The organism is Rhizobium sp. CAU 1783 (assembly GCF_054551725.1).
In genome coordinates this window covers 1-56,889 of sequence record NZ_JBTOLM010000007.1, presented here as the reverse complement: position 1 = coordinate 56,889, position 56,889 = coordinate 1, and the positions used below count along the sequence as shown (strand labels likewise).

Sequence of the window (56,889 nt, the reverse complement as noted above, 5' to 3'; positions counted from 1 at the left end):
CGAAGGCGGCAAAGGCGATTCTGGCTCAGGATCCGCATGCAGTCCGCGAACCGCGGGCCAACAATCTGGAGATGGCGATCGGACACGAGGTCCGGACCTATCGCAAGAAACTCGGGTTGACAGTCGCCGATCTCGCCGCCGCCACCGGGATGTCGGTCGGAATGCTGTCGAAGATCGAGAACGGTAACATCTCGTCCTCGCTCAGCACGCTCCAGGCGCTTTCCAAGGCGTTGAGCGTGCCGATCACGGCCTTTTTCCGCGGCTACGAGGAGCCGCGCAGCGCAAGTTTCGTCAAGGCGGGCGAAGGGGTCAACATCGAGCGGCGCGGGACGCGGGCCGGTCACCACTACAGCCTGCTCGGGCATATCGAGAACAACACCTCCGGTGTCGCGGTCGAGCCTTATCTCATCACGCTCAATGCGGAATCCGACATCTTTCCGACCTTCCAGCACGAGGGGATGGAGTTCCTCTACATGCTCGAAGGCGAGGTGGTCTATCGCCACGGCGAGAGCCTTTACCGGATGCAGCCGGGAGACAGCCTGTTCTTCGATGCCGATGCACCGCACGGGCCTGAGGAGCTGGTGAAACTGCCGGCGCGCTACCTGTCGATCATCTCCTATTCGCAACAATGAAATTGCCTGGTAGGAAAAATTTATTCTTACAGATTGATTTTCGCTAAGGCTGCTGGTACCCCTGTCTTCATCGAGAAATGGAGATGGCAGCCATGTGCGGCATTGTTGGATTGTTCCTGAAGGACAAGAGTCTGGAGCCTCAGCTCGGAGCGCTGCTCTCGGACATGTTGATTACCATGACCGACCGCGGTCCGGATTCCGCGGGCATCGCCATCTACGGCGGTGCGGCCGCCGGCAAGGCGAAGGTGACGGTTCAGTCCGCGGACCCCGAAGGGGATTTCGCCGGCCTCGAAACCGCGCTGAAGCAGGCCGGCATTTCGGCCTCGGTCCAGGTCAAGAGCACGCATGCGGTGATCGAGATCGACGCCGCGAAGCTCGCCGGGATCCGCGACGTGCTCGCAGAGATCCGCCCGAACATCCGCGTCATGGGTTCGGGCGAAAGCGTCGAAATCTTCAAGGAGATCGGTCTGCCGAAGGACGTGGTCGCCCGTTTCGACGTGCGCGCCATGGGCGGAAGCCACGGCATCGGTCACACCCGCATGGCAACCGAAAGCGCGGTCACGACGCTCGGTGCTCATCCGTTTTCCACTGGCGCCGACCAGTGCCTCGTGCATAACGGTTCGCTGTCGAACCACAACAACCTGCGCCGCGAGCTGATTCGCGAAGGCATGACCTTCGAGACGCAGAACGACTCTGAAGTCGCTGCCGCCTACCTCACGGCCGAAATGGCCAAGGGCAAGGATCTCGGGCAGGCGCTCACCGGTGCGCTCGACGACCTCGACGGTTTCTTCACCTTCGTCGTCGGCACCAAGTCCGGGTTTGGCGTGGTGCGCGATCCGATCGCCTGCAAACCGGCGGTCATGGCCGAGACTGATCGGTATGTCGCTTTCGGCTCCGAATATCGCGCGCTGGTCAACCTGCCGGGCATCGAGAATGCCCGCGTATGGGAGCCAGAGCCCGCCACCGTCTACTTCTGGGATCACGAGAAGGCCGCCTGAGGCGTCCGTCCTTCACGAAGAAAGTCTGATTTCCATGCCTGTATTTGATCTTTCCCAAACTCCGCTGCGCGAACTCAACAGCGCCCTTCACAATCTCGGCAGCGGTGCCAACGACACCGCCTTCGAAATCGTCAATCCGCGCGGCAGCCATGCCGTCGCCGTCGGTGTCGATAGCCCGGTGACCGTCGAGGTTTGCGGCTCGGTCGGCTACTACTGCGCCGGCATGAACGACGGCGGCACGATCACTGTTCATGGCTCGGCCGGCCCGGGGGTCGCCGAAAACATGATGTCGGGCACCGTGGTCATCGAAGGCGACGCCAGCCAGTATGCGGGCGCCACCGGACAGGGCGGTCTCCTCGTCATCAAGGGCAATGCCGCCTCGCGCTGCGGCATCTCGATGAAGGGGATCGACATCGTGGTGCACGGTTCGATCGGCCACATGTCCGCCTTCATGGGGCAGTCCGGCCATCTCGTCGTGCTCGGCGATGCGGGCGAAGCGCTCGGCGACAGCCTCTACGAGGCGAAGCTTTTCGTACGCGGTTCGGTCAAGAGCCTGGGCGCAGACTGCATCCAGAAGGACATGCGGCCGGAACATCTCGAGAAGCTCGCCGAGCTTCTGGAAAAAGCCGGCGTCAAGGACGTCAAGCCCGAGGAGTTCAAGCGCTACGGCTCTGCCCGCAAGCTCTACAACTTCAACATCGATAACGCCGAAGCCTACTGAGCGGGGATCCCGAGATGAGCTATCACAACCCGAACACCCCGCCGCGCAAGTCCGCCACCTTCGACGACTATACGCTCGCCGAGATCCGCCGCGCGGCCGCCACCGGTATCTATGACATCCGCGGCGGTGGCACGAAGCGCAAGGTTCCGCATTTCGACGATCTCCTGTTCCTCGGCGCATCGATCTCGCGCTATCCGCTCGAAGGCTATCGCGAGAAGTGCGACACCTCCGTCGTGCTCGGCACGCGCTTTGCGAAGATGCCGATCGAGCTGAAGATCCCGATCACGATTGCCGGCATGAGCTTCGGCGCGCTTTCCGGCAATGCCAAGGAAGCGCTCGGCCGCGGCGCCACGCTTGCCGGCACGTCGACGACCACCGGCGACGGCGGCATGACCAACGAAGAGCGCGGCCATTCGGAAAAGCTGGTCTACCAGTACCTGCCGTCGCGCTACGGCATGAACCCGAAGGATCTTCGGCGCGCCGATGCGATCGAGGTCGTGGTCGGCCAGGGCGCCAAGCCCGGCGGCGGCGGCATGCTGCTCGGCCAGAAGATCTCGGACCGCGTCGCGCAGATGCGCAACCTCCCGAAGGGCATCGACCAGCGCTCGGCCTGCCGTCATCCGGACTGGACCGGTCCAGACGACCTCGAGATCAAGATCCTCGAACTGCGCGAGATCACCGACTGGGAAAAGCCGATCTATGTGAAGGTCGGCGGCGCGCGTCCCTATTATGACACGGCTCTCGCGGTGAAGGCCGGCGCAGACGTCGTCGTGCTCGACGGCATGCAGGGGGGCACGGCCGCGACCCAGGACGTGTTCATCGAGAATGTCGGCATGCCGACGCTTGCCTGCATCCGGCCGGCCGTCCAGGCGCTCCAGGATCTCGGCATGCACCGCAAGGTCCAGCTCATCGTCTCCGGCGGCATCCGGTCCGGTGCCGACGTCGCCAAGGCACTGGCGCTGGGTGCGGACGTGGTGTCGATCGGCACCGCCGCGCTGGTCGCCATCGGCGACAATGATCCGCACTGGGAAGACGAGTACCGGAAGCTCGGCTCGACCGCCGGTGCCTATGACGACTGGCACGAGGGCAAGGACCCGGCCGGCATCACGACCCAGGATCCGGAGCTTGCAAAGCGTCTCGATCCCGAGCTCGCCGGCCGCCGCCTCGCCAACTACCTCAAGGTGATGACGCTCGAGGCGCAGACGATCGCGCGCGCCTGCGGCAAGAACAAGCTTCACAATCTGGAGCCGGAGGATCTCTGCGCGCTCACCATGGAAGCCGCGGCCATGGCCCAGGTGCCGCTCGCCGGCACCAGCTGGTACCCCGGCAAGGGAAGTTTCTAACACCGATGGCCGCCCCTCCCTCCCAGGGGGCGGCCATTTTTCTTCAACATGTGTCTCAATCCAAAAAATACAGGGGAACGACGTGACACAGGATCTTTCGCAATTCGCCGCCGAGCGCGGCATCAAATATTTCATGATCAGCTACACCGACCTCTTCGGCGCCCAGCGCGCCAAGCTCGTGCCGGCTGAAGCGATCGCCGACATGCAGAAGGACGGGGCCGGTTTTGCCGGTTTCGCCACCTGGCTCGACCTGACACCCGCCCATCCCGACCTCTTTGCCGTTCCGGACCCGTCCTCCGTTATCCAGCTCCCGTGGAAGAAGGATGTCGCGTGGGTCGCTGCCGATTGCGTCATGGATGACAAGCCGGTCGAGCAGGCCCCGCGCGTCGTGCTGAAGAAGCTGGTCGCGGAAGCCGCGGAAATGGGCCTTCGCGTCAAGACCGGCGTCGAGCCGGAATTCTTTCTGATTTCCGCCGACGGCGAGAAGATCTCCGACGAATTCGATAGCGCCGAAAAGCCCTGCTACGACCAGCAAGCGCTGATGCGCCGCTATGACGTGATCGCCGAGATCTGCGACTACATGCTGGAGCTCGGCTGGAAGCCGTACCAGAACGACCACGAGGATGCGAACGGCCAGTTCGAGATGAACTGGGAGTATGACGACGCGCTGAAGACCGCCGACAAGCACTCCTTCTTCAAGTTCATGGTGAAGTCCGTCGCCGAGAAGCATGGCCTGCGGGCTACCTTCATGCCGAAGCCGTTCAAGGGCCTGACCGGCAACGGTTGCCATGCCCACATCTCGGTCTGGGACATCGACGGCAAGACCAATGCCTTTGCCGACAAGGCGATGCCGTTCGGACTCTCGGCCAAGGGCAAGGCCTTCCTTGGCGGCATTATGAAGCATGCCTCGGCTCTGGCCGCGGTCACCAACCCGACCGTCAATTCCTACAAGCGCATCAACGCTCCGCGGACGATCTCCGGTGCGACCTGGGCACCGAACACGGTGACCTGGACCGGCAACAACCGCACCCACATGGTGCGTGTTCCCGGCCCCGGCCGTTTCGAACTGCGTCTGCCCGACGGTGCGGTGAACCCCTATCTCCTGCAGGCGATCATCATCGCCGCCGGCCTCAGCGGCCTGAAGACCAATGCCGATCCAGGCGTGCACTACGACATCGACATGTATCGCGACGGTCATCTGGTCAAGGACGCGCCGAAGCTGCCGCTCAACCTGCTCGACGCGCTGCGCGCCTATGAGGAGGACGAGGGGCTGCAGGGTGCCCTCGGCACCGAGTTCTCGGCCGCCTATCTCAAGCTCAAGCACGGCGAATGGAACACCTACTGCTCGCAGTTCACGGCCTGGGAACACCAGACCACGCTTGACATCTGACCGTTTCCCCAGCCTCTCTCGAGGGCACTTTGGGTCCCGGAGCAATCCGGGACCTTCTTTCTCTTCTTAGACCCGAAGGAACATGTCCATGAAGTTCGTCTTGACCGTCGCCTGTCCGACCACGCGGGGCATCGTTGCCGCGATCTCAGGCTATCTCGCCGACGCGGGTTGCTACATGATCGACAGTTCCCAGTTCGACGATCTCGAAAGCGACAAGTTCTTCATGCGCGTCTCCTTCCTCTCCGAGGAGGGCAAGAATCTGGCGATGCTCACGGAGGGGTTCCGGCCGGTTGCCGAGCGCTTCGATATGGATTTCGACATCCATGACGCCGATGCCCGCATGAAGGTGGTACTGATGGTGTCTCGCTTTGGGCACTGCCTGAACGATATTCTCTACCGCTGGCGGATCGGTGCGCTGCCGATCGACATCGTCGCGGTGGTGTCGAACCATCTCGACTACCAAAAGGTCGTGGTGAACCACGACATTCCCTTCTTCCACGTTCCCGTCACCAAGCAGAACAAGCCCGAGGCGGAAGCCCGGCTCTTACAGATCGTCCGGGAGTCGGGCGCCGAACTCGTCGTGCTGGCGCGCTACATGCAGGTTCTGTCGGACGAGCTTTGCCGCGAGATGTCGGGCCGGATCATCAACATCCACCACTCGTTCCTGCCGTCCTTCAAGGGGGCGAACCCCTACAAGCAGGCGTATGAGCGGGGGGTGAAGCTGATCGGTGCCACTGCGCACTATGTGACCGCCGATCTCGACGAGGGTCCGATCATCGAGCAGGACGTCGCCCGCATCACGCATGCCCAGTCGGCGGACGACTATGTCTCGATCGGCCGCGACGTCGAGGCGCAAGTGCTCGCCCGGGCGATCCACGCGCATATCCACCGCCGGACCTTCATCAACGGCAACCGGACCGTCGTCTTCCCGGCAAGCCCCGGTTCCTACGCTTCCGAGCGCATGGGCTGAGGAAGCACATCGTCCGCGTCAACCGACGGGGTGGCAGCGTTTCGTTGCCGGCCTGTCAGACGACGGTCTCGCCGCCGTCGACCACAAGGATCTGGCCGGTCATGTAGGAGGAGCGCGGCGATACGAGGAACAGGATGGATTCGGCGATCTCCTCGACGCTGGCCCAGCGGCCCATCGGCACCTTCTCGCGCACATAGGCCTCGATCTCGCTCCTGCCGCCCATCTGTTCGATGAAGGGGGCGTTGAAGGGTGTGTCCACCCAGCCGGGGCAGAGCGCGTTGACCCGGATGCCGAACCGGGCATAGTCGCCCGCCATCTGGCGGGTCATGGCGATCACCGCGTGTTTTGTCGTCGTATAGGCGATCATCTCGCGGTCGTAGAGCACGCCGGAGGAGGATGCGGTGTTGAGGATCACGCCGTCGCCCTGCTTCTTCATGATCGGCATCACGAGGCGGGCCGCCATGAAATGGGCGCGCACGTTGAGGCTCCAGGACCTGTCGAAGCCCTCGACCTCGACCTGTTCGAGGTTGCCGGCAACCTGGGCTCCGGCGTGGTTGTGCAGGATGTCGATTCGCCCGTGGCGGGACATCACGGCATTGATGCCGTTGGTGAGGGCCGTATCGTCGGTCACGTCCAGCGCGAGCGCGTCGGCCTTGCCGCCGTTCGCCCGGATTTCGGATGCCGCCGTCTCGGCAGCTTCGCCATTGCGGTCGACGACGACGACATGGGCGCCTTCGCGGGCGATGATGGCGGCGCCCGCCTGGCCGATGCCCGAGCCGGCGCCGGTGACGATGGCAATCCGGTCTTTCAGGATCATGGTTTACTCCCCGGCATGCGATTTTGTTTTCTTTTCCCGCATCAGCGTGCGGGCGATCAGGATCAGGAACAGCGAGGCGACCAGCACCAGCGTGGCGATCGCGTTGATTTCGGGCGTCACGCCGCGACGGATCGAGGCGAACACGTAGATCGGAAGGGTCGTCTTGGAACCGGCGACGAAAAAGGCGACGATGAAATCGTCGAAGGAGAAGGTGAAAGCGAGCAGGAAACCGGCCAGGATCGATGGCATGATCTGCGGCAGGACGATCTCGCGAAAGGTGGTGAGCGGGGTGGCGTAGAGGTCGCTGGACGCCTCGACGATATCGCGGCCGAGGCTTGCGATCCGCGCCTTGACGATCATCGTCACCAGCGCCAACGAAAACAGGCCGTGCGCCGCGATGATCGAGCCATAGCCGAGACCGAGTTGCGGGGGTTTTTCGCCGGGCCAGATCGCGGCAAGGGCCGGGTTCATGAAGGAGAACACCTCGACAAGTGCGACGAGGGTCGCAATCCCGATGACCACGCCCGGTACCACGATCGCTGCCGCAAACAGCGCATCGAAGATGGCCCGCCCGCGCGGCGAGAGCCGCTCCATGCCAAGCGCTGCCATGGTGCCGAAAACGGCGGCGAGGGCGGCGCTGGTGAAGGCGATCAGCAGGCTGTTTTCGAGCGCGGTGATCAGGAAGGTGTTGGATAGCGCTTTGCCATACCACTGGGTCGAGAAGCCGGTGAACTCCGAAGCATTGCGTCCGGCGTTGAAGGAGAACAGCACGACCAGTGCGATCGGCGCATAGAGGAAGAGGTAGACGAAGGTGACAAGCGCGCGCATCAGACGAGATCCACCTGTTTGGAGCCGGAGATCTTCCATGCGATGCGCATGGCGACCGTCAGGACGATCACGACGACCACCACCAGCGTGACGGCGATGGCCGAGCCAAAGGGCCAGTTGCGCGACTGAAGGAAGAGATCGACCAGCGCGTTGCCGATGAAGAACACCTTGCCGCCGCCGAGCAGCTGCGGGATCAGATACTCGCCCAGCAGCAGGATCGTGACGAGGGCGACGCCGGTCATGACACCCGGAAGCGAGAGCGGCAGGGTGATGCCGAAAAAGGTGGAGACCGGCTTCGCGCCGAGGTCGGCGGAGGCCTCGAGCAGTCTGCGGTCGAGCTTTTCGAGGCTCACATAGATGGGCATGATCATCAGCGGCAGGTAGCCGTAGACGATGCCGAGCAGGACGGCGCCGGGGGTGTTGAGCAGCCGGACGTCCTCGATGCCGATCATCGACAAGAGGTTCGGCAGCCCGCGCGATCCGAGGATGTACATCCAGGCATAGGTGCGCACCAGGAGGCTGGTCCAGAAGGGTACTACGACCAGCGAAACCAGCACCAGCCGATACTGGGGACTGGCCTTGATGGCGAGGTAATAGGCGACCGGATAGGCGACGAGCAGGCAGAGGAACGCGCCGAGCGGCGCGATCAGCATGGTGTTGCGGAAGGCTGCGGCGCGCGAGGCGAGATTGGCGAACTGGGCGAAGGTGAAGGCCGCCTGATAGCCCCCCTCGGGCGCCCGCTCGCCGACCGAGAAAACCACGATCGCCATGAAGGGCAGGACGAGGAAGACAAGGAGCCACATCGCCGCAGGCGCAACGAGCGCGGCGGTGACCAGTCTCTTTCGTGTGTCCGTAGCAAAGGCCATGCGGTGGTCCTGGTTGCGTGAAATCGTTGGGCGTGGAGGAAGGATTGCCCCTCACCCTGGCCCTCTCCCCGCATGCGGGGAGAGGGGATGGAGACGTGGCGACAGACTTCCTTCTCTCCGCTGGAGGGAAGAAGGTGGCCGGCAGGCCGGATGAGGGGCATGAGCCGCCTGATCCGGCTGGACCGTCAAGCCGCCTTGAAGCGGGCCATCAGTTCCGCACGGGCCGGATCGGTCAGCGTCACGGCGGCGCCGAATTCCAGCGGGGTGAGCGAGGCTTCGTCCGGATAGACAATCTTGTTCGACGTTACGTCGGCCGGCAGCAGGGCCAGCACGCGGCTGTCGGTCGTCGGGGCGCCGTTGGCGAGGTGTTCCTTCACCGCGTTCTCCGGCGTCATCAGGTAGTTGAGCAGGGCATAGCCGGCCGGCTTGTTGGCGGCGCTCTTCGGGATCGCGTAGAAGTCCGTCCAGATCTCGCCGCCATCGGAACCGAGGATGTAGGCGATCTCGGGCATGTCGCGGTTGAGCTGCGCGCCGTCATTGGTCCAGCACATGGTCATCCAGGCGTCGGTGCCGCGCATGCCCGGCTGGTAGTCGCTGTTGATGCCGTAGAGATGCGGCTTGACCTTGATCAGCAGTTCTTCGGCCTTGGCGAGTTCCTCGGGCTTGATCGAGTTGAACGAGTAGCCGAGCGAGACAAGCGCGCTGCCGATGGTGGTGAGCTGGTAGTCGTGCACCATGGCGCGGCCGTCGGCTTCCGTCATCGCCACTTCGAAGAAGTCCTTCCATGAGGTGATCTTCGACTTGATCTTCGAGGTGTTGACCGCCATGCCAGTCGTGCCCCAGTTCTTCGGCAGGGCGTAGGTTACCCCGTCGATGGCGCCTTCCGAGGTAAAGCGGGAGGACTGGCTGGCTTGAGAGAAGGCCGGCAGCTTCGACATGTCGAGAGGGTCGATCAGGCCGAGCTTCACATAGGTCGAGATGGTGTAGTTGGTCGGGACGAACAGGTCCCAGCCGGTGCCGCCGGCCTGCAGCTTGGCGAGCATCTCTTCGTTGGAGCCGAAGACATTGACCTCGACGGCGACGCCGGTCGCGGCAGTGAAGGCTTCGAAGGTTGCCGGGTCGTGATAGTTCGGCCAGGTGGCGAGTGACATGGTCGTGCCCAGGTCACCGGCATAGGCGTTGGCGTTGAACGCGCCGGGCTGGCGGCCGAGCACCGCCGCGGCAAGCCCGAGGCCGGTGACGCCGAGGAAGTGGCGACGGGAAACGGAACCGCGCTTCAGGCGCATCCACTCGTCGCTGAGCTGTTCGGCAGTGATCGGGGCATTTTCTCTGTACCACTTTGTCATGACGCTGTTCCCTTTTGTTGTCTTGACGGGGTCGGCCGTTCCTCAGGCCGGAAAAACATGCATTTTGCCGGGATCGAATTTGAGAACGACCCGTTCGCCCGGCTCGACGAGATCGCTTTCCTGCATGCTGCGATGATCGGCCGTGACGAGGAAATCACCGAGGCCATCGACCTTGATCTGGTATTCGGCGGTCGAGCCGAGGAAGATGCGGTGGGTTACCGTGCCGGCGATCTGGCCGTTGCCGCCGGATGGCTGGCGCACGAGTTCGATGGCTTCCGGGCGTAGCGCAACGGTGACTGACCCTGGCCGTTCGGCAGGACTTCCGGTGCGGGCGAGTGCCGTACCGTCGGCGAGCCTCAGCGTCGTGCCGTCGGCTTCCAGCGTTGCCGATAGACGATTGGTCTTGCCGACGAAGTCAGCGACGAAAAGGTCTGCCGGATGGTCGTAGATCTCCTGGGGGCGCGCCATCTGGACGATGCGCCCGGCATTCATCACGCAGACCAGGTCGCTCATCGAAAGCGCCTCTTCCTGGTCGTGCGTGACGAGAACGAACGTGATACCGAGTTCGCGCTGGAGGGTCTGCAGCTCGAATTGCATAGCGGTGCGCAGCTTCTTGTCGAGGGCTGCGAGCGGTTCATCGAGCAGAAGGACGGAGGGCTTGTTGACGATGGCGCGGGCGAGCGCGACGCGCTGCTGCTGGCCACCCGACATCTCGTGCACACGACGCTTTTCGAAGCCGCCGAGGCGCACCATCTCGAGCGCTTCTTTCGCCCGACGCGCAATCTCCGAGGCTTCGAGCTTCGGGCGCATCTGCCTGAGGCCGTAGGCGACGTTCTGCTCGACGTTGAAGTGCGGGAACAGCGCGTAATGCTGGAACACCATGTTGACGGGACGGCGATAGGGGGGCACGCCGTTCATCTCGCGGCCGTTGATCAGCACCGTGCCCTCGCTCGGCTGTTCGAAGCCGCCGATCATGCGCAGGCACGTGGTCTTGCCACCCCCTGACGGCCCGAGCAGGGCCACGAAGGCGCCCTTGGGCACTGCCAGATTGATGTCCGATACGGCCGTCACGCTGCCATAGCGTTTGGCGACCGAACGGAATTCGATGTCGTTCGTCGAAGGCGCTGTCACGTCATATTCCCCGCGGTCGTTATTCTGAATGCCGGGCCGTCTCGCGATTACCCGGCTCCACACCGTCTGGTTCAAACCTATTCAAGCCGGTCGTTTGCGGTATATACCCCGAGAGAGGTATTCCAAGCCGTTCCGCGATGTGGAGGGTGTATACCCCGGGAGCGGATCGCGCTCTCTTCCGCACGTGGATGGGTGTCTGCATGGAACTCGAAGCCTTGTTCAACGTCATGGGGCAACTCGTGGGGCAGGATGCTCCCGGCGAGGACGAAGCCGGGCCCGCCTTCCATGCCCTGATGAAGAGCCTGCTCCGCTTCGACTATATCGTCGTCTTCGCCTATCGTGGCCAGGAACGCCCGCTCGATCTCTACAGCACCTTCACTGCTGAGGAACACGTGGTGTTCGTCAGCATGTACCAGGCCGGCCCCTATCTGCTCGACCCTTTCTACAGTGCCGCGCAGGAGCCGAAGCCCGGGGTGTGGAGAATGCGGGAACTGGCGCCGGACCGCTTCTTCTCCAGCGAATATTTCCGAAGCTACTATACCCAGACCGGGCTGGCCGAGGAGATCGGTTTCTTCGTGGCGCTGGAGAACGGCATCACGGTGGTGCTCTCGCTGATGCGTCGGGAGCAGTCGGGGGTATTTTCGGCGGCCGAATTCGCCCTGCTCAGGAAAGCGGAGCCTGTCGTCGTGGCACTTGTCCGTCATGCCTGGAGCGACCTCGGCCGACGGTTCGACAATGCGATCACCCGGCGCGGCAAGGGCGGACGCAAGGCCGCCCATCCGGAGACCGAGCGGGTCTGGCGCGATCTCAACCTGACCGATCGCGAGGCGGCAATCGTGGAACTGGTGCTTCAGGGGCACTCGTCGGAGTCAATCGGGCTGAGGTTGGGGATCTCGACCGGGACGGTGAAGGTCCATCGCCGCAATGTCTACCGCAAGCTCGGCATTTCGTCCCAGACGCAACTTCTGTCGATTTATCTGAAGAGCCTCGGCTGAGTTTCAGTCGGCGAGGTGCCGGCGCAACTGTGCGATCACGTCGCCGGCCTCGAGCGTCAGCATCTGGAAATCGGCGATCGCCGCAATTGCAGCGGATATTTCCTCCGGCATCCACCCGGCCGCTTCCGCGGTCAGCATGAGTTCGCGCACCGCAGGTTCGAGTGCGCGCTGGCATTCCTCGAAACGATCCGCATGGAAACGGGAGACCTGTGGCGACAAAATGAGAGCCATCGGGGTAGCCTCTGACGGTTGGGCAAGACGGAATAAAACGGAGCTACGCCAACAGAATTTACGCAACGCTCAATGCAGCATCGGCGGTGGTCGGTCACCTGCCGCAAACCGGGCAGGATAGAAGGCAGGATCCGGGGCCGGTTCGAGGGCGTAGGCGACCCGCGCCAGCGCATCGCGCGCCTTCCCGGCGTAGAGTGCGTCGGTTGCGTCGTCGCCCGGAACGTGGTTGCGACAGGCTTCGGCCAAAACACGGGCTGCCTCACGAACCTGCCTGTCGGCGAGCAGCGCCACGCCCCACTTGTAGCGGGCCTCGGTCTTGAGCGGCGCTCGGCGGCAGATATCGGAAAGCAGGTCGGCCGCTTCCCTGAAGTGATGCCGTGCAAGGTGTACGTCGGCGAGACGCAGCATCACCGCCACAGGGTCGCGGAGCCGCAGCAGGAGGGCACGATAGCTCGCTTCCGCTTCGACCAGCCGGCCCTTTTCAAAGAGAATGTTGGCCAGCCAGAATTCCGCGCCACGATGATCCGGCATGACGTCGAGGATCTGCCGGAAGGCCGCTTCCGCGTCTGCCTTCTTGCCGGCATGGTAGAGGTCGATCGCCTTCTCGTAGACGAAGCGGACGCTGCGGGGATTGAGCTTGTTGCCGAGGTTGAGCCCGCTTCTGGTACGGAAAAGCGTGCAGCTGATCTGACGATCCTCGACGCCGAACATGTACTTGTAGGGCTCATTGCCACGGAGGAAGTCGTAGGTCCGCAAGCCTTCCGCGATGGCCCTGCGGATGCTGTAGCCGTGCAGCACCAGTCCCGGCGACGGCGTTTTCCAGGTCTCGTCACGGCCGGTGATGTAGAACAGCACGGCCTTCTTCTGCCGGTCGATGATGTTGGCCAGCGCTCCGAGCGGTCGTTCTTCGTGCCAGAGAACCGGCACGTCGAGATTGCCATCGGCAAAGCAGTCCTCCAGCATTTCGCGCGACGACCGGATCAGCTTTTCGGTCTTTTCCTCCCCCTTGACGGGTGTCCAGCGTGTTCGCCAGAAATCGAAGAGAATATCGAGGTGAAGCGTGATCGTGTCCTTCGTCGCCATCGTGATGCGATACTCGTCGCCGCCTTCGACCGTGCGCAGGAAGCGCCGCAACTTCTGCCGCGTCTGGCCGCTCATGTGCTGTTCGAGATAGGTGTCCCAGTCATCGGGGAGAGCGATCCTCGGGCAGATCGTGTTGTCGATGTTCTGCTCGTTGCGCGGCACGGTGTTGCGAAACATCACCTCCGGACCTTGCAGGCCGCGGATCAGGGCCTCGCGCCGTTCGGGCGGGCCGTTGATGTAATCGAACTTGATCTGCATCCAGTTCTGGCGCTTCAGATAGGTGGTGAAGCCGGCGATCGCATGGTTTTCATGTTCCGGCCGGGCGATGAAGCCGGTGTAATCGGCAGTGAAATTTCCGGCCATGATGATCTCGTCGACGAATACGCCGTCGGCGTTCTGCCGGGTCTGGAGACGCAAGGGGAAGAAGGCGAGATAGCGTCCGTCGGGTCCACCGTCCCGCAGGGCGAGGATGAACCACCGCCGGCGATGGCCGAGATAGCGGTTCAGCCAGATCCAGGACAGGAAGTGCTGGGCATGCGGATCGGCCATGAAGACATCGTCCCAATGCGGGCGAACGGCCGCAAAGGCGTCGTGCGTCTCTATGACCTCTATCCGCATTGTCTGCCCCCATTTTCCCGGCGTCTCGGCGCGGGTTCGAAAGATCCATGTTAGGTCGAAACCTCCGATGCGAAACATGCTCCGTTCGGGCGAAAGCGTCCCGCCAATTCGGGCTAGGCTACCGTTGGTCTCGCTTTCTAGATCTCGCTTTCCAGATGCGTGCTCGCATGGATGAAGCGCCACAGCGACTTGCTGATGTCGGTGATCTCCGCGATGGCGCGCTCCAGCTGCTGCATTTCCTTCTCATCCATCTGTTCGACCTTGCCGTAGCGGATCTCCTTGTCTGTCTCGACAAGCCGCATCAGTTGCGTGCTCGAGATGTCGCCGCGTTCATCGAACGAGTAGATGCTGTGATTGTACTTGTTGCGGACTTTCGCTTCCTTCTTCAGCCGCGCCATGTCGGCGAGGATCGCTGCCCGTTCGGTTGGATTGGTGGAGCGGCGTTTGGCCAGCCGCTCGACGAGATCGATGCGCGCCCGTGTCGTGTTGAGGGTCAGGAAGACGATGATCGCCGTCTCCTTGTCGACGGCCAGAAGGTGGGCAATGACGTAGATCAGCAGGCTTTCGGTGTTGGTCCAGACATAGTTCAACCTGCCAACCCTGAGCAGGACGTCCGACATGTTTCCCATTTGCTGCACCTCCTAGCGGTATCCGACCATCGTGTCATTGCTCCTTGAAGGCTCGTGACATGCTGTCACTGATCGGCTTGGACAGGTAGTCGAAGAAGGTCCTCTCCGACGTCTGGATCAGCACGTCGGCCGGCATGCCCGGCACCGGATGGAAGCCGTGCAAGCGCGTGATTTCCTGATCCGAGAGTTCGACGCGGACGATGTAGACGTCCTTCGGAGCACTCATCGTGCCTTCATCGATCGAGTCCGCCGACACGTAAAAGACCTTGCCGCTCAGTACCGGCGTGGTCCGGCGGTTGAGTGAGGAGAGCCGGATGGAGGCGGTCTGGCCTTCGTGCAACTGGTCGATGGACGTGCGCAACACCTGAGCCTCGATGATCAGCGGCACGCCGGCGGGGAGGATCTCCATGATCGGCTTGCCGGTGGTGATGACGCCGCCCGAGGTATGGTAATAGGAGCGGACCACCGTTCCGGTGACCGGCGAACGGATCACAGTGCGTTCGAGGACGCCGGAGGCCTCGTTCATCTGTTCGCGGACGCTGTCGAGATCCGATTCCGCGGTTTCCAGAGCATCGAGGGCTGCCTGCTTGCTGGAGTTGATCGCGATGACGGCTTCCTGGCGGTACTTGGCGATCTGTGCATCGCTTTCATTCATCTCGCCCTCAAGGCGCGCGATATCGCCCATCGCATCGGCGATCGCGCGTTCGATGGCCATGAGATCCGTCTTGCTGAGATAGCCGACCTTGACGAGCCTTGCCTTGGAATCGCGCTCCTCCGTCAACAGGGCCATCTGCCGTTCGAAGGATTTCTTCTGGCCGCCGTAACCATTGAAACGGTATTCGAGCGATCGGATGTTCTTTTCGATAAGATTCAGCTGTTCGGACAGTTTGATCTGCTTGCTGCGAAAGATGACGTTCTGGCTTTGGATAATCGCATTGACGTCCGGGTCGCTGGCCTGCTTCATGACGATCTCCGGGATCGTCAGATCCTTGTCGCCCTGAGCTTCCGCGCGCAGGCGGGCGATCACCGCCTCGAGGCGAAGCCGCTTGAGGTTCATTGCTCGCTCATTGGCCAATGCGGCCGTCGGATCGAGCTTCAGCAATACGTCGCCTTCCTTCACCATCTCACCTTCATTGACCAGCATTTCCTTGATGATCCCGCCTTCCAGGTGCTGGATGATCTTGTTGTTGCCGGTTGCGACGAAGCTGCCCTGGGCGATGATCGCCGAGGCGAGCGGTGCGGTGGCCGCCCAGAAACCGAAGCCGCCGAACGTACTGATCAGCACGGCGAGTCCGACCATCGTATGGGTGCGGATCGACCGCGGAACGTCGGCGTACCATTCCGGCGGCCCTGGCTCGATTTTCGTCTGGATTGCACGTGCCATGGCTTCACCTGTTGTCGATCTGTCGCGGTTCGTCGTCGCGGCCGGGATTCTTGGCCAGCGCCTTGAGGACCTCTGCGCGTTCGCCGAACATCGCCACCGACCCGTCCTTCAGCACGAGGATCTTGTCGACAGCCTGGAGCAGGGCCGGTCGCTGGGTGATCGTCACCGTTGTGATGCCCTGCTTCTTGGCGTGCAGGAGCGCGCGTGCCAGCGCCGCTTCGCCCTGCGTGTCGAGATTGGAATTCGGCTCGTCGAGCACGACGAACTTGGGATTGCCGAAGAAGGCGCGTGCCAGGGCGATGCGCTGTTTCTGGCCGCCCGAAAGCGGCGCCCCGTCGGCGGCCACGACCGTCTCGTAGCCCTGCGGGAAGGAGGCGATCAGTTCGTGCACATCGGCGAGCACGGCGGCCTCGAAGATCTGCCGGTCCTCGACGTCGTCGCGCATTCGGCTGATGTTCGCCTTGATCGTGCCGGGAAAGAGCTGCACGTCCTGCGGCAGGTAACCGATGCTCTCGCCGAACTGGCGCTGGTCCCAGTTCCTCAAGTCCATCAGGTCGAGCCTGACATTGCCCGAGGTCGGCAGGATCGAACCGACCAGCATCTTGCCGAGCGTCGTCTTGCCCGAACCCGAATTGCCGATGATCGCCAGAGATTCACCCTTCTTCAGCGAGAAGGAGATGCCGTTCAGGATGACCTTCTTCTGCGGCGGGGGCACGAAAAGGATGCGCTCGACATCGAGGCGTCCTTCCGGGTTGGGAAGGCGCAGGCGGGGGAAGTTGAGCGGCGAGCTGACCAGCAGCTGCTTGATGCGGCCATAGGAGGCGGCGGACTTGTTGAACTGGTGCCATCCCTCGATAGCTCCCTCGATGGGGGCAAGCGCACGACCCGAGATAATCGAGGCAGCGATCACCATTCCACCCGTAAGGTGGCCTGAGAGCGACAGGTGCGCACCCCAGCCGAGCAGGGCGATCTGGGTCATCATGCGGCAGGCCTTGGAGAGTCCGGCAAACATGATGTTGCGATCCTGCGCCGCCACATTGGCCTTGAGAGAGCCTGCTGTCTCGTGACCCCACATGCGCACGGCTTCCGGGATCATCGCCATCGCGTTGATGATCTGCGAATTGCGCGACATAGAATCGAGGTGGAAATTGGCCCGGCTCAGGTAACCGTTTGCCTCGGCAAAATGACGCGCGGTGAAGCGCTGGTTGAGGAACGCGATGACGAACAGCACCGCGCAGCAGGCCATGATGATCAGCCCGAGATGCGGATGCACCAGATAGACAACCAGTACGAAGAGCGGCATCAGCGGCGCGTCGAGGAAGGCGATCAGTGTGCCGGAGGTCAGGAAGGAGCGGAGCTGCTGCAGATCCTGCAGGGTTTGATAGTCCTTGCCGCTGCCGTGAAGCGATGCGCGGGCGGCGGCACTGAGGATCGGAGCACCCAGTTGCACCTCCAGTTCGACGGCCGTGCGCATCAGGATGAAGCGCCGGATGGAATCCAGGAAGGCCTGCAGGCCAACCGCACCGACCACGGCTATGGTCAGCATGATCAGGGTATCCATCGAGCGGCTGGTCAGCACGCGGTCGGATATCTGAAACAGGTAGAGAGGGATCGCCAGCAGCAGGATGTTGATGGCAATGGTGAATACCATGACGATCGCCATGTTGCGGCGGACCGCAGCTATCCCCTTTGCGAGGCTGGCCGCAAAATTGACTGGCCCGCTTCGCTTGTGGAACCCGCTGTGTCCGCCGCCACCACCACCGCCACCCCCATTGGAATCCTTCTCGTTTCCGTTCCCGCCTCCGCCACTCGTCGGGCGGCGGTCGTTCTGCTTGATTGGCCCGCTATCGTTGTCGATGGTGCGGGCAAAGGGTTTGTCCGGTGCGGGGACGGGTGGTTGGCGTTGCGGTGCCGGGCCTGGTGCGGGTCCCGGTCCCGGTCCCGGTGAATGTGCCGGACCTTCTGTTCTCCGATTTGGCTGGGTGACCGGACGTTCGGTTCTTGCTTCGACGTGCTGTGCGGGCCGGACCGTTTCACGCGGCGGCTCCGGTTGCTTCGCCTCGATCGGCTGCCTCGCCTCGGCCCGTTGCTGCGGTGGTGACGTTGCCGGGGGCTGAACAGGTACGCGAATGCTCAAAGGGCTGGCCGTCGCTACCTGCTCTGGGGCCGGGCGTGCCGGTCTCGGGACGATTGGCTTCGGTGCCGGCGGCGTCATCCTTGCGTCCGGCAGCGGACTGGTCACGCGCGCCTTGCTGAGCGGCTCCACTTCAGGCCGGCTGCGCGACGCGCTTGCAGCATCGCGGATCGCTCTTGCCCAAGCCTCCAAGGCATCCATCCTTGGTTCTCTCGGTTCCTCGACGATCGGCTGTCGTGTCGTCTGGGGCTGGCCGAGCGTCGAGAGTGGCCCGGGACCGGCGGCCCGTTTGATGTTTTCCACGGCCGTGTCGATCGCCGCCATGCAGGCTTCGGTGAGTGCAGCGTCGTCCTTCCTCTCGGCGTCAGGGGCACGCGTGTCCAGTTTCAGCCGGAGTGCCGCGCTTCCGATCAATCCGCTTTTTGCCACCTGGTTCATGGGCTGGTTCCTCCATCCACTCAGGCGATTACGGATTGCATGACGTCTGACGGGCAGGCGTTCGACCAGGACAAGTCGTTGCCCGCATTGATGACCGCGTCATCCGTGTCATTGGTCGACGGATCATCGTCGAGAAATGCGATAACCTCGTTGGCCAGTTGGTTATTCACGGGCTGCGGCTGGGTCGCATCGTCCTCGATGATGCCGCCCTGGATCAGGATCGCGTCGGAATAGACATGCCCCGCGATATAGGTCGTGTCGCCAAAACTGTCATAGTCGATGATCTCAGCGATGTTCACGACCGCATTGCTGCCGGTGTCGATCGTCACCTGCGCATCCTCGTTATTGGCGAGGAGTTCGGTAGCGACCTGGGTGACGTGGTCCGCATCGCCGAGTACGCTCACCTGCTTGATGTAGGTGACATCGTAGAGGTTGCCCGTGATGTAGAGAACATTCAGCCACTCGTAGCCGCTGAAGTTGACGTCGGTGGCGAGATCCTGCGGCATGTCCGGATTGCCGTCCTGGATGCCCTGCACCGTTTGGTTCATGTAGTCCGGCATGGTTTCGAAACGGTCGTCGTCGCCGACATTCTGGATCGAAGCCTGGTTCCACAGAAGGTTGTTGCCCGTCTGGGTCACGATGCCGTCGGGGCAGCCATCAGCGCCGATGATCCAGTCATTGTCGTAGAGCACCGCGAGTTGGCTGATGATGTTCATGTCGAGCATGTCGCCGCCGACGATGACGAGGTCATACTGCATGCTGATGCCGAGATAGGCCGTAATGTTCAGTGCCACGTTGCCACCGAGCAGGACCGAGGTTTCGCTGCCGGTGGTCGTGACGATCATCTGGTCGTTGTCGCTGATGAAATTGTACTGCTCGATCCATTGGACGAAGCAGACATCGCCCTCGATAACACTGACGCGCCAGTCCGACGGGAAGGTCGGCTCACCTTCTGCAGGCGTCTCTGGCTCCGAACCGGGGTCGCCATAGGTGTGGCGCTCGAAAAGAGCGATGTTCATCGCGACGGTCGAGGATTGCTGTGCGCCGTCGCAGTCGCCCCATGGCGCCGCGGGCGCGAGGCCATTGGTGTCGTTGTCGCTGTAGATGTAGGCTTGGGTGATCATGTCGACCTGGTGATAGTCGCCCATCACGCTCATTGTCGGAGCGATCACCCCTGTATTCGTCACGGCCGCTATGTTGGCGACGACATTGGCGCCGGCGCCGACTTCGAGGATGTTTTGGGGCCCGGCGGTCTGCTCGATCGAGGTCTCCGTGCTTTCTTCGTCAATATCTTCCGGAGGCTTGGCTATGCCGCGGTCGGGCAGTCGGTCCTCGAGAACAGGCGCCTCGTCGATCAGTTCGCCGTCGACATAGGTGCCGTCGATCCGGTTTCCTGCGAGAACGAAGTGGACGTCCGCATCCGTGCCGAGCGCGGTTGTTTCATCGCTGACCAGACCTTCCTTGAACGCGTGAATATCATCCGCGATCTTGACGAGGTCTCCATAGACGTCGGTGCGATCGAGTGCGGCGAAGGGGGTGAAAACCGCAGCCTTGGTCGCATATTCGGCGAGCCGCTCCACGACGAAGCTGGTATCCAGCTTCGCATGCTCCTCGCCTGTCATGTTGAGATAGTCGTCGTCCTGCAACAGGTTGAACTGGGACATGTGCGAGATGGTCGAGCCCGGTCCGGTGTAAACCTCGAGTTCTTCTTCGACCGGTACGGATGCGCCCCAGCCGAAATGGGGGAACCGCGTCCCGGCGGACGCGATGTCGGACGGATCATCAAGGATCTCTTGAAACGACGGTCCTGTGGGCGGCTCCGTCCCGATCTGGCCCTCAAGCTCGAACGGACCGCCCCTGTAGGCAACGCCGGGGCCGAAATCCCTGAGCAGCAGCTGAGAGGCAAAATCCGGATCCAGTGCCTGCAGATCCGGCAACGGTTCTGCGGCCTCGGTTGCCACTTCGCCCTGGGTGTAGCCGATGCGCATTCGCACTTCGTCGATGATCGCGTCAAAGTGGCCGATGAAGTGTGCGATGATTTCCGACGTCTTCTCGGTGTGCATGTCCGCCTCCCTGTCCGAGCGGACCGCGATGTCGCCCTGTTGAAACCAACCGGTGCATCGTCTTTTCCGCTCCTACAGCCTCAAACCATTGAACTGCACCGACCCTCTCGGCCGGTGCAGTTCTTCTTGCCTTGGGGGAAGGCCTGGTCAGGTGCCCGTGGAATCCTCGCCGACGTCGGTAACATGCGAATTGCCGCCGATGACGCTGCTGTCGATCGTGTTGCTCAACAGGTTCGCGCCCTGGACGAATTCGAAGTGGAAGCCAGAATTGGCCAGGATCGCCGAGGCATCGGCCGTGCTTGCGCCAGCGACGTCGTCGCCGGACCGGAGGTCCCAGCCCTTGCCATCGAGGTCCATGCCCTCATCGCTGTTGGCACTCCCGCCGGTGGCATTCAGATGGTTCTGCGCGCCACCGTTCTCCATGCGGACTTCCCAGGCTGTGTCCTGGTCGGCCAGATGGTTCGCCTGAACCGCGCTGAACCCGGCGCTGTTTCCGGCTCCGTTGAGGGAGTTGTTGAGGATGTTGTCGACATCCAGGCTGAAGGAGAAGTCGTCCCCGATGTCGAAGGTGAGATCGCCGCCGGCAACGCCGAGATTGGCGAAGTCGTGGACATCGTTGATCGTGCCGAAGTCGTCGTCGGAAGAATTGAAGCTGTCGGTCGTCGTCACCGTCTTGATGTCGGTTTCCGTCTCGGTGATCGTCTTGATGTCGGTTTCGGTTTCGGTATTGGAGTAGGACTTGCTGTCATAGCTCCAGTCGTTGTCCTGACTGTTGTCCTGACTCCAGTCGTTGTCGTTGTAGTTGAAGCTGTCGGACGTCGACACCGACTTCGTGTCGGTGTCCGTCACTGTCTTGATGTCGGTCTCGGTTTCCGTGTTCGAATAGGACTTGCTGTCGTAGCTCCAGTCATACTCGTTGTCGCGGTTGTTGCCGTTGTTGGCGTCAACGTCGACCTTCACGTCGGTGTCGATGTCCACATCCGTGCTTTGGTCCGTGTTGTCGCGATTGTCGCCATTGGCGAGGCCGCCGACATAGCCGGTTGAATCGTCCTCGATTTCCGTCGAGTTGATCGCGCTATTGGCAAAGCCGTCAGCGAGTGCGCCGACCGTGGTGATCTCGGTATCACCGTTCGGATCGTAGAATTGAGGCATTTCCATTCCTCCAAAAAAAAGCGGAGCAGCTTTCGAAATCCCTCTCATCTCAAATGGGATCTAACTCGCGCTTGCTCCGTACTGTTGAACATAGCAGATGCACTCCACACCCGTTCATCTGCTGCAACTGATGTAATTCGGGACGATCCTCCCTTAAGGATGCGTTTTCCCGTTCCGTCGGCGAGAGATCGCCCCGGTTTAGTTTCTTTTCTTCTTGTCTTGTTGATCGCGATTGTATTCTTTTTCTTACTCCGAAGGAGCCCGCGTCTTTCAGAGCGCATTTTCCCAATCGTGATGACGCCACTCAATACCAAAAAAAACGAGGTTTCCAGCCACGAATTGGGATTAGCACCAATGGCGGCGGGGTTTGCCGGCATCGGCGAGGGGCGATAGGGACGACGGCAAAGCCAAAGGAAAGGCTGATTAATACTTGTGGACCGAGACTGTCTGGCCGGCACCGACGCGGAGCTCGGTCGAGCGTCCGAAAACGGCACGGGTTAGTGTGTTTGGCCTAGAAAAACGGCGTTTTCCGCGCCGAGATAACCCAAAATGGTCATTTCCATCTCACTTATTTCGAACTACGATCATTAACTAATGCTTAAAGAATAATGGCAGTGGGGGCCTGAGTTGGTTCTCCCGAGGGGTGATACTGTATCGAGTAGTCGAGAACCAAGGGGAGGCGTGAATGTTGATGGCGGAATCTCACATTAGCGAGCCTGCACGGCATTCGCAGGCCGGGATCCATGGAAATACGATACTTATGATCGCGGATCAGGATCTGTTGTCAGAGTGTCTCGCTGTAATTCTGTCCAACAAATTTCCTGCGCACGAAGTCGTCGTCCGTCCCAGTCTGGCCGAGGTAACGGAGGAAGAATTGAACGATATCAAGCTCGTTCTTCTTTACCGTCTGCCCGTCGAGGAAATACAGGCTGTCGTCCAGCGTTTTCATCGCGGGAAGAACCGTGCGGCGATGGCGATGGTCGTCGAGGGGACCGAAAAGCTTGAAGGCTATTTCCGAAGACTTGCGGAGACCCGCATAATTGACGGGATTTTGCCGCTCAATCTGCGCCTTGACGTCTTTCTGGCGGCGACCGACTTGCTGGCCAAGGGGGGGGAACATTTCCCGTCGGCGCTTCTGCAGCGGTTGAGCAACGACCCGGCCGCCGACGAGTCGGACAGTCTGGGCAGCGAACTGGTTTCGGTGGCGCGGACAAGCAACCTGGCACTACCCTCCGGCGACATGGCGGCGCTCACGACGCGCGAGGTGCAGATCCTCGACCTTCTTTGCGAAGGGACCCAGAACAAGATCATCGCCGACAAGCTGCACCTTTCCGAAAATACGGTGAAGGTTCACATCCGGAATATCTACAAGAAGATGCATGTGCGGAACCGCACGGAGGCAGCTTCGCGCTTCTTCAACAATGACAGGGCGATGCAGGCCGGCAAGCGCCGTAACTGACCGTCGGATCCCAGCGGCGTCTCCGCTTCTTACAGGTCCGATTTTCGGCTCCTGACGTGGCGCGTGCCAAGTCGAGATGGCCGGCTGAAGTGATGCTAATTGCAATGGGTTAGGCGTCTAATCAATATTGTAGGTTTCGCTTATATATGGTCGGCGGTATGATTGGTCTTCGCCGTTCGTCCCCACTATCTACCGAATGGCGTGACGGGGCCGACCGCACGATCCCCTGCAGCCAAAGGTGGTCGGCCCCACATCCCCAGACTTCGAAGTGACCTCCAGGCCGCGCGGTTCGCACCGCGCGGCGCTTCCTGTAAATCGTGGTGTCAGCGGCTACCGACCAGCATTCGGTAGCGGAACTGGTCGATGACGACGGCCAGGATGAGAAGCGTACCCAGGAGCACCATCTGCATGTAGGAGCCGATCTGCATGAGGTTCATGCCGTTCTGCACCAGCACGATGAAGAATGCGCCGAGAACCACGCTTTCCACCCGTCCGATGCCGCCGCGGAGCGAGACGCCGGCGATCACGCAGGCGGCAATCGACTCCAGTGCGATCGTGCCGCCGAGATTGGTCTCGCCACTTTCGACACGGGCGGTGAGCAGCACACCGGCGACCGAGGCGAGAAGGGCGCAGATGATGTAGGCGAGGAAGAGCGTGCGCTTGGTGTTGATGCCGGAGAGGTTGGCCGCCTTGATGTTGCCGCCGATCGCATAGATGCGCGCGCCGGAGCGGGTGCGGTTCATCAGGATCCACATTCCGACGATGGCGACGACGGCGATCAGCACCGGCACGGGCACGCCGAGGATGCGGCCGAAGCCGAAGAAGTCACCGAATTCGTAAGGAAGATTGCCGATCGGCACGCCGCCGGTCAGGTAGAGCGCGATGCCGGCGCCGACCGATTGGGCGCCGAGCGTCATGATGAAGGGAGAGACACCGAACTGGGCAATGCCGAGGCCGTTCAGCGAGCCAATGGCCAGCGCGGCGAGGAAGCCGGCGAGGATGCCGAGCAGGATTACGAGCCAGACCATGTCGGGGAACTGGGCGGCGACATAGACCATGACCGAGGCGGAGACCACAGAGGTCAGCGCAATCGAGGTGCCGACGGCCAGATCGAAGCCGCCGGTAACGAGCACCAGCATCTGGCCGAGCGAGACGAGCACCAGATAGACCGACTGGCGCGCGACATTGGTGAGGTTGTCGAGGGTCAGGAATTGTTTCGAGGCGAGCGTGAAGAGCACCAGCGCGGCGACGAGAAAGAAGGGCAGGACGCCGAGCTTGACGAAGACGGCCTTGAGAGCCGCGAGGGCGGAGAAGGAGGGCTTGGCGTCGGCGACCGACGCGGATTCGAGCTTGGTGTTCATGCCGATTGTCTTTCCTGATCGAAGAAGGCGCCGAGAACCGCCTGTTCCTGAATGGCTTCGCCCTCCAACTCCGCCGAGATCCGGCCGTTGCGAAAGACGATCAGGCGATGGGCGAGATGCATGGCCTCGGGGAGGTCGGAGGAGATCACCACGACGGCCTTGCCGGCCTCGGCGATCGCCTTGATGATGCGATAGAGGGCGGCACGGGTACCGACGTCGACGCCGACGGTCGGTTCGTCGAAGATGTAGATGTCGTAGTCCTCGCCAAAGCTCTTGCCGAAGAGGATCTTCTGCTGATTGCCGCCCGAGAGCTTGGAGGCGGTGCGTTCGAGGAAGGCTTCACTCAGATCGACTTTCCTGCCGATCTCGCTGGTCAGCGCCTTCACGCCGCCCGGCGAAAGCAGGCCGAGGCCGGCATTGGTTTCGCGGCGGTTGAGGACCGAAAGCGCGATGTTGGCGCGGGCCGTCGCGCCGAGCAGCAGGCCCTCCTCCTTGCGGTCGGAGGGCAGGAAGAAGACGCCATCGCGCAAGAGGTCGCGGGTGGGCGAACCGGTCCGGTCATGGCCGTGAACGGTGACTGTTCCGGCCTCGACCGGCAGCAGCCCCATGACAGCGCGGAAGGTGCGGGACTTGCCGGAGCCGACAAGCCCGGCGACGCCCAGCACTTCGCCACGCCGCACGTCGATGTCGACGCCGCCGACGCCCCAGGCCTTCAGGCCGCGGATGGTCAGCACCGGTTCGGCGACGGGATTGCGTTCGATATGCGGATAGATCTCGTCCATCTTGCGGCCGGTCATCATCTCGACCAGCACGGTTTCCGACAGGTTCTCCGCGCCGATCGTGCCGATCAGGCGGCCGTCGCGCAGCACCGTGATGCGGTTGGCGATCGCCTTGAATTCCTGGATACGGTGGGAGATGTAGACGATGCCGACGCCCCTGGCCTTGGCCTGGCCGATGAATTCAAACAGTTTTTCCGTCTCGCGTTCGGTGAGCGACGCCGTCGGTTCGTCGAGGATGAGGATGCGCGCTTCCTGGTGCAGCGCCTTGGCGATCTCGACCATCTGTTGTTCGGCTCGCGACAGCGAGATCACCGAACGGCGAACGTCGATGGCGAAGCCAAGGCCGGCAAAGAGCGCTCGAGCCTCCTCGACCATGCCGCGGCGGTCGACCAGGCCCATCTTGCGAGGTTCCTGGCCGAGGAAGATGTTTTCCGCCACGGTCATGGTCGGGACCAGGGAAAATTCCTGGAACACGGCGCCGATGCCGGCTGCCCGTGCGTCTTTCACTGAAGAGAAGTGCTTTTCTTCGCCGTCGATACGGATGCTCCCCTCGGTCGGCGCGGTGACGCCGGCGAGAATGGAGATCAGTGTCGATTTTCCGGCGCCGTTCTCACCGAACAGAACGTGGACTTCCCCACGTTCGAGCGAGAAGTCGACGCCGTCCAGCGCGCGTACGCCCGGGTAGGATTTGGCGATGCCGGTCATTTCGACAAGAGGTGCAGTCAATGCCATCCGTATCGGTCCGTGAAGTCGTATCGCTTGAAAAATGGGGGCGGTCCCGGCGCATTCGCGCGTCGGGACCTTGGGGTGTCAGTTGACCGAGAAGACCGGCTTGAAATCGTCCGGCGGCAGGATGTTGGTCTGCGGCACGCTTTCGACGTTCGACGGGTCGACGACGAAGATCTTCGGGCCGACATGCTTCACGAGTTCCTTGCCTTCCAGCGCGCGAACGGCCTGGTCGACGGCGATACGGCCCTGAACGACCATGGAGTCGGCGGGAGCCGCGAGGATGAAGCCACGCTTGATGCCTTCGTAGACGCCGGGCGTCATGTAGAAGGCGAGCAGGTCGACCTTACCCTTGAGGCCGCGTTCTCGGATGAGGCCCTGGGCCGCTTCGGCGGTGACGGCGGTGCCGGCGACATAGCGGACGTCAGGTTCGGCCTGGAGCACGTCTTCGACCAGCTTCAGCTGAGCTTCCTTGCCGGTGTCGCCGTACTTCGGCTCGAGCGCCTTGACGGCCGAACCCTTGATGGCTTCGAGGAAGCCCTTGTTGGCGGCTTCGACCCAGCCGGCGCCGGCCGGACCCGGGAACCAGCCGACCTTGACTTCTTCCGAGCCGGCCGGGTGCTTCTTGGCAAGATAGGCGCCGGTCTCGTAGCCCATCGTGTAGAAGGAGACGAGCGACTTCGCGGTCAGATCCGGCGAGGACATGCCGTTGATGACGTCGATGACCGGGATGTTCTTCTTCTTGATTTCGCTGACGAGGTTGTTGAGGCCGTCAAACGAGATCGCGCCGATGACCACGGCCTGGGCGCCGCCGGCGACGCAGTCCTCGATCTGGCTGATCTGCTTGTTGAGTTCGGTGTAGCCGCCGGCCTCGACGAGGTTCATCTTGACGCCGAGATCCTTGGCCTGCTCAGCGACGCCGTAGTCCACGCCGAGCCAGTAGGCGTCCTTCATGTGAGGGAAGGAGACGCAGATGTTCCACGGCTTTTCCGCCTTTTCGAGCGGCGAATAGTCGACATCGACCGGCTTGCCGTCGGCGGCGAAAGCGGGCTCGATCGCCTGGGCCGGGTACGGGTACCAGGCATCGGCGGCGAGCACCGGGCTTGCCACCGCAAGCGCCAGCATGGAGCTTGCGAGCGTCATTGCAATCTTGTGTTTCATGGTCGTTCCCCTGTTTTGAGTTGGCAATTTAGGTTTCAGAAAAGCGCGCGGATCTTGCCGATCTGCGTTGCCCGGTCCTTCCGGGCGGTCAGGGCGGTTTCCATGTCCACCTTGACGAAGCGGGTCGGCGTGTGCGGCTGCAATTGGCCGATCAGGTCCATGTCGGCCGAGATCACCGTTCCGAGCATGAAGTAGCCGCCACCGGAGACCGCATCGCGATGCAGGATGATCGGTTCAGTGCCGCCCGGCACCTGGATTGAGCCGTAGGGGTAGCAGCTATCGACGATGTTCGAAGGGTCCGAACCGGCGCCGAAGGGCGGGGTGCGTTCGACGAAGTCGAGCTTGCGTCCACCGCGGAAACGGTAACCCATGCGGTCTGCTTCCGGGGCCACCTTCCAGGTGTCCTCGAAGAAGTTCCGGCCGGCTTCCTCGGTGATGCGGTGCCAGTAGAGCCCCGGCAGGACGCGCAGTTCGGCCGGCATGCCCGGCTTGCGACGCAAGGCTTCCGGGATCGACTTGCCTTCTTCCGCCTTGCCCGCGGCTCCGACCGGCAGTTCGTCGCCAGCGGCAATCGGGCGGCCCTTGAAGCCGCCGAGAGCGCCGATCGCATAGGTGGAGCGCGAACCGAGAGCGAGCGGCACGTCGATGCCACCTGAGACGGCGATATAGATGCGGGCGCCGGTCTTCAGGAAGTCGAAGGTCATGACCTGGCCGGCCTTGACCTTGAAGGCGGTCCAGCCGGGCTTTTCCTCGCCGTCGACCTTGATCGGCATTTCGGCGCCGGTCACCGCGACCATGGCGTCCTCGGTGAATTCCAGCTTCGGCCCGATGAAGACAGCTTCCAGGCCGGCGGCACCCTCGTCATTGCCGACGAGAAGGTTGGCAGCCTTCAGTGCCAGACGATCCATGGCCCCGCCGAGCGGAATGCCGAGATGGAAATAGCCGGGACGGCCGAGATCCTGGACGGAGGTCGCAAGACCGGGATGTTGAACCTTAATGGCCATGGAGAACGCCCTCCAGCTTCGCGTTGTAGCCGTCGATGTCTTTCTGGAATTCGTTGAGGTCGAACTTCACCTCACGGATCGGGGGTACGAACTGTCCCTTGTCGACCGCCTCGACCGCTGCGTCATAGCCGTCGCGATCGACCGGCTTGAACTTGACGATGTCGCCCGGACGGAAGAACACCATGAAGTCCTTGAGGTAGGAGGTGGTCTGGGTCGGGTCGTAGATCGGCATCGGCGTGATGCCGAACATCTGGTAACCGCCGGCGCCACGCACCGAATAGATGCAGCCGAAGCAGCCGCCATGACCGACGGTGAGGCGCGGCGTGTCGGTGCGGGGCCGCAGGTACTTCGGCACCTGGATCTGCCGCTTGCGCTCGACCATCTGGTACATGAAGGGCAGGCCGGAGACGAAGCCGACCATCGAGACGAACCAGGGCGAGCCGGCATGGGCGGTAATGAAGTCGTCGACCGAGCCGTAGTCGTTGATGCGAGCGGCGTAGTCGAGGTCCGTGCCGGTCGGGTCCTGATGGCGCTCGCGGAAACGCATCAGCGTCTCGTGCGTCCAGGGGTCGTTGTAGAAGACCGGGATTTCGACGATGCGGGTGGTGATGACCGGTTCGGACTTCGCCGCCGCGACCTCGATTGCCTGCACTTCCTTCAGGATGTCGTTCGGATGAATGACATCGGGGTCGAACTTGATCTGGAAGGAGGCGTTGGCCGGGCAGATCTCGGTCACGCCCTTGATCTTCGCTTCCTTGATGCCGGTGGTCATCGACAGCGAGTTGAAGAAGGCCTCGAGCGACATTTCCTCCGAGCATTCGACAAAGAGGTGCTCGTCACCCCCGAATGTATAGCGCATGGGCATCAGGCAACCTCCTTGGATGCGACAAAGGCCTTGAAGTCCGTTTCCAGCCAGGGTTCGAGGAACCGCGTGTGAACATCGCCCGATGCGACCGAGGGGTCGGCGGCAAGCGCCTGGTGGAGCGGGATTGTGGTGGCGAGGCCGCGGATCTCGAAATTGTCGAGGGCGTCGGCAAGCCGGGCGATGCAAGCGTCGCGGGTTTCTCCCCAGACGATCAGCTTGCCGAGCAGCGAGTCGTAGAAGGGCGGAACCGTGTAGCCTTCGTAAAGCATCGTGTCGAAACGGACGCCTTCGCCTTCCGGAACCCCGAGTGCCTCGATGGTGCCGGGGCCTGGCAGGAAGCCGCGGGCCGGGTCTTCGGCATTGATGCGGCATTCGATGGCGTGACCGGCGACCCGGATGTCTTCCTGGCGGACCGAGAGCCTGTCGCCGCCGGCGACCTTGATCATCTCCTGCACGAGGTCGATGCCGGTGATCATCTCGGTGACCGGATGTTCGACCTGGATGCGGGTATTGACCTCGATGAAGTAGAATTCGCCGGTTGTCTCGTCATAGAGATATTCGACGGTGCCGGCGCCGCGATAGTTGACCTCGCGGGCAAGCGCCACGGCGCTGGCGCAGAGTTCCTGGCGCACGTCGTCCGGCAGGCGGAAGGAGGGAGCCTCTTCCCAGACCTTCTGGCGACGGCGCTGCAGCGAGCATTCGCGTTCGAAGCAGTGCACGGCATCCTCGCCGTCGCCGAGGATCTGCACCTCGACATGACGGGCGCGGGTGATCACTTTTTCGACATAGAGGCCGCCGTCGCCGAAGGCGGCGAGCGCCTCTGCCGAGGCCTGCGGGAAATGACGCTCGAAATCGTCCATGGTCTCGGCGATGCGAATGCCGCGGCCACCGCCGCCGGCAGCGGCCTTGATCATCACCGGGAAGCCGATCGCCTCGACGATCGTGCGTGCCGTGGCGAGGTCGTCGATGCGCCCCTCGGAACCCGGTACGGTTGGTACGCCGGCGCGCTTGGCGACCTTGCGGGCCTCGACCTTGTCGCCGAGGAGGCTGATCGCGCCAGCCTTGGGGCCGACGAAGATCAGGCCGGCATCTTCCACGGCCTGGGCGAAGGCGGCGTTTTCAGAGAGGAAGCCATAGCCCGGATGGACCGCATCGACGCCGGTTTCCTTCGCCGCCTTCAGGACGGCTTCAATGTTGAGGTAGGACTTGGCCGCGGACGGCGGCCCGATCTCGACGGACTGGTCGGCGAGCTTGACCGCGAGCATGTCGCGGTCGGCGGCCGAATGGACCTGGACCGTCCTGATGCCGAGCGCCTGGGCGGCGCGGATGATCCTCACCGCGATCTCGCCCCGATTGGCAATGAGGATCGAACGGATGGTCATGCCTCCACCTCGGCGACGGCCTGGCCAGCCATGATCGGCTCGTTGTCGTCGGCGACGAAGGTGATCTTGCCGGCGGCGTCGGCGTGAACCTCGTGAAAGGTCTTCATCACTTCGATCAGGCCGATGACGTCGCCGACCGCAACTTGGTCACCGTCGGCCTTGTAGGCCGCGGCGTCCGGCGACGGCTTGCGATAGAAGGTGCCGGGCAGGGGCGATCTGATCTCGAGCTTGCTCATGGTAGTCTCCGGTTATCTGACGATTTCTGAAATGGGGGCGATGCGGATGCCTTCGGCGATCAGCGCTTCCCGCATGTTGCGCACGATGTCGAGCGCACCCAGCGTGTCGGAATGGAAGCAGATGGATTCGAAGGGCACCTCGATGTCCTTGCCGGTGACCGTCGTCACGAGGCCCTCGGTGCAGGCGCGGACCACCTTGCGGGCGATCGCCATCGGATCGGGGCGCCCGACGTCGCGGGTGAAGACGATCGAGCCGCTCTCGTCGTAGTCGCGGTCGGCATAGAATTCCCGTACCACCGGCTGACCGACTTCGAGGGCTGCGATTTCGGTCGCCGAGCCTGCCATGCAGAAGACATAGGCGTTCGGCGCGACGGTGCGCATGTAGTGGACGAAAAGCTGGGCGAATTCCGGATTGACGGCCATCTCCATGTAGAGCGCGCCGTGCGGCTTGACGTGCTGGAGGGTGGCGCCGTGGCGGCGGGCGAATTCGCGGATCGCGCCGACCTGGTAAACGATGTCGTTGACCAGTTCGCGGGCCGTGCCGTTGATCTTGCGGCGGCCGAAACCCTGAAGGTCGTTATAGCCCGGATGGGCACCGATGCCGACGCCGTGCTCGACGGCAACGCGCACGGTGTTGTCCATCAGGTTCGGGTCGCCGGCATGGAAGCCGGCCGCGATGTTTGCGGAACTGATCAGTCCCATCAGGGCGCTGTCTTCGGTGTCGCCGACACGCCAGCGGCCAAAGGCCTCGCCCAGATCACAATTGATGTCTACGACCTCGAGTGCCACTTTTCTTCCCTGTCTTGCCTGCATTTTGTGCAACGCAGCGAGATGCCTGCGTATTTGTCAGAAAACCGTAGGAAGAAAATTTTCATTTGAAAAATTCTATTTTCAGAAGTGCATTATCTGATATTTGTATGGAGGTCGGTTGTGGGGCTTTCAAAAGAAGCTCATTAGAGTCAGGCGCTTTTCTCGTGTTTTGACGAGAAGACTGATGATGTCTGCAATCAGAACGATTTTCGTTCTGATTTTCAGATGTCGAGTATTTCAGATTCAGATTGGTGGATGGCATGTCGCTCAGCCTCAGACAAATCCGATATTTCATCGCAACCGCGGAGGCGGGACAGGTGTCCCAGGCTGCGGTGAATCTCTCGATTTCGCAGTCGGCCGTGACCACGGCGATCAAGGACCTCGAGGAAACCGTCGGGGCTGGGCTCTTCGAGCGCACACCGCACGGGATGGAGCTGACGGCGGCGGGGCGCCGCTTCCTGTCCCAGGCCTATGAAATCCTGCAGAAGGTTGAGGAGGCGACGCAGCTCAACCTGGTGACCCGCGAGGTCATGGGTACGCTCAGCATCGCGACGACCTATACCGTCATCGGCTACTTCCTGCCGTTTCACATCGAACGAATGAAGCGCCAGTTTCCCGGGATCGACATCCAGCTTTTCGAGCTCAACCGTGAATCCGTCGAGGAGGGGCTACTGACCAACCGCTACGACATCGCGGTGATGCTGACCTCGAATATCCTGAACCCGGAACTGACGACGGAGAAGCTTCTGAGTTCACAGCGGCGTCTCTGGGTGCCGGCGCGCCATCGGCTGCTGAGCGAGGATGGTGTCGGCCTCAAGGAGGTGTCGGAGGAAAACTACATCATGCTGACGGTGGACGAGGCGTCGCACAGTTCGCTGAAGTATTGGAGCCAGACCGCCTACCTGCCGCGCATCACGCTTCGCACCTCCTCCGTCGAGGCGGTGCGTTCGCTGGTGGCGAATGCGCAAGGTGTGGCGATCCTGTCAGACATGGTACACCGCCCCTGGTCGCTCGAAGGCAGGCGCATCGAGACCATCGCCCTGACCGATCCCATCCCGTCGATGGATGTCGGCCTCGCCTGGCGGCGCAACGGGGAGTTCAGCCCCGCGATGGAGGCCGTCCGCTCCTACTTCCGCCGCTCGTTCAACATTCCCGAATAGTTCTGCCGGCGCGAGACGCGGCGGAGCGAAGGCGGACGACGGGGCCGCCTTTCGGGTGGAACTATGCGCTCAGGCGCCGCCCCGGCGTCAGGTTGGAGACGGTTCGGACAATCGTGTCGGTATCGATGCCGAAATGCCGGTAGAGGTCGGTGATGGTCCCCGTCTGTCCGAAATGCTCGACGCCCAGCGGCACGGTCTTGTGGCCGTGGACCGAGCCGAGCCAGGCAAGGCTTGCCGGATGGCCATCGGTGACCGTGACGAGCGTGCAGTGGGCCGGAAGGCCTGCGAGCAGGCTCTCGACATGGCCGCGGGCATTGACGACGCCGCGCCGCCTCGCGCGCTGGGCTGCCGTCCAGCCGGCGTTCAGTCGATCAGCAGAGGTGATCGCCAGCACGCCGATGTCGCGGCGATCCTCACCGATCATGCCGGCCGCCCTGATGACCTCCGGCGCCACGCATCCCTGATAGGCCAGCACGACGGTGGCGTTGGGGCCGGGCTTCTTCAGCCAGTAGGCGCCGTCGATGACACCCTGACGGAAGGCATCGTCCTCGCGACGCAGCGGCTGTTCGAGCGGCCGGGTGGAAAGGCGCAGGTAGACGGAGCCGCCGGTCTCGTCGCGCAGCCAGGTTCGCTCGTCCGGGTCTCCCTCTCCGTCGCGCTGCATGTAGTCGAAGGACCAGTCCATGATGACGGACAGTTCGTCGAGAAAAGCGGGTTCGAAGCTTGCCAGTCCGTCCTGGCTGATGCCGATCAGCGGCGTGCCGATCGACTGGTGGGCGCCACCTTCGGGGGCGAGCGTCACGCCCGACGGGGTCCCGACGATCATGAAGCGCGCATCCTGATAGCAGGCATAGTTCAAGGCATCGAGGCCGCGAGCGATGAAGGGATCGTAGACCGTGCCGATTGGCAGGATGCGTTCGCCGAACAGCGAATGCGACAGGCCGGCCGCGCCGAGCAGTAGAAAGAGGTTCATCTCGGCAATGCCGAGCTCGATATGCTGGCCGTCCGGCGAAAACGCCCACTTCTGCGCGGAGGGCACCCGCTCGTCGCGGAAGGTGTCCTTCTGGTGGTCGGATGCGAAGAGGCCGCGGCGATTAACCCATGGGCCGAGATTGGTCGACACGGTGACATCAGGGGCCGTCGTGATGATATGGTCGGCAAGGCTTCCGCCCTTTTGCGCAAGCGCATCGAGGATCTTGCCGAAACCGGCCTGGGTCGACAATTCGCGATCGTCGAGCAGGACGGGGCCGGGCGAGGCGATCTTGTCGGCTTGCAGACGGCGCGTCCCCTTGCTGAAAAAGGGAACCTGCTCGAGAAACGCGTCGAGCCCGTCGGGGTTTCGCACCGCTGCGAAGCGTTCCCATTCGCGGCCTTCCTCGACCCCCATCGTCTGCTGGAATTCGGCCAGCTGCGCCTTGGTCATCAGGCCGGCATGATTGTCCTTGTGGCCGGCAAGCGGCGTGCCCCAACCCTTGATCGTGTAGGCCAGGAAGACGGTCGGGCGGTCGTGGTCGATGCTGTCGAAGGCCTCGGTCAGCGAACGCAGGCAGTGGCCGCCGAGATTGCTCATCAGTTCGGCGAGTTCGGCATCGTCGCGCCGTTCGATCAGGGCCGTCACATTGCCCTGGTCGCCGATCTCGTCGAGCAGGCGCTTGCGCCAGGCGGCACCGCCCTGGAATGTCAGGGCCGAGTAGAGCTGGTTGGGGCAGTTGTCGATCCAGCGGCGCAGGGCTTCCCCGCCGGGTTCGGAGAAAGCGGCCTGCTGAAGCGTGCCGTATTTCAGCACGCGGACATCCCAGCCGAACGCCCGGAAGACCGCCTCGATCCGCTGCCAGAGGCCCTCGCGCACGACACCGTCGAGGCTCTGGCGATTGTAGTCGATGATCCACCAGGTATTGCGAGTGTCGTGCTTCCAGCCTTCCTGAAGGCATTCGTAGATGTTGCCCTCGTCGAGTTCGGCGTCACCGACGAGCGCGATCATGCGCCCCTTGGCGCGGTCGGCTGCCCAGGGCTTGGCGCGAATGTAGTCCTGCATGATCGAGGCAAACGCGGTGATGGCGACGCCGAGCCCCACGGAGCCGGTCGAGAAATCGACATCGTCGATATCCTTGGTACGGCTCGGATAGGACTGGGCGCCTCCGAAGCCGCGGAAGTTCTCCAGTTTCTCACGGGTCTGGTTGCCCATGATGTACTGAATGGCGTGAAAGACCGGCGAGGCATGCGGCTTGACGGCCACCCGGTCCTCCGGGCGCAGCGTATGGAAATAGAGCGCCGTCATGATCGACACCATTGAAGCGGAGGAGGCCTGGTGTCCGCCGACCTTCACCTCGTCCTTGTCGCGCAGATGGTTGGCATTGTGGATCATCCAGCTCGCCAGCCAATGGGCCTGGCGTTCGAGATCCTTCAATCGGCTCATCTTATCCATGACTGCTCCTCCCTCAAGATGCCCTGGCGCTGGTCAGTCGACCCGGTTTCCTTCGCTGTCGAAGACGTGGAGGTGCTTCTGCGGAAACTCCACATGCACCTTGGGGCCGGATTGCAGCACCTCGCGGTCGAGCGTGAAGACCTTGAAGGGCAGCCCATGCAGCGACAGATGCATGATGATGCCGAAGCCGGTCGGTTCGATCAACTCGACATTTGCCTCCATGCCGGAGGTCTTGCCGATCGTGACATGTTCCGGCCGGATGCCGAGTGTCACTGTCGAGCCGGACTTGAGCGCGGATTTCCTGTCGATGGAAACGGCGGTGCCGTCCGCCAGGACCACCGTTGCGGCGTCGCCTTCGGTCTCGTAGCGGCCTTCGAGAAAGTTCATGCCCGGCGAGCCGATGAAGCCGGCGACGAAGAGGTTGGCCGGCCGGTCGTAGAGATCGAGTGGCGTGCCGACCTGCTGGACGACCCCGCCATGCATGGCGACGATGCGGTCGGCGAGCGTCATCGCCTCGATCTGGTCGTGGGTGACGTAGATCGAGGTGGCACCCAGCTCACCATGCAGCTTCTTGATCTCGGCGCGCATCTGCTCGCGCAGGCGGGCGTCGAGGTTGGAGAGCGGTTCGTCGAACAGGAAGGCCTTGGGCTGGCGGACGATGGCGCGGCCCATGGCGACGCGCTGGCGCTGGCCGCCGGACAGCGCCTTCGGGCGACGTTCCAGTAACGGATCGAGGCCCAGCTTGCCGGCTGCAGCGGAAACCACGTTTGCGATCTTCTCCTTGGCCGTTTTGCGCAGGCGCAGGCTGTAGCTCATGTTGTCCGCGACGCTCATGTGCGGATAGAGCGCGTAGGACTGGAACACCATGGCGATGTCGCGGTCCTTGGGCGCCAGTTCGTTGACCCGCCTGCCCGCGATGCGGATCTCGCCGGAGGTCACGTCCTCCAGACCGGCGATCATGCGCAGCAGCGTGGACTTGCCGCAGCCGGAGGGGCCGACCAGCACGATAAATTCGCCGTCGCGGATTGTGAGGTCGACGCCATGCAGGACGGGGAAATGTCCGTAGCTCTTGCGGATGGCGGAGATGTCGATGGAAGCCATGGAATGAAACCTTTCAGCCTTTGACCGCGCCGGCCGTCAGGCCCTGCACGAGATAGCGCTGGATGAGGAGGAAGAAGAGGCAGGCCGGAATGAGCGCGAGAACGCCCGCCGCCATCATCTGCCCGAAGTCGACGGAGAACTTGGAGACGAAGGACAGGAGGCCGACCGGGAAGGTCGCCGCGTCGTTGCCGGAAATCAGCATCAGCGCGAAGAGCAGTTCGCTCCAGGCGGCGGTGAAGACGAAGCCGAGCGTCGCGGCAATGCCGGGCAAAGTGAGCGGCAGGATAATCTGCCGGAAGGCCACGAACTGGGTTGCACCGTCGATCATGGCGGCCTCTTCCAAGTCCTTCGGAATGCCGTCGAAGAAGGACTGCATGAGGAAGGTGGCAAACGGCACGTTGAAGGCCGTGTAGACGATTACCAGGCCGGTCAAGCTGTTGGTCAGGCCGAGCGGCGAGAGCATCTTGAAGATCGGGGCAACCAGCATGACGAGCGGGAACATCTGGGTGAGCAGCATCAGCCCGACGATCCAGTACTTGGCGCGGAACGAGAAGCGCGAAAGGGCATAACCTGACAGCGAAGCGAGCGCGGTGACGATCAGTGCCGTCGAGCCGGCAACAATCAGACTGTTCCTGAAGAACGTCGGAAAGGCGCTGTGGGCGATGACGAATTCGAAGTGCTCGAAGGTCGTGCGTGACGGCCAGAGGCGTACGCCCTCGCTGTAGAGCAGTTCGTTCGGCGTCACCGACACCTTCAGCAGCCAGAAGAGCGGGAAGAGCGCCACGACGATATAGGCGAGGATCGCCAGGCGGTGGGCACAGGTGAGCAGGATCTTGGTCGGCCTCATGGTCTCAATCCTTGTTCAGCAGCGACTGGCGCAGAAAGACGATCAGCATCGAATAGGCGAGCAGGAGGACGAGCAGGACGAGCGCGATCGCCGAGGCATAGCCGAAGTCCAGCCGCTTGAAGGCCTGGGTGAAGATGTAGGATGCGACGATCTGGGTCCGGTCGGCCGGGCCGCCATTGGTCATCACAATGATCAGGTCGGCAAAGTTCGAGATCCAGACGGTCCTGAGCAGCACGGTGATCGCAATGGTCGGCGCGAGGAAGGGCAGGGTGATCGACATGAACCGCTGCACCGGACCTGCGCCGTCGATCGAGGCTGCCTCGTAAAGGTCGCGCGGAATTGCCTGAAGTGCGGCGAGCAGGGTGATGGCGAAGAAGGGGATGCCCCACCAGACGTTGGCGACGATCGGCCCCCACATGGCGAGGTCGGGATCGGCAAGAATATTGTTCGGCGCGTCGAGGATGCCGAGCGCGTGAAGCCAGTGCGGCAGGGGACCGATCACCGGATTGAAGAGCCAGGCCCAGTTGAGGCCTGCGAGAAAGCTCGGGACCGCCCAGGGAAGGAAGACGAGGGCCTGCGCAAGACCGCGGCCGCGGAACGGCTTGTCGAGCAGCAGCGCGAGGATGAGGCCGAAGACGAACTGCAGGAAGACCGAAGCGCCGGTCCACCAAAGGGTGTTCTTCAGCGCCCGGAAGAAGTCGTCGTCCCGACCGAGCGCCCGAAAATGGTCGAGACCGATAAAACCGCCGGAAAACGGATTGAGCAACTGGATGTCGCGAAATGCGTAGGAGACGCCGAGTACCAGCGGCACCAGCATCACGGCAACGATCAGGAACAGCGCGGGGGCGCTGTAGAGATAAGGTTCCGACGCATCCGCGAGCCGCTTTACGAGCGGGCGTCGGTCATCGGGTCGTGCGGGCGAATTCATCGGCTCGATTCCGTTCGGCAATCAGACATGAAGGGGTCCGGGCGGACTTTTCCGCCCGGACGGATCGCCTTACTTGGCGAGGTGCTTCTGTTGCGCCTTGGTCAAGTAGTCGGCCCACTGGTTGGCCAGTTCCTCAGGCGTGATGTCGCCGAGCAGCGCCTGCTGAGAGGTCTTGATCACGAGCGAGTCCTTGAAGAAGGCGAACTCCTCGAGATGGGTCGGCATCACGGTCGGAACGGCGTCCTTGTCGGCCAGTTCCTCGAACCAGCCCTTGAACTGCGGGCTGGAGTAGAAGGGGTCCTTTTCGGCGGACTTCAGCGCCGGCAATGCGCCGGTCCGCTTGTTCCACTCGATGTTGCCCTCCGGACCTTCGAGGGTCTCGATCAGCTTCCAGGAAAGGTCCTTGTTCTCGCTCTTCGCCATCATCGACCAGCCGGCATAGCCGATGGTCGGGAAGGTCTTGCCGTCCGGACCCTTCGGCATGGTCATGATGCCGTAGTCTTCCGACTTCATGTGCTCGGCGATCGCGATCAGCGCATCCGGATCCTGGTCAAGGAAGGCGCAGGTGCCGCTGTAGAAACCGGCGACGATTTCGTTGAAGCCCCAGTTGACCGAGTCCTTCGGTGCATAACCGTTCTTGTAGAGGTCGATCAGCCAGGTGAGGCCCTTGACCCAGCCTTCCGAATTGAAGGTGGAGGTGCCGTCTTCGTTGAAGAACTTGTTGGAGCCGGCCATCGAGGCGCCGAACATCACCCAGCCGTTCAGGCCGCCCGGACCACCGCGCAGGCAGTAGCCGTACTTGCCCGAGATGGCAGAGACCTTCTTCGAGGCTTCTGCGAACTCGTCCATGGTCTTCGGCGGCTCGGAGACGCCGGCCTCCGCGAGCAGCTTCTTGTTGTAGAACATGGCGCGCAGGTAGAAGCCGTAGGGAAGCATGTAGGCCGTGTCCTTGACGTCGCGGCCGAGTTCAAGCGCGCGATCGCTGAGGTCGGACGTCTTGTCCCACTTGGCAAGATAAGGTTCCAGACTCTCGAGCATGCCGTTGTTGGCGTAGAGCGACAGCCAGGTGTCCGGCATTTCCATGACGTCCGGAATTTCTCCGGCCGAAACCATGGTGGCGAACTTCTGGAAGGCTTCACCCCAAGGGAGGGAGATGATCTCCACCTTGGTTCCGGGGTTGGCCGCCTCGAACTTCGAAACGATCGACTTCAAGGTCTCGGTGCGTTCGGGACTGGTGATGACTTCGACGAGCTTCAGCGTCGTGTCGGCGAGAGCTGTTCCGGCCATGAGCGCGCTCATCAGGGCGGCGGTCAGAAGTGTTTTCATGCGTAGTTCCTCCTCTTTTGTGTGTTGGTGCGGCAAGAGATTCAGGTTGTGGTCGCGGCGGCCATCGCCGCTTCCAGGTCACTCCACAGAGCCTCGGTTCCTTCGAGGCCTACATGGAGACGAACGGACCGCGCACTGATGCCGAAAGTGTGCGCGGAGTTGGGTTGGGCCTTCTGCTGAAGGACGACTTCGCCGGGCACGATCAGGCTCTCGTGTCCGCCCCAGCTGACGCCCAGCTTGAAGAGCTTCAGGTTGTCGGCGAAGGCGCGGATGTCGATGCCTTCGCGGAAGATGAAGGAGAACAGGCCCGACGTGCCGGAAAGGCCGGGCGGCAGCTGGTTCGCCAGTGCCGGATGCTGCACCCGCTCGACGATCGCGAGCGATTGAAGGCGCTTGGCGATTTCGAGGCCGGAAGCCTCGTGGGCCTTCATGCGCACTGGGAGCGTGCGCATGCCGCGCACCAGCAGCCATGCGTCGAAAGGCGAGAGCTTGCCGCCGAGATAGGGAAGCGTTTCCCCGCGGATCCGGTCGATCAGGTGCTTGGGGCCGGCGACCACGCCGGCGACCACGTCGCTGTGGCCGCCGAGATATTTCGAGGCCGAGTGCAGGACCAGATCGACACCAAGGGTCAACGGGCGCTGGAAGACGGGGCTCGCCCAGCTGTTGTCGATCACGCTGATGACGCCGTGCTCTTTCGCGAGCTTGGCGAGGGCGCCGACGTCATGGGCCTCCATGGTCCAGCTCGTCGGGCTTTCCATGTAGAAGAGCTTGGCGCCGGGAAGCGCCTTGGCCACCGCATCCTCATCAAGGCCGTCGACATAGGTCACCTCGACCTTCATGCGCTTCAGCAGAGTGCCGAACAGGCGGAAGGCATCCGGATAGACATGGCGGACCGCGACGATGCGGTCGCCCGGCTCGACGAAGGTCAGGACGGTCGAGGAGATCGCGGCCATGCCGCTGCCGAAGCCGAGCGCATCCTCGCCGCATTCGAGCCTGGCCAGCATCTCCTCGAAGACGCGCACGGTGGGGTTCAGACCGCGCGAATAGACGGGGCGGACCTTTTCGCCGCGATAGGTCTCGACCATCTCGTCATAGCTGGAAAAGGTGAACAGCGAGGTCTGCACGATCGGTGGTACGACGGCGTCGAAGGCGTTGCTCTCGTCATGGGCGACGATGAGCGAGGCATAGTCAAACGGTTCTGACCCGTTGATCATTTGGACATTTCCTTGATGTCTTCCTCGACCACGTCGAGGATCTTGATGGTCTCGCGACGGGCTGCCTCGGTGTCCTGGGCGGCGATCGCATTGAACAGGGTGCGGTGATATGGAAAGGAGCGGCGGGCGAAGTCCGGTCGGTCGAAGGGTTTCTCCCAGAAGCGCTCGAAGGCTTCGCGCATCTGCTCGAGCAGCTGGCGGAACAGCGGGTTATGCGTTGCGTCATAGATCGCCAGATGGAAGGCCAGGTCCTCCTCGCCGGCGGTGCCCTTGAGAAGGTGCACGCGCTCCATTTCGTCTAGCTTCTCCTCGATGTTGACGAGGTCTGCGTCGGTGCGTCGGCGGGCGGCCACCATACAGGCCTCGCATTCGATGCCGCGGCGAACCTCGAGCGTCTGCAGGAGCGCGTCGCGGACGCTTGCTGTTTCAACCGAGAGCGGCATATGAATCGTCGCCGAAGTGATCGGCTTCAGGAGATAGGTGCCGCTTCCCTTTCGGGTTTCCATGACGCCGAGCGCCTGGAAGTGGCGGATCACCTCGCGGATCGTCGACCGTCCGACGCCGAGTGCTGCCATCAGCTCACGCTCGGCAGGGAGCCGGTCTCCGCCAGCGAGGTTTGCTTGGTCGATGTAGGCGGCAAGCGAATCCATAACCTGGCGGGCGCGGTCCATCGTCGGCAACGGCGCGATCGGCGGTCTGGGGTTCGACGAGATCGTCATGGCGAGCTTGCCCTAAAATTGGTCTGACAACATACCATTTCGCATTCATTGGTTTTGGTCAATAACAAATCTGTCGTTTTCCCCGGCGACCTCTCCGGAGAGATGCAGTTCCCTGTTGGCGAGGACTGAGCGGACCTTTCGCCGCGCGCTGCGGGGCCTATATTCGCGAGACGTTGCGAAGAAGGAGTCCACGATGGTGTCGGTCACGCAATTCAATCTCGAGGGGCGGACGGCGCTCGTCACGGGTTCGTCGCGGGGCCTCGGCCAAGCGATCGCGCGGGGACTGGCGGAGGCCGGTGCGACCGTCGTTCTGAACGGGATGGATGCCGAGCGGCTCACCGTGGCCACCGATGCTCTGAGGGCGGAGGGGCATTCGGTTCACGCCGCGGCCTTCGACGTGACGGATGAAGCCGCGGTGACCGACGCCTTCCGACGTCTCGACGCGGCAGGGATCGAAGTCGACATCCTGGTCAACAATGCCGGTATCCAGCTTCGAAAGCCGCTCGTCGATTTCTCTGCAGAAGAATGGCATCGCGTTCTGGACACCAACCTCACCAGTGCTTTCCTCGTTGGCCGAGAGGCGGCTCGCCGCATGATCCCGCGCGGCTGCGGCAAGGTGATCAACATCGGTTCGCTGATGAGCAATTTTGCCCGCCCGACTGTCGCGCCGTACACGGCGGCCAAGGGCGGGATCAAGCTTCTGACCCAAGCCATGGCGGCGGAATGGGCCGAGCACGGCATCCAGGCCAATGCCATCGGTCCGGGCTACATGCTGACGGACATGAACCAAGCGTTGACCAGCAATCCGCAATTCGATTCCTGGGTGAAATCCCGCACGCCGTCCCGCCGTTGGGGGCGCCCAGAGGAGCTGGTCGGCACGGCCATCTTCCTGTCGTCGGCAGCGTCCGACTACGTCAACGGCCAGATCATCTATGTCGACGGAGGGATGAGCGCGGTCTTGTGACGAAGCCGCCCCCGACACCTTGGGACATGGCGTGGGCGAAGCCTTGACCTCCGTTCGCTGCTCCACCAGTCTGCAAGCCGATTTGAAAAACCGATTGCAGGGAACCCGGAATGGCTCACGAACTCAATCTCCAAAGGGGTGCGCCTGCACTCCTGCGCAACGTCTCGCTCGACACCGACGAAATCTGGGAGGTTCGCCGCGATCTGGCCGTCTCGCTGCGTATGGCGGCACGGCTCGGCCTGGAGGAGGGGATCTGTAACCACTTTTCCGCCGTCGTCCCCGGTCATCCGGATCTCTTTCTCGTCAACCGGCTCGGCTGGGCCTTCGAGGAGGCGACCGCTTCGTCGCTTCTGATCTGCGATTTCGACGGCCACGTGGTCGCCGGCGACGGTGAGCCGGAAGCGACCGCGTTCTACATTCATGCCCGGCTGCACAAGATGGCACCGCGCGTCGGGGCTGCTTTCCATACCCACATGCCGAACGCGACGGCGCTCAGCATGGTGGAGGGGGATCCGCTGGTCTATGCCGGCCAGACGGCGCTCAAGTTTTACGGGCGCGTCGCCGTCGACGACAATTACAATGGCCTGGCACTCGACGAGCGCGAAGGCGATCGCATCGCCGCCGTGCTCGGCGACAAGGACATCATCTTCATGCGCAATCATGGGGTCATGGTCTGTGCACCCAACATCGCCGAAGCCTGGGACGATCTCTATTACCTGGAGCGCGCCGCGGAGGCGCAGTTGAAGGCGATGAGCACCGGGCGCAGGTTGCTGCCGGTTCCGGCTTCCATCGCGGAGGCCGCCGCCCGCCAGATGCGCGAAGGCGATCCGGCGAGCGCACGCATGCATATGGAGAGCCTGCGCCGTCGCTTCGACCGGGACGAGCCGGACTATCGCGACTGAGCCTGATGTCCTGACCTGAACAGAAAAGCCCTCCCGGTGTCGTCCGGGAGGGCTTCTTCAGTTGTCGGAAGTGCGCGGCCTTAGTGGTTGTGACGCGGCGGGGTTTTTGCGATCTGGCGGAAGGCGTCCGCACCGGTGATCGTCGCGCCGTCGGAGAGCTGCGTGACGGTCTGCCTGTAGATCTTTTGCCACGGAGTCGCGTCGGCCGGGACCTTCGGAATGCCGTCCGCCTTGCGCCGTTCGATTTCGTCCTCCTCGACCAGCATGTCGCACTGACCATTGTTGAAATCGATGCGGATCATATCCCCGGTGCGGATCCAGGCGAGCCCGCCGCCGGCGGCGCTCTCCGGCGAGGCGTTGAGGATCGACGGGCTGTCGGCGGTGCCGGACTGGCGGCCGTCACCGATCGTCGGCAGGCTCATGATGCCCTTTTTCAGGAGATGATCCGGCGGCTGCATGTTGACCACTTCGGCCGAGCCCGGCCATCCCTTCGGTCCGGCGCCGCGGATCACCAGGATGCAGTTCTCGTCGATGTCGAGCGCGGGATCGTTGATGCGCTTGTGGTAATCCTCCGAGCCGTCGAAGACGATGGCGCGGCCCTCAAACACGCCCTCGCGGCCGGGTTCCTGGAGGTAGCGCTGGCGGAAGCCTTCGGACACGACGCTCATCTTCATGATGGCGAAGTCGAACAGATTGCCCTTGAGCACCAGGAAGCCGGCCCGTTCGCGCATCGGCGCGTCATAGGGCTTGATGACCTCACGGTCGTCGGATTCGCGACCTTCCAGGTTTTCCGCCATGGTCTTGCCGGTGACCGTCGGACAGGAACCGTCGAGCTTGCCGGCCTTCAGCAGTTCCCACATGATCGCCGGCACGCCGCCGGCGCGGTGGAAGCGCTCGCCGAGATAGGCGCCCGCTGGCTGGACGTTGGCGAGCAGCGGAATATCGAAGCCGTGCACCTGCCAGTCGTCGGGATGCAGCTCGACGCCGGCATGTTTGGCCATGGCGGCGAGATGCGGCTGGGCATTGGTCGAGCCGCCGATCGCCGAGTTGACCTTGATGGCGTTGAGGAAGGCGGCGCGTGTCAGTATGTCGGACGGCTTGATGTCCTGCAGCACCAGTTCGACGGCGCGGCGGCCGGTGCGGTAGGCCATCTGGCCGCGCTCGCGATAGGCGGCCGGAATGGCGGCGCAGCCGGTCAGCGACATGCCGAGCGCCTCGGCCATGGCATTCATGGTCGAGGCCGTGCCCATGGTGTTGCAGTGGCCGACCGAGGGGGCGGAATCGAGCGCCGCTTCGAGGAATTCCTCGCGGGTGATCTCGCCGGCGGCGAGCTTGCGACGCGAGCGCCAGATGACGGTGCCGGAGCCGACGAGGTCGCCGTCATGCCAGCCGTCGAGCATCGGACCGCCGGAAAAGACGATCGCCGGAATGTCGACGGTCGAGGCCGCCATCAGGGCTGACGGCGTGGTCTTGTCGCAGCCGGTCGTCAGCACCACGCCGTCGAGCGGGTAGCCGTAGAGGATCTCGACTAGGCCGAGATAAGCGAGGTTGCGGTCGAGCGCTGCGGTCGGGCGCTTGCAGTTCTCGAACAGCGGATGGGTCGGGAACTCGATCGGAATGCCGCCGGCGTCGCGGATACCGTCGCGCAGGCGCTTGGCGAGGTCGAGATGGTGGCGGTTGCACGGATTGAGATCGCTGCCCGACTGGGCGATACCGATGATCGGCTTGCCCGAACGCAGTTCCTCCGGCGTGGTGCCGTAGTTCATGAACCGCTCGAGATAAAGCGCCGTCAGATCGATATGGTCCGGATTGTCGAACCAGTCCTGGGACCGCAGGCGGCGGGTCGGTTTCGTCTCGTCGCTCATCGGTTTTCCTCCCCTTGGCGTTGATTGATTTTTTCCAGATGCAGCAGCAGGCCGCTGTGGTCGGTTTCGCCACCGCCATCGGCCACGAAGTCGCGGAATTCGTCGCGGACCTGTGCGGTCAGCGGAAGGTCGAGCGAAAAGAGCTCGGCCATGGCGGCGACGGCATCGAGGTCCTTCAACTGCAGTCGCGAGGGGCCGCCGGGCGCGAAGGTCCGGGCCACCATGCGCCCGCCGTGCAAGTCAAGGATCCGGCTTTCGGCAAAGCCGCCGCGGATCGCGTCGCGGAATTTCTCGCGGCTGGCGCCGCCTGCTTCGACGAGGATCATGGCCTCGGCCACCGCGCCGATGGTGATGGCGACGATCTGCTGGTTGGCGAGCTTGCAGATCTGGCCGGCACCGGAGGGGCCGACATGGGTGACGCGACCGAGAGCGGCAAAGACGTCGCCGAGGCTTTCGACAATCGTCGCATCACCGCCGGCCATGATGGCAAGCGTTCCCGCCTCGGCGCCGACGACGCCGCCGGAGACCGGGGCGTCGACATGGGCGATGCCGGCTTCGGCCAACTGTGCCGCATGGTCGCGGGCGATGGGCGGTGCGATCGAGGAGCTGTCGATGACGAGCGCGCCGGACTTCAGGGCCGCCTTCACGCCGCCGGCGAACAGGACCTCTCCGACCGCCTTGCCGTCGCTCAGCATGGTGATGACGACGTCGGCGCCGGTTACAGCCTCTGCCGCAGTCGCCGCAACGTTTGCGCCGTCGGCCGCAAGCGCCTGCGCCTTCGATGGGTCGCGGTTCCAGACGGTGACCGGAAAACCGGCCTTCAGCAGCCGGCGGGCCATCGGTGCGCCCATCAAGCCGGTGCCGAGAAAGGCGATCCGGCGCTTGACGGCCGGTGTTGCCTGAATGGATGCGGTCACAGCTTTCCTCCCATTTCGTCCTCGATATGGACGCGGATGATCTCTTCGAACGACGTCTCGGCGGTGAAGCCGAGGGCTGTTGCCCGCTTCGCTTCGAAGCCCGGAGCCCAGCCAGCGCACATGCGCATGATCATCTCATCCGGTTCCCGGCGGATGAGCTTGACGGCCTTGTCTCCGGCGACGCGGCGCAACGCTTCGATCTGTTCTCCGACCGTGGCGCTCAGCCCCGGCATCGAAAGATTGCGGCGGGGGCCGACCGCGTCAAGGTCGATCGTTGCGCCGTGGATCAGGAAGCCGACGGCCGAGCGCGGTGAAGCATGCCAGTGGCGGATGTCGTCGGGCACGGGCAGGACGGCCTCGATACCGGCCAGCGGCTCGCGCAGGATGTTGGAGAAGAAGCCGGAAGCGGCCTTGTTCGGTTTGCCGGGGCGAATGCAGATGGTCGGTAGGCGAATGCCGATGCCGTCGAAGAAGCCGCGACGCGAATAGTCCGAGAGCAGAAGCTCGCATATCGCCTTTTGCGTGCCGTAGCTGGTCAGCGGCGTGGTGTGGAATTCGTCCGGGATCGGATAGGGCAGCGGCGCGCCGAAGACGGCGATCGACGAGGTGAACACGACGCGCGGCTTGTAGCCATCCTGGCCATGGGCGATGCGGATGGCGTCGAACAGATAGCGCGTGCCGTCGAGGTTGATGCGATAACCCTTGTCGAAGTCCAGTTCGGCTTCGCCGGAGACGATCGCAGCGAGGTGAAAGATGGCGTCGGGACGGCCGGCGATGAGGCGTTCGGCTTCGCCCGGCGTCGAGAGGTCGACGGTTTCGAGGGTCACTTTGCCGGTAAAGCCTTCCGGTGCCTCGGGGGTGACGACGTCAACCAGGGTCATCGCCTCGATCGGGCGGCTGCCAAGCGCCCTGTCGCTCGTGAGGCGTTGCGCGAGCTTGCGGCCGACCATGCCGGCGGCGCCGATGATGAGAATGTGCATGGGAATCCTCCTCCCTGTGATGCGGGTCACCCTCCGAACAGGCGGGTGGTGATACCCAAACAAAAATATTGTAAGGTTGTCTGATAACCTTATATGATGAGTTTGGAAACAGAATAGTTGATTGCTGTGCTGAGATGGCCCGAGGTCTTGTGGATCGTCGGCAGGACCGGCGCAATACGGGAGAAATGTGGTGAGCGGACAGGACGGGGCGGCGCGGCAAGTGCAGTATGAGGAGCGTCTGGTGCAGGCACTCGGTGCGGATCTCGTGCTCGTCGGCGACGAGGTGGCGCGCTACTGCAGTGACTGGCATGGCGACGTGACGACGGGTGCTGTCGCTGTTCTTCGTCCGCGCTCAACCGAAGATGTGGCGGCTGCGGTAAAGGCCTGCGCCGCACTCGGTCTTTCCATCGTGCCCCAGGGTGGCAATACCGGACTTGTACTGGGGGCGACGCCCGACGATCCGGCGCGCCAGGTCGTCATCAGCCTCGAGCGCATGACGCGGATCCGCCGCATCGACGCCGACGACTTTTCCGCGGTCGTGGAGGCCGGTTGCATCCTTTCCGAGTTCAAGGATGCGGTGGCGCGCGAAGGCATGTTCTTCCCGTTGGCGCTTGGCGCGCAAGGCTCCTGTCGCATCGGCGGCAACGTCTCCACCAATGCCGGCGGCATCAACGTGCTGCGCTATGGCATGACCCGCGAACTGGTTCTCGGTCTCGAAGTTGTGCTGCCGGACGGCACGATATTCGACGGGTTGTCGACGCTGCGAAAGGACAATCGCGGCATTGATCTCAAGCAGATCTTCATTGGCGCGGAGGGGACGCTCGGCATCGTGACCGCGGTTTCCGTCAAGCTGACGCCGGAACCGGATCAGGTTGCGACGGCGCTTCTCGGCCTCAACGCGCTCGATGACGCCATCGCGCTCTTCCGTCGCGCTCGCCGCGATTGCTGCGATCTCATGTCGGCCTTCGAATTCATGCCGCCGCTCGCCTTCGTGCTGGCGCACGAGGCGATCCCCGATCTGCCGATGCCGATCGCCGGAGACTACCCCGCCTATGTGCTGATGGAGATCTCGGGCTCCGGACTGGTCGACATCAACGACCTCATGGAGCGCTTCCTGGGGGCGGTGATGGAGGAGGGGCTCGTCGCCGACGGGGTGATCGCCAGCTCCAAGGCCCAGGCCCGCAATCTCTGGCTCTTCCGGGAGGGTATGAACGAGGGACAGGCCAAGCGCGGCCCGCATCTGCGCACCGACATTTCCGTGCCGCTGTCGCGACTTGCAGACTTCGTGCGCGATGCCGAGGCGGCCGTCAGTGCTGCCCTTCCGGACTGCGTCAACGTCTCCTACGGCCATGTCGGGGACGGCAATGTTCATCTGAACGTGCTGCCGCCGTCGGGTCTGGCGCCGGAGGAGATCGCGTCACGGATTTACAAGGCCAAGTCCGTCATCAACACGGTTCTCGACACTTATCAGGGTTCGATCAGCGCGGAACACGGCATCGGTCGTCTGAAGCGGCCAGACTACGACGCCCGTCTGCCGGAGGTGCGGCGCAAGCTGCTGACGGCGTTGAAGACGGCGATCGATCCGACTTTGGTCATGAACCCGGGTTGCCAATTGAATTTCGAACGAAATTCATAGAAAACCGCCGGGGGATCGCAGGAGAACGGGACGGTATGTCGGTGGATTTCGGTCAGATCAGGCGCGGCGAGCATCTGCCTGCGCGTATTGCCGCGCAGATCGGTCGGGAGATCGCGGAGGGGCGCATCCTGCCCGGTGAGAAATTGCCGACGGAGCATTTCCTCGCCAACAGTTTCGGCGTCAGCCGGTCGGTCGTGCGGGAGGCAATCGCCCAGCTTCGAAACGAAGGCCTCGTTGAAACGCGCCAAGGCGTCGGGGCTTTCGCCACCGAGTTGCAGGCCCGCCAGTCGATCCGCATCGAGCAGGACGACTTGCACGACAGGGCGAGCTTTCGCGACCTTTTTCAGTTGCGCATGCCGCTGGAGATAGAAGCTGCGGGTCTGGCCGCCATTCACCACACCGCCGCCGACCTCGCCAAGCTCGACGAGACGCTTGCCGCCATGACCGGGGCGGACAAGTGGACGGACCAGGGGATCGTCGCCGACCTTGCCTTTCATCGCGCGGTCGCCGCCGCCACCGGCAACGAGTATTTCTCGCTGTTCATCGGCTTCATTGCCGAGCGCATCAGCTTGGCGATCAACGCGGCTCGGGCAACGGCGGTTCTTGAGGAGATCGTCGAGGTGACGATCGCGGAACATGTGGCGATCCGTGATGCGATCGCCGGCCGGGTTCCGCAGAAGGCGCGTGAGGCGATGAAGCTTCATCTGCTCGGCGCCGCAGGCCGCCTCGATCTGACGCTCGAGACCGACTGAGGTCGCTCTTCGGTCCGAGGATGGGTGTCCCGCGACTGGCCCCGCAAGCCGGAAGGGGTTTTTCACAGGCTGCTATTTTACGCGCTGGACAGTGGCAAAAAGTATGACTAAAACGTTGTAAGTTACGTTGTCAGACATCCTGACAATACGGCAAGGGTGCTGGAGGGCGCATCTTGCGTTCAGAACGAGGGAGGGTGGACTTGGGTTCCAAGCATTCGCTGCATGCCGTGAAGATTTTGCCGGAGGACGCCGCCGAGGCCCTTCTGATCGGTCGCGTCTGGTCCAAAGCGGCCAACGGCCCGTGCCCCGTGTTGGTCAGAAACGGCCGCCTTCTCGACCTTTCGCCGATCTCGCCCACCGTCTCGTCGCTCCTTGAAATCGACGGCATCGCGGCTCGGCTGAAAGCTGCGGGCGATCTTGCCGAACTCGGTTCGGTGGATGATTTCCTGTCGGGCGATGCCGGAGAACTTCTGGCGCCGGTCGATCTCCAGGCGATCAAGGCCGCTGGCGTCACATTCGCAGACAGCATGCTGGAGCGCGTGATCGAGGAGCAGGCCAAGGGCGATTCCTCTCGTGCGCTGGAAATCCGCAAGCGTCTCGCACCCGTGCTCGGCGACAGCCTTCGTGGTGTCGTCGCGGGTTCGGAACAGGCCGCCCGGGTCAAGGCGCTGCTTCAGGACATGAACCTCTGGTCCCAGTATCTCGAGGTCGGTATCGGCCCGGATGCGGAAATCTTCACCAAGGCTCAGCCGATGTCGGCCGTCGGCTGCGGGGCACTGGTTGGCATCCACCCGATCTCCGAATGGAACAATCCCGAGCCCGAAGTGGTGCTCGTGCTCCGTTCGAGCGGGGAGATTGTCGGCGCGACGCTCGGAAACGACGTCAACCTGCGCGACGTCGAAGGCCGTTCGGCACTGCTGCTCGGCAAGGCGAAGGACAACAACGCCTCCTGCGCGATCGGTCCGTTCATCCGGCTGTTCGACAACGGCTTCACGCTCGAGGATCTCGGTCGCGTGCGTGTTTCACTTCTCGTCGAGGGGGAGGACGGCTTCGAGATGACGGGCGAAAGCCCGATGGAGGCGATCAGCCGCAAACCGGCGGAGCTCGCCCGCCAGCTGATGAACCGCAATCACCAGTATCCGGACGGCGCCGTTCTGTTTCTCGGCACGATGTTCGCGCCGGTCAAGGACCGCCGCGGCGCGGGCAAGGGCTTCACCCATGAACTCGGCGACCGGGTCGAGATTGCCACGCCGAAGCTCGGCCGCCTGGTCAACTGGGTTCAGCGCAGCGACGCCTGCCCGGAATGGACCTTCGGCATCGGCGCCCTCATGAAAAATCTCGCCCAGCGCGGCCTCTTGTGAACGAGGCGGGGAGGAACACGTGCAAAAACTAGTCGATCTTTTCTACAAGGTTCTGGAGTACCTGCTGATCCTGCTTCTGGCGGGCATGGCCGTCATGGTCTTTATCAATGTGGTGATGCGTTACACCATGAATTCAGGCCTGACCGTTTCGGATGAGATGGCGCGCTATTTCTTCGTCTGGCTTACCTTCATCGGCGCTGTCGTGGCGTTTCGCGAACATGGTCACATGGGTGTTGAAACCTTGGTGGCGATGTTCGGACGCAAGGGGCGCGTAATCTGCATGGCGCTCAGCAACATCGTGATCATCGGCGTGTCGGCGATCTTCTTCTGGGGAACCTGGAAACAGTTTCCCATCAATTGGAGCATGAGCGCCCCGGTGACCGGCCTGTCCATGGGGTTCGTCTACGGCATCGGCTTCTTCACCGGCGCTGGCTGCATCCTGATCGCCGTCGAGCGCCTCATCCGTATTCTGACCGGTCGCGTGACCGAGAATGAACTGGCGGCCTTCGCGGGCGAAAACATGTCCATCGAGCATCTGGTGGAGCGTAGCTGATGACCCTTCTCGTCTTCATTGCCTCCCTGCTCAGCGCCATGGCGATCGGTGTTCCCGTCGCCTTCGCCCTGATGTTCTGCGGTGTCGTCCTCATGTGGTTCATGGGGATGTTCAACAGCCAGATCATCGCTCAGAACATGATCATCGGCGCCGACACCTTTACGTTGCTGGCAATTCCGTTCTTCGTATTGGCTGGTGAATTGATGAACTCGGGCGGCCTGTCCAAGCGCATCATCGAGTTCGCGATCGCCTGCGTCGGCCATATCCGTGGCGGGCTCGGCATCGTCGCGATCATGGCTGCCGTGATCATGGCCTCGATTTCCGGCTCGGCCGCAGCCGACACCGCGGCGCTTGCCGCGATCCTCATCCCGATGATGGCGAAGGCCGGCTACAACGTGCCGCGCTCCGCCGGCCTGATCGCTTCGGGTGGCATCATCGCACCGGTCATCCCGCCGTCGATGGCCTTCATCGTCTTCGGCGTATCGGCCAACGTGTCGATCACCCAGCTGTTCATGGCCGGCATCGTGCCGGGTCTCTTGATGGGGCTGTCGCTGATCGTGACCTGGCAGTTCGTGGTTCGCAAGGACAATATCCAGCCGCTACCCAAGGCGCCGATGTCGGCGCGCATCAACGCCACGGGCCGCGCTGCCTGGGCGCTCGGCATGCCGGTGATCATCCTCGGCGGCATCAAGGCTGGCGTGGTGACCCCGACCGAGGCCGCCGTCATCGCCGCCTTCTACGCGCTGTTCGTCGGCATGGTGATCTATCGTGAGCTGAAGCCGCGCGATCTGCCGCGCGTCATCCTGCAGGCCGCCAAGACCACGTCTGTCATCATGTTCCTGGTCTGCGCCGCGCTTGTCTCGGCATGGCTCATCACCGCCGCCAACATTCCGGCCGAGATCACCAGCTACATCGAGCCGCTGATCGACCGTCCGAAACTGCTGGTCTTCGCGATCATGATCCTCATCCTGATCGTCGGCACCGCGCTTGACCTGACGCCGACCATCCTGATCCTGACACCGGTGCTGATGCCGATCATCAAGCAGGCGGGCGTCGATCCGATCTACTTCGGCGTCATGTTCATCATGAACTGCTGCATCGGCCTGATCACGCCGCCGGTGGGCGTCGTGCTCAATGTCGTCAGCGGCGTCGGCCGCGTGCCGCTCGGCAAGGTCGTCACCGGCATCGTGCCGTTCCTGCTGGCCCAGACGGCTCTCCTGATGCTGTTCGTGCTGTTTCCGGAAATCATCACCGTGCCCGCGCAGTGGCTGCGGTGATGGACTGACCTATCAACCTTCTCACTCAACCATCCATGGGAGGATACTATGAGAAAGCTTCTACTCACCACCACCGCCATCGCCTTCGCCTGCTCGACCGCCGCTCCGGCCTTCGCCGAGTTCAACGACCGTAACATCCGCGTCTCGAACGGCATCAATGCCGACCATCCGGTCGGCAACGGCATCAAGGCGATGCAGGAATGCCTCGACACCAAGTCCGGCGGCAAGCTGAAGCTGACCGCTTTCTGGGGCGGCGCGCTCGGCGGCGACCTGCAGGCGACCCAGGCGCTGCGTTCGGGTGTCCAGGAAGCCGTGGTTACCTCGTCCTCGCCGCTGGTCGGCATCGAACCGGCGCTCGGCGTGTTCGACCTGCCGTTCCTGTTCGCCAATGCCCAGGAAGCCTACAAGGTACTCGACGGCAAGTTCGGCGACATGATGAACGAGAAGATGGCCGCCGTCGGTCTCGTCAACCTGGCCTACTGGGAAAACGGCTTCCGCAACCTGTCGAACTCGGTTCGCCCGGTCACCAAGTGGGAAGACTTCGAAGGCATGAAGGTTCGCGTCATGCAGAACAACGTGTTCCTCGATACCTTCCAGAACCTTGGCGCCAACGCCACCCCGATGGCCTTTGGCGAAGTCTTCTCGGCGCTTGAAACCAAGACCATCGACGCCCAGGAAAACCCCTATGTGACGATCGACACTTCGAAGTTCTTCGAAGTGCAGAAGTATGTCACCGAGACCAACCACGCCTACACGCCGTTCCTGTTCCTGTTCTCCAAGGCGATCTTCGACACCTACACGCCGGAAGAACAGGCAGCGCTGCGTGAATGCGCCGTTGTCGGTCGCGACGTCGAGCGTCAGGTCATCGCCGACCTGAACAAGAAGTCGCTGGAGAAGATCAAGGCCGCCGGCCTCGAGGTCAACGTCCTGTCTCCGGAAGAGCAGGCCCGCATCCGCGAAAAGTCCATGGTCGTTTACGAAAAGCACAAGGCCACGATCGGCGCCGATGTTGTCGACGGGATCCTTGCTGAGCTCGCCGAGATCCGCAAGTAAGCCCTCACCGAATACCGCAGAGAAGCAGCCGTGCTCCTTCGCGGCCGCGCTCAAGAGGAGAAAGCCCGCGGCAGTCGCCGCGGGCTTTTTCGTGGGCTTCTGGCCATTAGATGGCATCGGACAAGGTGCGAGGAACGGCAACACGTCGCGGGCTTGGCAATTGCAAAGAGAAAAGGCCGCTTCGTCGAAGCGGCCTCTTGTCCCCAGATCCTGCTCGCCTGGCTCACGGCACGTCGAGAGGCCGGTCCGGCTGGCGCTTCTTCAACTGCTGTTCGCGGAAGAAGATGAACATGCCCGAGCCGACGATCAGCGCGGCACCGAACAGCATGGTGAGACGCGGGATATCGCCGAAGAACATCCAGCCGAAGATGATCGCCCAGAGCAGGAGCGTGTACTGCAGCGGCGCGACGGTCGCCGCGTCCGAGATCTTCAGCGCACGGTTGACCAGCATGTGCGCGCCCATGGCCACGACGCCGAGGAGGCAAAGTAGCGACAACTCCGACGGCGACGTGAGTGGTGTCCAGTCGAATGGGGCGAAGGCAAGGCCTGCAAGACCCGCGCCCAGCAGTTGGAAGAGCACGAGGGTCTTGTCGGGCGTGCCGCGCAGGCTGCGGCCGGAGAGCAGCATGAAGGCGAAGGCGAAGGTACCGACGATCGAGATGATCGCGGGCATGGTGAACATGGCGCTCGACGGCTCCAGCGTGATGATGACCCCGACGAAGCCGATGCAGATCGCCGTCCATCTCCTCCAGCCGACTTTCTCACCAAGCAGGAGCGGTGAGGCGGCCGCGACATAGATGGGGGCCGCCAGCCAGTAGGTCATGACGTCCGCGAGGGGCAGGTACATGACGGCATAGTAGAAGCAGAACACCTCCATGGTCGAAAAGAGCACACGTGACGCCTGCATCAGCGGCCGCTCTGCCTCGACGATCGGCTTCCAGCCGGCGCGCCAGAGGAACGGGGCAAGGATCAGCAGCGCCGCGATGGAGCGGATCAGCACGACCTGGCCGAGGCCGTAGCTCGCCACCAGCCATTTGCCCATGGCGTCGTTCAGCGCGAACATGAACATGCCGAGCAGCATGGTCGCCGGCCCGGCAAAGGCGCCGAGGCGGCCGGCGGTCGAAATCATCCGGGTATTGTCTGCCATCATATCCTCATCACTTGCGGAGCCTTCGGCTCTCAAAGGCTCGCCACGTCGGAAACCCTTCGGGAAACCGTGAAGGCGCGTTCGAGTTCGGGGTTGAGTTCCATGCCCAGACCTGGGCCGGGCGGCACCGTTATCATGCCGTTCTTCACTTCGGGAAGGGCGGTCACGAGATCGCGATACCAGGTGCGGTAAAAGGCGCGGACGCTTTCCTGGACCAGGGCATTCGGGGCGTTGAGCGAAAGGTGGGTCGAGGCGCACAGCACGACCGGGCCGGTGCAGTCGTGAGGGGCGACCGGCAGGTGCCAGGCTTCCGCCATCGAGGCGATCTTGCGGGCTTCCGACAGGCCACCGCACCAGGATATGTCGAGCATGACGACGCCGGCGGCGCCGGTCTCGATATAGTCGCGAAAGCCCCAGCGGCTTCCAAGTGTCTCGGAAGCGGAGATCGGCGCGGGGGAGGCATCCGCATAGCGCTTGAGGCTGGAGAGGCTGTCCATCTTGATCGGATCCTCGTGCCAGAAGGTCCCGTACGGTGTCAGCGCCTTGGCGATCTGGATCGCCGGTAGGAGCTGCCACATCGAATGGAACTCGACCATGATGTCCATCTTGTCGCCGACCGCGGCCCGGATCTTTTCGAAGGGCCTCAGCGCCTCCTTCAGATCGGGCACCGAAATATACTGGCCGCGCGTCTTCTCGGCCGCGGCATCGAAAGGCCAGATCTTCATCGCGGTAATGCCGTCTTCGAGCAGGGACAAGGCGAGTTCGTCGGCGCGGTGGAGGAAGCCGTTCAGGTCGTCATAGTCGCGGCCGGTCGAAAGGCCGTAATTCTCGGTGGTCTGGCCGGTCGCCTTCTTGATGTATTCGGTGCCGGCACAGGTGTTGTAGGTGCGGATTTCGCGGCGGGTGAAGCCGCCAAGCAATTGGGCGATCGGTTGGTTGGTCGCCTTGCCGAAGATGTCCCAGAGGGCGATGTCGAAGGCCGAGTTGCCGCGGACTTCCGCGCCGGACGAACGAAAGCCGACGTAGCCGACCAGATCGCCCGCGAGCCTGTCGATCTCGAGCGGATCCCGGCCGATGACGCGAGGCGCGACGTATTCGTGGATATAGGCTTCCACCGTCTCCGCGCCGAAGAAGGTTTCGCCGAGGCCGGTCAGTCCTTCATCGGTGTGGACGAGCAGCCAGAGAAGGTTGGCGCGTTCGGCGACGCGCACCGTTTCGAGGCGGGTGATTTTCATTGGGAGGCTCCCGTATTGACCCTAGAGCAGGCCGGCGGCGGCGAGTGCCTTCAGGCTCTCGTCGAAGTGCCGATTCATGAGTTCCGTAGCGGCTTGCGGATCGGATTCGACAATTGCTTCGGCAAGGTCGAGGTGAAGGCGGTTCATTGCTGCGCGCTCGTTGTCGCTTGCCCGGCTTTTCCAGCCGATCGGCCAGGTTTCGACGACCACGCCCTCGATCGCGCCGATGATGAGGGCGAAGACCGGGTTGCGGGAGGCGCGGGCGATCGCGAGGTGCAGCGCCAGATCGTGTTCCATGACGAGGGCAGGGCGATCGACAGCGTCCTGCATGGCCCGGGCATGCCCGAGGATCTCGGCTGCCTCGCGATCGGTGCGCAGCAGAGCGGCGAGCGCAGCCGTTCGTGCCTCGATCGTGCGGCGGGCATCCAGCAGTTGTCGGATGTCGATCTGGTCGGTGAAGAGGCCGTGGCGGAAGGTGAGCGCCATCGAGGTATCGTCGAGAACCGCAACGGTCGGGCGTTTGCCGGCGCCGAGGTCGATCAGGCGCAGTGCCGCGAGCGAGCGAAGCGCCTCGCGCACGACAGTGCGCGAAACTCTCAGTTCCTGGCTCAGCGCCGCTTCAGAGGGAAGGCGGTCGCCGGGTTTCAGCTCGCCCTCGCGGATCAATGTCGAAATGTGAGCTACGGCGCCGGTGACCAGATCACCGGTACTCGTCGCTGCAGAATGAATGTTGCTCATGGCCTATCCTACAGGTCTCGTAAACCTGTACTATAGGTTTCCAGGCCTGCCAAGAACCGTTTCGAATGGAGGGGGCCGGTTCTTGCCCCCCTGCTCCCGCTGTCAGATATCGGCCCTGAACGTCTGCTTCTGCGCACCGAGGCCCTGGATTCCGAGTTCGACGGTGTCGCCGGCTTTGAGGTAGCGGGGCGGCTTCATGCCCATTCCGACGCCGGGGGGCGTACCAGTGGAGATGAC

The 56,889-nt window shown here is 62.8% G+C and carries 52 protein-coding genes (1 of these 52 only partly in view); 18 read left to right on the top strand and 34 right to left on the bottom strand.

What is annotated here, in order from left to right:
- The 6 genes from ACX93L_RS20765 to purU all read left to right on the top strand — a co-directional run.
- On the top strand, nt 1-632 hold the 3' portion of the coding sequence (locus tag ACX93L_RS20765; RefSeq protein WP_459406609.1) for a helix-turn-helix domain-containing protein. 25 nt of this gene lie to the left of the window's left edge; only the last 632 of its 657 coding nucleotides appear in the window; its start codon lies beyond the left edge, outside the window; it ends in the stop codon at nt 630-632.
- Nucleotides 633-724: 92 nt separating this feature from the next.
- Nucleotides 725-1,630 carry a class II glutamine amidotransferase gene (locus ACX93L_RS20760; protein ID WP_459406608.1) on the top strand — a complete coding sequence of 302 codons (906 nt, stop codon included), beginning with the start codon at nt 725-727 and terminating at the stop codon, nt 1,628-1,630.
- 34 nt (nt 1,631-1,664) lie between these two features.
- Nucleotides 1,665-2,351, top strand: coding sequence for a GltB/FmdC/FwdC-like GXGXG domain-containing protein (locus tag ACX93L_RS20755; RefSeq protein WP_459406607.1), 687 nt, complete (start codon nt 1,665-1,667; stop codon nt 2,349-2,351).
- A gap of 14 nt (nt 2,352-2,365) precedes the next feature.
- Nucleotides 2,366-3,694, top strand: coding sequence for an FMN-binding glutamate synthase family protein (locus tag ACX93L_RS20750; protein WP_459406606.1), 1,329 nt, complete (start codon nt 2,366-2,368; stop codon nt 3,692-3,694).
- 82 nt (nt 3,695-3,776) lie between these two features.
- Entirely contained in the window at nt 3,777-5,084 is a 1,308-nt protein-coding gene (gene glnT / locus ACX93L_RS20745; RefSeq protein WP_459406605.1) for a type III glutamate--ammonia ligase, read from the top strand.
- An 88-nt stretch (nt 5,085-5,172) separates the two neighbouring features.
- Nucleotides 5,173-6,054 carry a formyltetrahydrofolate deformylase gene (gene purU / locus ACX93L_RS20740; protein WP_459406604.1) on the top strand — a complete coding sequence of 294 codons (882 nt, stop codon included), beginning with the start codon at nt 5,173-5,175 and terminating at the stop codon, nt 6,052-6,054.
- A 55-nt stretch (nt 6,055-6,109) separates the two neighbouring features.
- On the opposite strand, the gene ACX93L_RS20735 is transcribed toward purU, so the two are convergent.
- The 5 genes from ACX93L_RS20735 to ACX93L_RS20715 all read right to left on the bottom strand — a co-directional run bounded on the left by ACX93L_RS20735 (nt 6,110) and on the right by ACX93L_RS20715 (nt 11,042).
- Nucleotides 6,110-6,871 carry an SDR family NAD(P)-dependent oxidoreductase gene (locus ACX93L_RS20735; RefSeq protein ID WP_459406603.1) on the bottom strand — a complete coding sequence of 254 codons (762 nt, stop codon included), beginning with the start codon at nt 6,869-6,871 and terminating at the stop codon, nt 6,110-6,112.
- A gap of 3 nt (nt 6,872-6,874) precedes the next feature.
- Entirely contained in the window at nt 6,875-7,699 is an 825-nt protein-coding gene (locus tag ACX93L_RS20730) for an ABC transporter permease (RefSeq protein WP_169595311.1), read from the bottom strand.
- Nucleotides 7,699-8,565: an ABC transporter permease gene (locus ACX93L_RS20725; RefSeq protein ID WP_459406602.1), complete on the bottom strand. Its 867-nt coding sequence runs from the start codon at nt 8,563-8,565 to the stop codon at nt 7,699-7,701. Before ACX93L_RS20725 ends, ACX93L_RS20730 begins: the two co-directional genes overlap by 1 nt.
- Nucleotides 8,566-8,750: 185 nt before the next feature.
- Nucleotides 8,751-9,911 carry a polyamine ABC transporter substrate-binding protein gene (locus ACX93L_RS20720; RefSeq protein ID WP_459406601.1) on the bottom strand — a complete coding sequence of 387 codons (1,161 nt, stop codon included), beginning with the start codon at nt 9,909-9,911 and terminating at the stop codon, nt 8,751-8,753.
- Between the two features lie 42 nt (nt 9,912-9,953).
- Nucleotides 9,954-11,042, bottom strand: a complete 1,089-nt coding sequence (locus ACX93L_RS20715; RefSeq protein ID WP_459406600.1) for an ABC transporter ATP-binding protein — start codon at nt 11,040-11,042, stop codon at nt 9,954-9,956.
- A gap of 188 nt (nt 11,043-11,230) precedes the next feature.
- Here ACX93L_RS20715 and ACX93L_RS20710 point away from each other — a divergent pair, with 188 nt between their 5' ends.
- Entirely contained in the window at nt 11,231-12,037 is an 807-nt protein-coding gene (locus ACX93L_RS20710; protein WP_459406684.1) for a helix-turn-helix transcriptional regulator, read from the top strand.
- A 3-nt stretch (nt 12,038-12,040) separates the two neighbouring features.
- Here ACX93L_RS20710 and ACX93L_RS20705 read toward each other — a convergent pair whose 3' ends face one another.
- The 5 genes from ACX93L_RS20705 to ACX93L_RS20685 all read right to left on the bottom strand — a co-directional run bounded on the left by ACX93L_RS20705 (nt 12,041) and on the right by ACX93L_RS20685 (nt 18,197).
- Nucleotides 12,041-12,268, bottom strand: a complete 228-nt coding sequence (locus ACX93L_RS20705; protein WP_459406599.1) for a hypothetical protein — start codon at nt 12,266-12,268, stop codon at nt 12,041-12,043.
- A gap of 69 nt (nt 12,269-12,337) precedes the next feature.
- Nucleotides 12,338-13,969, bottom strand: coding sequence for a GNAT family N-acetyltransferase (locus ACX93L_RS20700; RefSeq protein WP_459406598.1), 1,632 nt, complete (start codon nt 13,967-13,969; stop codon nt 12,338-12,340).
- 137 nt (nt 13,970-14,106) lie between these two features.
- Entirely contained in the window at nt 14,107-14,598 is a 492-nt protein-coding gene (locus ACX93L_RS20695) for a hypothetical protein (protein WP_459406597.1), read from the bottom strand.
- A 34-nt stretch (nt 14,599-14,632) separates the two neighbouring features.
- A complete protein-coding gene (locus tag ACX93L_RS20690) occupies nt 14,633-15,982 on the bottom strand; it encodes an HlyD family type I secretion periplasmic adaptor subunit (protein WP_459406596.1) in 1,350 nt (449 codons plus the stop codon).
- 4 nt (nt 15,983-15,986) lie between these two features.
- Complete coding sequence (locus ACX93L_RS20685; RefSeq protein ID WP_459406683.1) at nt 15,987-18,197, bottom strand: type I secretion system permease/ATPase; 2,211 nt, start codon at nt 18,195-18,197, stop codon at nt 15,987-15,989.
- On the opposite strand from ACX93L_RS20685, the gene ACX93L_RS20680 reads away from it, so the two are divergent.
- Nucleotides 18,112-18,597, top strand: coding sequence for a hypothetical protein (locus tag ACX93L_RS20680; RefSeq protein ID WP_459406688.1), 486 nt, complete (start codon nt 18,112-18,114; stop codon nt 18,595-18,597). The two genes, ACX93L_RS20685 and ACX93L_RS20680, sit on opposite strands and share 86 nt — an antisense overlap.
- Here ACX93L_RS20680 and ACX93L_RS20675 read toward each other — a convergent pair.
- Nucleotides 18,575-20,617, bottom strand: a complete 2,043-nt coding sequence (locus tag ACX93L_RS20675; protein WP_459406595.1) for a hypothetical protein — start codon at nt 20,615-20,617, stop codon at nt 18,575-18,577. The genes ACX93L_RS20680 and ACX93L_RS20675 overlap by 23 nt on opposite strands.
- Nucleotides 20,618-20,764: 147 nt before the next feature.
- A complete protein-coding gene (locus tag ACX93L_RS20670) occupies nt 20,765-21,769 on the bottom strand; it encodes a fibrinogen-binding protein (protein ID WP_459406594.1) in 1,005 nt (334 codons plus the stop codon).
- A 685-nt stretch (nt 21,770-22,454) separates the two neighbouring features.
- On the opposite strand from ACX93L_RS20670, the gene ACX93L_RS20665 reads away from it, so the two are divergent.
- Nucleotides 22,455-23,228: a helix-turn-helix transcriptional regulator gene (locus tag ACX93L_RS20665; RefSeq protein ID WP_246701931.1), complete on the top strand. Its 774-nt coding sequence runs from the start codon at nt 22,455-22,457 to the stop codon at nt 23,226-23,228.
- Between the two features lie 323 nt (nt 23,229-23,551).
- Here ACX93L_RS20665 and ACX93L_RS20660 read toward each other — a convergent pair whose 3' ends face one another.
- The 8 genes from ACX93L_RS20660 to ACX93L_RS20625 form a co-directional block, all read right to left on the bottom strand.
- Nucleotides 23,552-24,589: an ABC transporter permease gene (locus ACX93L_RS20660; protein WP_459406593.1), complete on the bottom strand. Its 1,038-nt coding sequence runs from the start codon at nt 24,587-24,589 to the stop codon at nt 23,552-23,554.
- On the bottom strand, nt 24,586-26,100 hold the full coding sequence (locus ACX93L_RS20655; RefSeq protein WP_459406592.1) for a sugar ABC transporter ATP-binding protein: 1,515 nt from the start codon (nt 26,098-26,100) through the stop codon (nt 24,586-24,588). Before ACX93L_RS20655 ends, ACX93L_RS20660 begins: the two co-directional genes overlap by 4 nt.
- A 78-nt stretch (nt 26,101-26,178) precedes the next feature.
- Nucleotides 26,179-27,255 carry a TMAO reductase system periplasmic protein TorT gene (gene torT, locus ACX93L_RS20650; RefSeq protein WP_459406591.1) on the bottom strand — a complete coding sequence of 359 codons (1,077 nt, stop codon included), beginning with the start codon at nt 27,253-27,255 and terminating at the stop codon, nt 26,179-26,181.
- A 35-nt stretch (nt 27,256-27,290) separates the two neighbouring features.
- A complete protein-coding gene (locus tag ACX93L_RS20645; RefSeq protein ID WP_459406590.1) occupies nt 27,291-28,259 on the bottom strand; it encodes a 5-oxoprolinase subunit C family protein in 969 nt (322 codons plus the stop codon).
- Nucleotides 28,249-29,124, bottom strand: a complete 876-nt coding sequence (locus tag ACX93L_RS20640; protein ID WP_459406589.1) for a 5-oxoprolinase subunit B family protein — start codon at nt 29,122-29,124, stop codon at nt 28,249-28,251. Before ACX93L_RS20640 ends, ACX93L_RS20645 begins: the two co-directional genes overlap by 11 nt.
- The gene (locus ACX93L_RS20635; protein ID WP_459406588.1) at nt 29,124-30,506 is read right to left on the bottom strand and encodes an acetyl-CoA carboxylase biotin carboxylase subunit; all 1,383 of its coding nucleotides are present in this window, start codon (nt 30,504-30,506) and stop codon (nt 29,124-29,126) included. Before ACX93L_RS20635 ends, ACX93L_RS20640 begins: the two co-directional genes overlap by 1 nt.
- A complete protein-coding gene (locus ACX93L_RS20630; RefSeq protein WP_459406587.1) occupies nt 30,503-30,742 on the bottom strand; it encodes an acetyl-CoA carboxylase in 240 nt (79 codons plus the stop codon). The genes ACX93L_RS20635 and ACX93L_RS20630 overlap by 4 nt, the downstream gene beginning before the upstream one ends.
- Before the next feature lie 12 nt (nt 30,743-30,754).
- Nucleotides 30,755-31,555 carry a 5-oxoprolinase subunit PxpA gene (locus tag ACX93L_RS20625; protein WP_459406586.1) on the bottom strand — a complete coding sequence of 267 codons (801 nt, stop codon included), beginning with the start codon at nt 31,553-31,555 and terminating at the stop codon, nt 30,755-30,757.
- A gap of 257 nt (nt 31,556-31,812) precedes the next feature.
- On the opposite strand from ACX93L_RS20625, the gene ACX93L_RS20620 reads away from it, so the two are divergent.
- Nucleotides 31,813-32,712: a LysR family transcriptional regulator gene (locus ACX93L_RS20620; protein ID WP_459406585.1), complete on the top strand. Its 900-nt coding sequence runs from the start codon at nt 31,813-31,815 to the stop codon at nt 32,710-32,712.
- Nucleotides 32,713-32,773: 61 nt separating this feature from the next.
- Here ACX93L_RS20620 and ACX93L_RS20615 read toward each other — a convergent pair whose 3' ends face one another.
- From ACX93L_RS20615 to ACX93L_RS20585, 7 genes are all read right to left on the bottom strand, one after another.
- Nucleotides 32,774-35,128 (bottom strand): transketolase, encoded by a 2,355-nt coding sequence (locus tag ACX93L_RS20615; protein ID WP_459406682.1) that lies wholly within the window; start codon nt 35,126-35,128, stop codon nt 32,774-32,776.
- Nucleotides 35,129-35,170: 42 nt separating this feature from the next.
- On the bottom strand, nt 35,171-36,238 hold the full coding sequence (locus tag ACX93L_RS20610) for an ABC transporter ATP-binding protein (protein ID WP_459406584.1): 1,068 nt from the start codon (nt 36,236-36,238) through the stop codon (nt 35,171-35,173).
- Between the two features lie 13 nt (nt 36,239-36,251).
- The gene (locus tag ACX93L_RS20605; protein ID WP_459406583.1) at nt 36,252-37,085 is read right to left on the bottom strand and encodes a carbohydrate ABC transporter permease; all 834 of its coding nucleotides are present in this window, start codon (nt 37,083-37,085) and stop codon (nt 36,252-36,254) included.
- Between the two features lie 4 nt (nt 37,086-37,089).
- Nucleotides 37,090-38,013 (bottom strand): carbohydrate ABC transporter permease, encoded by a 924-nt coding sequence (locus tag ACX93L_RS20600; RefSeq protein ID WP_459406582.1) that lies wholly within the window; start codon nt 38,011-38,013, stop codon nt 37,090-37,092.
- Nucleotides 38,014-38,082: 69 nt separating this feature from the next.
- Nucleotides 38,083-39,339, bottom strand: coding sequence for an ABC transporter substrate-binding protein (locus ACX93L_RS20595; RefSeq protein WP_169595288.1), 1,257 nt, complete (start codon nt 39,337-39,339; stop codon nt 38,083-38,085).
- Nucleotides 39,340-39,380: 41 nt separating this feature from the next.
- Nucleotides 39,381-40,553: a PLP-dependent transferase gene (locus ACX93L_RS20590; protein ID WP_459406581.1), complete on the bottom strand. Its 1,173-nt coding sequence runs from the start codon at nt 40,551-40,553 to the stop codon at nt 39,381-39,383.
- Nucleotides 40,550-41,272, bottom strand: a complete 723-nt coding sequence (locus ACX93L_RS20585) for a FadR/GntR family transcriptional regulator (protein WP_459406580.1) — start codon at nt 41,270-41,272, stop codon at nt 40,550-40,552. The genes ACX93L_RS20590 and ACX93L_RS20585 overlap by 4 nt, the downstream gene beginning before the upstream one ends.
- Before the next feature lie 196 nt (nt 41,273-41,468).
- Between ACX93L_RS20585 and ACX93L_RS20580 the strand changes: the two genes are divergently transcribed.
- Both ACX93L_RS20580 and ACX93L_RS20575 read left to right on the top strand, forming a co-directional pair.
- Complete coding sequence (locus ACX93L_RS20580) at nt 41,469-42,236, top strand: SDR family oxidoreductase (RefSeq protein WP_459406681.1); 768 nt, start codon at nt 41,469-41,471, stop codon at nt 42,234-42,236.
- Nucleotides 42,237-42,346: 110 nt separating this feature from the next.
- Entirely contained in the window at nt 42,347-43,138 is a 792-nt protein-coding gene (locus ACX93L_RS20575; protein WP_459406579.1) for an aldolase, read from the top strand.
- An 80-nt stretch (nt 43,139-43,218) separates the two neighbouring features.
- Here ACX93L_RS20575 and ACX93L_RS20570 read toward each other — a convergent pair whose 3' ends face one another.
- The 3 genes from ACX93L_RS20570 to denD are packed head-to-tail and all read right to left on the bottom strand — an operon-like array spanning nt 43,219 to nt 46,900.
- Nucleotides 43,219-45,003: an IlvD/Edd family dehydratase gene (locus ACX93L_RS20570; RefSeq protein ID WP_459406578.1), complete on the bottom strand. Its 1,785-nt coding sequence runs from the start codon at nt 45,001-45,003 to the stop codon at nt 43,219-43,221.
- On the bottom strand, nt 45,000-45,920 hold the full coding sequence (locus ACX93L_RS20565; protein WP_459406577.1) for an NAD(P)-dependent oxidoreductase: 921 nt from the start codon (nt 45,918-45,920) through the stop codon (nt 45,000-45,002). Before ACX93L_RS20565 ends, ACX93L_RS20570 begins: the two co-directional genes overlap by 4 nt.
- A complete protein-coding gene (denD, locus tag ACX93L_RS20560) occupies nt 45,917-46,900 on the bottom strand; it encodes a D-erythronate dehydrogenase (protein WP_459406576.1) in 984 nt (327 codons plus the stop codon). Before denD ends, ACX93L_RS20565 begins: the two co-directional genes overlap by 4 nt.
- Before the next feature lie 187 nt (nt 46,901-47,087).
- Here denD and ACX93L_RS20555 point away from each other — a divergent pair, with 187 nt between their 5' ends.
- The 6 genes from ACX93L_RS20555 (at nt 47,088) to ACX93L_RS20530 (ending at nt 53,532) form a co-directional block, all read left to right on the top strand.
- Nucleotides 47,088-48,536, top strand: coding sequence for an FAD-binding oxidoreductase (locus ACX93L_RS20555; protein ID WP_459406575.1), 1,449 nt, complete (start codon nt 47,088-47,090; stop codon nt 48,534-48,536).
- A 35-nt stretch (nt 48,537-48,571) separates the two neighbouring features.
- Nucleotides 48,572-49,288: a FadR/GntR family transcriptional regulator gene (locus tag ACX93L_RS20550; protein ID WP_459406574.1), complete on the top strand. Its 717-nt coding sequence runs from the start codon at nt 48,572-48,574 to the stop codon at nt 49,286-49,288.
- Between the two features lie 200 nt (nt 49,289-49,488).
- Complete coding sequence (locus tag ACX93L_RS20545) at nt 49,489-50,649, top strand: fumarylacetoacetate hydrolase family protein (RefSeq protein WP_459406573.1); 1,161 nt, start codon at nt 49,489-49,491, stop codon at nt 50,647-50,649.
- A 19-nt stretch (nt 50,650-50,668) separates the two neighbouring features.
- The gene (locus ACX93L_RS20540) at nt 50,669-51,202 is read left to right on the top strand and encodes a TRAP transporter small permease (RefSeq protein ID WP_459406572.1); all 534 of its coding nucleotides are present in this window, start codon (nt 50,669-50,671) and stop codon (nt 51,200-51,202) included.
- Nucleotides 51,202-52,479, top strand: coding sequence for a TRAP transporter large permease (locus ACX93L_RS20535; protein WP_459406571.1), 1,278 nt, complete (start codon nt 51,202-51,204; stop codon nt 52,477-52,479). Before ACX93L_RS20540 ends, ACX93L_RS20535 begins: the two co-directional genes overlap by 1 nt.
- A 48-nt stretch (nt 52,480-52,527) precedes the next feature.
- Nucleotides 52,528-53,532, top strand: a complete 1,005-nt coding sequence (locus tag ACX93L_RS20530) for a TRAP transporter substrate-binding protein (protein WP_459406570.1) — start codon at nt 52,528-52,530, stop codon at nt 53,530-53,532.
- A gap of 223 nt (nt 53,533-53,755) precedes the next feature.
- Here the strand turns inward: ACX93L_RS20530 and ACX93L_RS20525 are convergent, their stop codons facing one another.
- The 4 genes from ACX93L_RS20525 to ACX93L_RS20510 all read right to left on the bottom strand — a co-directional run.
- The gene (locus ACX93L_RS20525) at nt 53,756-54,679 is read right to left on the bottom strand and encodes a DMT family transporter (protein WP_459406569.1); all 924 of its coding nucleotides are present in this window, start codon (nt 54,677-54,679) and stop codon (nt 53,756-53,758) included.
- A gap of 32 nt (nt 54,680-54,711) precedes the next feature.
- Entirely contained in the window at nt 54,712-55,914 is a 1,203-nt protein-coding gene (locus tag ACX93L_RS20520; protein ID WP_459406568.1) for a mandelate racemase/muconate lactonizing enzyme family protein, read from the bottom strand.
- Nucleotides 55,915-55,935: 21 nt separating this feature from the next.
- Entirely contained in the window at nt 55,936-56,643 is a 708-nt protein-coding gene (locus tag ACX93L_RS20515) for a FadR/GntR family transcriptional regulator (protein WP_459406680.1), read from the bottom strand.
- 111 nt (nt 56,644-56,754) lie between these two features.
- Nucleotides 56,755-56,889, bottom strand: a 135-nt coding sequence (locus tag ACX93L_RS20510; protein ID WP_459406679.1) for a fumarylacetoacetate hydrolase family protein, incomplete at its 5' end; no start/stop codon positions are given.

Excerpts from the sequence above, each read along its gene's own strand:
- ACX93L_RS20685 (WP_459406683.1), bottom strand. The coding sequence starts at position 18,197 with ATGACGCCGCCGGCACCGAAGCCAATCGTCCCGAGACCGGCACGCCCG.
- denD (WP_459406576.1), bottom strand. The coding sequence starts at position 46,900 with ATGCACATTCTCATCATCGGCGCCGCCGGCATGGTCGGCCGCAAGCTC.
- ACX93L_RS20635 (WP_459406588.1), bottom strand. The coding sequence starts at position 30,506 with ATGACCATCCGTTCGATCCTCATTGCCAATCGGGGCGAGATCGCGGTG.
- ACX93L_RS20655 (WP_459406592.1), bottom strand. The coding sequence starts at position 26,100 with ATGGCATTGACTGCACCTCTTGTCGAAATGACCGGCATCGCCAAATCC.
- ACX93L_RS20760 (WP_459406608.1), top strand. The coding sequence starts at position 725 with ATGTGCGGCATTGTTGGATTGTTCCTGAAGGACAAGAGTCTGGAGCCT.
- ACX93L_RS20690 (WP_459406596.1), bottom strand. The coding sequence starts at position 15,982 with ATGGCACGTGCAATCCAGACGAAAATCGAGCCAGGGCCGCCGGAATGG.
- ACX93L_RS20730 (WP_169595311.1), bottom strand. The coding sequence starts at position 7,699 with ATGCGCGCGCTTGTCACCTTCGTCTACCTCTTCCTCTATGCGCCGATC.
- ACX93L_RS20605 (WP_459406583.1), bottom strand. The coding sequence starts at position 37,085 with ATGAGGCCGACCAAGATCCTGCTCACCTGTGCCCACCGCCTGGCGATC.
- ACX93L_RS20645 (WP_459406590.1), bottom strand. The coding sequence starts at position 28,259 with ATGGCCATTAAGGTTCAACATCCCGGTCTTGCGACCTCCGTCCAGGAT.
- ACX93L_RS20725 (WP_459406602.1), bottom strand. The coding sequence starts at position 8,565 with ATGGCCTTTGCTACGGACACACGAAAGAGACTGGTCACCGCCGCGCTC.
- ACX93L_RS20610 (WP_459406584.1), bottom strand. The coding sequence starts at position 36,238 with ATGGCTTCCATCGACATCTCCGCCATCCGCAAGAGCTACGGACATTTC.
- ACX93L_RS20695 (WP_459406597.1), bottom strand. The coding sequence starts at position 14,598 with ATGGGAAACATGTCGGACGTCCTGCTCAGGGTTGGCAGGTTGAACTAT.
- ACX93L_RS20630 (WP_459406587.1), bottom strand. The coding sequence starts at position 30,742 with ATGAGCAAGCTCGAGATCAGATCGCCCCTGCCCGGCACCTTCTATCGC.
- ACX93L_RS20705 (WP_459406599.1), bottom strand. The coding sequence starts at position 12,268 with ATGGCTCTCATTTTGTCGCCACAGGTCTCCCGTTTCCATGCGGATCGT.
- ACX93L_RS20625 (WP_459406586.1), bottom strand. The coding sequence starts at position 31,555 with ATGCAGGCAAGACAGGGAAGAAAAGTGGCACTCGAGGTCGTAGACATC.
- ACX93L_RS20590 (WP_459406581.1), bottom strand. The coding sequence starts at position 40,553 with ATGATCAACGGGTCAGAACCGTTTGACTATGCCTCGCTCATCGTCGCC.
- ACX93L_RS20620 (WP_459406585.1), top strand. The coding sequence starts at position 31,813 with ATGTCGCTCAGCCTCAGACAAATCCGATATTTCATCGCAACCGCGGAG.
- ACX93L_RS20710 (WP_459406684.1), top strand. The coding sequence starts at position 11,231 with ATGGGTGTCTGCATGGAACTCGAAGCCTTGTTCAACGTCATGGGGCAA.
- ACX93L_RS20720 (WP_459406601.1), bottom strand. The coding sequence starts at position 9,911 with ATGACAAAGTGGTACAGAGAAAATGCCCCGATCACTGCCGAACAGCTC.
- ACX93L_RS20520 (WP_459406568.1), bottom strand. The coding sequence starts at position 55,914 with ATGAAAATCACCCGCCTCGAAACGGTGCGCGTCGCCGAACGCGCCAAC.
- ACX93L_RS20530 (WP_459406570.1), top strand. The coding sequence starts at position 52,528 with ATGAGAAAGCTTCTACTCACCACCACCGCCATCGCCTTCGCCTGCTCG.
- ACX93L_RS20550 (WP_459406574.1), top strand. The coding sequence starts at position 48,572 with ATGTCGGTGGATTTCGGTCAGATCAGGCGCGGCGAGCATCTGCCTGCG.
- ACX93L_RS20615 (WP_459406682.1), bottom strand. The coding sequence starts at position 35,128 with ATGAGCCGATTGAAGGATCTCGAACGCCAGGCCCATTGGCTGGCGAGC.
- ACX93L_RS20700 (WP_459406598.1), bottom strand. The coding sequence starts at position 13,969 with ATGCGGATAGAGGTCATAGAGACGCACGACGCCTTTGCGGCCGTTCGC.
- ACX93L_RS20535 (WP_459406571.1), top strand. The coding sequence starts at position 51,202 with ATGACCCTTCTCGTCTTCATTGCCTCCCTGCTCAGCGCCATGGCGATC.
- ACX93L_RS20665 (WP_246701931.1), top strand. The coding sequence starts at position 22,455 with ATGTTGATGGCGGAATCTCACATTAGCGAGCCTGCACGGCATTCGCAG.
- ACX93L_RS20660 (WP_459406593.1), bottom strand. The coding sequence starts at position 24,589 with ATGAACACCAAGCTCGAATCCGCGTCGGTCGCCGACGCCAAGCCCTCC.
- ACX93L_RS20750 (WP_459406606.1), top strand. The coding sequence starts at position 2,366 with ATGAGCTATCACAACCCGAACACCCCGCCGCGCAAGTCCGCCACCTTC.
- ACX93L_RS20575 (WP_459406579.1), top strand. The coding sequence starts at position 42,347 with ATGGCTCACGAACTCAATCTCCAAAGGGGTGCGCCTGCACTCCTGCGC.
- ACX93L_RS20675 (WP_459406595.1), bottom strand. The coding sequence starts at position 20,617 with ATGCACACCGAGAAGACGTCGGAAATCATCGCACACTTCATCGGCCAC.
- ACX93L_RS20735 (WP_459406603.1), bottom strand. The coding sequence starts at position 6,871 with ATGATCCTGAAAGACCGGATTGCCATCGTCACCGGCGCCGGCTCGGGC.
- ACX93L_RS20670 (WP_459406594.1), bottom strand. The coding sequence starts at position 21,769 with ATGCCTCAATTCTACGATCCGAACGGTGATACCGAGATCACCACGGTC.
- purU (WP_459406604.1), top strand. The coding sequence starts at position 5,173 with ATGAAGTTCGTCTTGACCGTCGCCTGTCCGACCACGCGGGGCATCGTT.
- torT (WP_459406591.1), bottom strand. The coding sequence starts at position 27,255 with ATGAAACACAAGATTGCAATGACGCTCGCAAGCTCCATGCTGGCGCTT.
- ACX93L_RS20585 (WP_459406580.1), bottom strand. The coding sequence starts at position 41,272 with ATGACGATCTCGTCGAACCCCAGACCGCCGATCGCGCCGTTGCCGACG.
- ACX93L_RS20755 (WP_459406607.1), top strand. The coding sequence starts at position 1,665 with ATGCCTGTATTTGATCTTTCCCAAACTCCGCTGCGCGAACTCAACAGC.
- ACX93L_RS20640 (WP_459406589.1), bottom strand. The coding sequence starts at position 29,124 with ATGCCCATGCGCTATACATTCGGGGGTGACGAGCACCTCTTTGTCGAA.
- ACX93L_RS20525 (WP_459406569.1), bottom strand. The coding sequence starts at position 54,679 with ATGGCAGACAATACCCGGATGATTTCGACCGCCGGCCGCCTCGGCGCC.
- ACX93L_RS20600 (WP_459406582.1), bottom strand. The coding sequence starts at position 38,013 with ATGAATTCGCCCGCACGACCCGATGACCGACGCCCGCTCGTAAAGCGG.
- ACX93L_RS20570 (WP_459406578.1), bottom strand. The coding sequence starts at position 45,003 with ATGAGCGACGAGACGAAACCGACCCGCCGCCTGCGGTCCCAGGACTGG.
- ACX93L_RS20680 (WP_459406688.1), top strand. The coding sequence starts at position 18,112 with ATGCTCAAAGGGCTGGCCGTCGCTACCTGCTCTGGGGCCGGGCGTGCC.
- ACX93L_RS20595 (WP_169595288.1), bottom strand. The coding sequence starts at position 39,339 with ATGAAAACACTTCTGACCGCCGCCCTGATGAGCGCGCTCATGGCCGGA.